Origin of the sequence: Paenibacillus mangrovi (assembly GCF_022898935.1) — a bacterium.
Classification (GTDB): Bacteria; Bacillota; Bacilli; order Paenibacillales; family Paenibacillaceae; genus Paenibacillus_AQ; species Paenibacillus_AQ mangrovi.
Map to the genome: position 1 here is coordinate 1 of NZ_JALIRP010000012.1, position 57671 is coordinate 57671.

At 47.1% G+C, this 57671-nt stretch carries 49 protein-coding genes, 1 rRNA gene and 1 riboswitch; of the genes, 8 read left to right on the forward strand and 42 right to left on the reverse strand.

The annotated features are described in order from the left end of the window. Positions 1–120: ribosomal RNA gene (locus MUG84_RS22490) — 16S ribosomal RNA — on the reverse strand; the annotation flags it as partial. Between the two features lie 455 nt (positions 121–575). Then, on the reverse strand, positions 576–1454 hold the full coding sequence (locus tag MUG84_RS22495) for a nucleotidyltransferase-like protein (protein WP_244729186.1): 879 nt from the start codon (positions 1452–1454) through the stop codon (positions 576–578). A 121-nt stretch (positions 1455–1575) separates the two neighbouring features. On the opposite strand from MUG84_RS22495, the gene MUG84_RS22500 reads away from it, so the two are divergent. Further along, positions 1576–1980, forward strand: coding sequence for a YgzB family protein (locus MUG84_RS22500; RefSeq protein ID WP_244729188.1), 405 nt, complete (start codon positions 1576–1578; stop codon positions 1978–1980). A gap of 82 nt (positions 1981–2062) precedes the next feature. On the opposite strand, the gene MUG84_RS22505 is transcribed toward MUG84_RS22500, so the two are convergent. The 13 genes from MUG84_RS22505 to uptA form a co-directional block, all read right to left on the reverse strand. Continuing rightward, the gene (locus tag MUG84_RS22505) at positions 2063–3811 is read right to left on the reverse strand and encodes a glycosyl hydrolase family 18 protein (RefSeq protein ID WP_425313266.1); all 1749 of its coding nucleotides are present in this window, start codon (positions 3809–3811) and stop codon (positions 2063–2065) included. A gap of 106 nt (positions 3812–3917) precedes the next feature. Next, positions 3918–4343, reverse strand: coding sequence for a Fur family transcriptional regulator (locus MUG84_RS22510; RefSeq protein WP_244729192.1), 426 nt, complete (start codon positions 4341–4343; stop codon positions 3918–3920). Positions 4344–4477: 134 nt separating this feature from the next. Further along, positions 4478–5746 (reverse strand): DUF4097 family beta strand repeat-containing protein, encoded by a 1269-nt coding sequence (locus MUG84_RS22515; protein WP_244729194.1) that lies wholly within the window; start codon positions 5744–5746, stop codon positions 4478–4480. Positions 5747–5808: 62 nt separating this feature from the next. Then, positions 5809–6423 (reverse strand): hypothetical protein, encoded by a 615-nt coding sequence (locus MUG84_RS22520; protein ID WP_244729196.1) that lies wholly within the window; start codon positions 6421–6423, stop codon positions 5809–5811. Between the two features lie 207 nt (positions 6424–6630). After that, positions 6631–7344, reverse strand: coding sequence for an MgtC/SapB family protein (locus tag MUG84_RS22525; protein ID WP_244729198.1), 714 nt, complete (start codon positions 7342–7344; stop codon positions 6631–6633). A gap of 55 nt (positions 7345–7399) precedes the next feature. Then, positions 7400–7870 (reverse strand): GNAT family N-acetyltransferase, encoded by a 471-nt coding sequence (locus MUG84_RS22530; RefSeq protein WP_244729201.1) that lies wholly within the window; start codon positions 7868–7870, stop codon positions 7400–7402. Positions 7871–7996: 126 nt separating this feature from the next. Continuing rightward, positions 7997–9436, reverse strand: coding sequence for an Asp-tRNA(Asn)/Glu-tRNA(Gln) amidotransferase subunit GatB (gatB, locus tag MUG84_RS22535; RefSeq protein WP_244729203.1), 1440 nt, complete (start codon positions 9434–9436; stop codon positions 7997–7999). 29 nt (positions 9437–9465) lie between these two features. Continuing rightward, positions 9466–10923, reverse strand: a complete 1458-nt coding sequence (gatA, locus tag MUG84_RS22540) for an Asp-tRNA(Asn)/Glu-tRNA(Gln) amidotransferase subunit GatA (protein WP_244729205.1) — start codon at positions 10921–10923, stop codon at positions 9466–9468. Between the two features lie 30 nt (positions 10924–10953). Beyond that, complete coding sequence (gene gatC, locus MUG84_RS22545; RefSeq protein ID WP_244729207.1) at positions 10954–11241, reverse strand: Asp-tRNA(Asn)/Glu-tRNA(Gln) amidotransferase subunit GatC; 288 nt, start codon at positions 11239–11241, stop codon at positions 10954–10956. Positions 11242–11474: 233 nt separating this feature from the next. After that, complete coding sequence (locus MUG84_RS22550; protein WP_244729210.1) at positions 11475–11855, reverse strand: ATPase; 381 nt, start codon at positions 11853–11855, stop codon at positions 11475–11477. Between the two features lie 293 nt (positions 11856–12148). Continuing rightward, a complete protein-coding gene (locus MUG84_RS22555) occupies positions 12149–12775 on the reverse strand; it encodes an MBL fold metallo-hydrolase (protein ID WP_244729212.1) in 627 nt (208 codons plus the stop codon). Between the two features lie 3 nt (positions 12776–12778). Next, complete coding sequence (locus tag MUG84_RS22560; RefSeq protein WP_244729214.1) at positions 12779–13345, reverse strand: thioredoxin family protein; 567 nt, start codon at positions 13343–13345, stop codon at positions 12779–12781. Beyond that, complete coding sequence (gene uptA, locus MUG84_RS22565) at positions 13346–13960, reverse strand: undecaprenyl phosphate transporter UptA (RefSeq protein WP_244729216.1); 615 nt, start codon at positions 13958–13960, stop codon at positions 13346–13348. A gap of 154 nt (positions 13961–14114) precedes the next feature. Here uptA and MUG84_RS22570 point away from each other — a divergent pair, with 154 nt between their 5' ends. Further along, entirely contained in the window at positions 14115–14426 is a 312-nt protein-coding gene (locus MUG84_RS22570) for a hypothetical protein (RefSeq protein WP_244729218.1), read from the forward strand. Between the two features lie 10 nt (positions 14427–14436). Here the strand turns inward: MUG84_RS22570 and MUG84_RS22575 are convergent, their stop codons facing one another. The 8 genes from MUG84_RS22575 to MUG84_RS22610 form a co-directional block, all read right to left on the reverse strand. Then, a complete protein-coding gene (locus MUG84_RS22575) occupies positions 14437–16566 on the reverse strand; it encodes an O-antigen ligase family protein (protein WP_244729220.1) in 2130 nt (709 codons plus the stop codon). 51 nt (positions 16567–16617) lie between these two features. Then, positions 16618–17796 (reverse strand): class I SAM-dependent methyltransferase, encoded by a 1179-nt coding sequence (locus tag MUG84_RS22580; protein ID WP_244729222.1) that lies wholly within the window; start codon positions 17794–17796, stop codon positions 16618–16620. A gap of 27 nt (positions 17797–17823) precedes the next feature. After that, complete coding sequence (locus MUG84_RS22585; protein ID WP_244729224.1) at positions 17824–18486, reverse strand: DUF6483 family protein; 663 nt, start codon at positions 18484–18486, stop codon at positions 17824–17826. 200 nt (positions 18487–18686) lie between these two features. Next, on the reverse strand, positions 18687–21044 hold the full coding sequence (locus MUG84_RS22590) for a galactose-binding domain-containing protein (RefSeq protein WP_244729225.1): 2358 nt from the start codon (positions 21042–21044) through the stop codon (positions 18687–18689). Between the two features lie 271 nt (positions 21045–21315). Further along, positions 21316–27081 (reverse strand): discoidin domain-containing protein, encoded by a 5766-nt coding sequence (locus MUG84_RS22595; protein ID WP_244729228.1) that lies wholly within the window; start codon positions 27079–27081, stop codon positions 21316–21318. 191 nt (positions 27082–27272) lie between these two features. Then, the gene (locus MUG84_RS22600; RefSeq protein ID WP_244729430.1) at positions 27273–28844 is read right to left on the reverse strand and encodes an ABC transporter substrate-binding protein; all 1572 of its coding nucleotides are present in this window, start codon (positions 28842–28844) and stop codon (positions 27273–27275) included. 65 nt (positions 28845–28909) lie between these two features. Further along, entirely contained in the window at positions 28910–29779 is an 870-nt protein-coding gene (locus MUG84_RS22605; RefSeq protein ID WP_244729230.1) for a carbohydrate ABC transporter permease, read from the reverse strand. A gap of 12 nt (positions 29780–29791) precedes the next feature. Then, positions 29792–30763 carry an ABC transporter permease gene (locus MUG84_RS22610; RefSeq protein WP_244729231.1) on the reverse strand — a complete coding sequence of 324 codons (972 nt, stop codon included), beginning with the start codon at positions 30761–30763 and terminating at the stop codon, positions 29792–29794. Positions 30764–31011: 248 nt separating this feature from the next. On the opposite strand from MUG84_RS22610, the gene MUG84_RS22615 reads away from it, so the two are divergent. Then, entirely contained in the window at positions 31012–33387 is a 2376-nt protein-coding gene (locus tag MUG84_RS22615) for an AraC family transcriptional regulator (RefSeq protein ID WP_244729233.1), read from the forward strand. Between the two features lie 103 nt (positions 33388–33490). Here MUG84_RS22615 and MUG84_RS22620 read toward each other — a convergent pair whose 3' ends face one another. Together MUG84_RS22620 and yyaC are read right to left on the reverse strand one after the other, a co-directional pair. Beyond that, the gene (locus MUG84_RS22620) at positions 33491–34279 is read right to left on the reverse strand and encodes an alpha/beta fold hydrolase (protein WP_244729432.1); all 789 of its coding nucleotides are present in this window, start codon (positions 34277–34279) and stop codon (positions 33491–33493) included. 105 nt (positions 34280–34384) lie between these two features. Continuing rightward, on the reverse strand, positions 34385–34966 hold the full coding sequence (yyaC, locus tag MUG84_RS22625; protein WP_244729235.1) for a spore protease YyaC: 582 nt from the start codon (positions 34964–34966) through the stop codon (positions 34385–34387). Positions 34967–35129: 163 nt separating this feature from the next. On the opposite strand from yyaC, the gene MUG84_RS22630 reads away from it, so the two are divergent. Then, entirely contained in the window at positions 35130–35354 is a 225-nt protein-coding gene (locus tag MUG84_RS22630) for a DUF1128 domain-containing protein (RefSeq protein WP_244729237.1), read from the forward strand. Positions 35355–35422: 68 nt separating this feature from the next. On the opposite strand, the gene MUG84_RS22635 is transcribed toward MUG84_RS22630, so the two are convergent. The 9 genes from MUG84_RS22635 to MUG84_RS22675 all read right to left on the reverse strand — a co-directional run bounded on the left by MUG84_RS22635 (position 35423) and on the right by MUG84_RS22675 (position 43113). Further along, positions 35423–36433 (reverse strand): asparaginase, encoded by a 1011-nt coding sequence (locus MUG84_RS22635; protein WP_244729240.1) that lies wholly within the window; start codon positions 36431–36433, stop codon positions 35423–35425. A gap of 257 nt (positions 36434–36690) precedes the next feature. Further along, positions 36691–37461, reverse strand: a complete 771-nt coding sequence (locus tag MUG84_RS22640) for a sigma-70 family RNA polymerase sigma factor (protein WP_244729242.1) — start codon at positions 37459–37461, stop codon at positions 36691–36693. Continuing rightward, entirely contained in the window at positions 37458–37910 is a 453-nt protein-coding gene (rsbW, locus tag MUG84_RS22645) for an anti-sigma B factor RsbW (RefSeq protein ID WP_244729244.1), read from the reverse strand. The genes MUG84_RS22640 and rsbW overlap by 4 nt, the downstream gene beginning before the upstream one ends. An 18-nt stretch (positions 37911–37928) precedes the next feature. After that, complete coding sequence (locus MUG84_RS22650) at positions 37929–38267, reverse strand: STAS domain-containing protein (RefSeq protein WP_244729247.1); 339 nt, start codon at positions 38265–38267, stop codon at positions 37929–37931. 86 nt (positions 38268–38353) lie between these two features. Further along, a complete protein-coding gene (locus MUG84_RS22655) occupies positions 38354–39508 on the reverse strand; it encodes a SpoIIE family protein phosphatase (RefSeq protein WP_244729249.1) in 1155 nt (384 codons plus the stop codon). A 104-nt stretch (positions 39509–39612) separates the two neighbouring features. Further along, positions 39613–40179: a hypothetical protein gene (locus MUG84_RS22660; protein WP_244729251.1), complete on the reverse strand. Its 567-nt coding sequence runs from the start codon at positions 40177–40179 to the stop codon at positions 39613–39615. Between the two features lie 90 nt (positions 40180–40269). Beyond that, on the reverse strand, positions 40270–40923 hold the full coding sequence (locus tag MUG84_RS22665) for an SGNH/GDSL hydrolase family protein (protein WP_244729253.1): 654 nt from the start codon (positions 40921–40923) through the stop codon (positions 40270–40272). A 160-nt stretch (positions 40924–41083) separates the two neighbouring features. Beyond that, the gene (locus MUG84_RS22670) at positions 41084–41944 is read right to left on the reverse strand and encodes a C40 family peptidase (RefSeq protein ID WP_280521464.1); all 861 of its coding nucleotides are present in this window, start codon (positions 41942–41944) and stop codon (positions 41084–41086) included. Between the two features lie 164 nt (positions 41945–42108). Then, the gene (locus MUG84_RS22675; protein WP_244729255.1) at positions 42109–43113 is read right to left on the reverse strand and encodes a LacI family DNA-binding transcriptional regulator; all 1005 of its coding nucleotides are present in this window, start codon (positions 43111–43113) and stop codon (positions 42109–42111) included. 245 nt (positions 43114–43358) lie between these two features. On the opposite strand from MUG84_RS22675, the gene MUG84_RS22680 reads away from it, so the two are divergent. After that, on the forward strand, positions 43359–45125 hold the full coding sequence (locus tag MUG84_RS22680; RefSeq protein ID WP_244729258.1) for a glycoside hydrolase family protein: 1767 nt from the start codon (positions 43359–43361) through the stop codon (positions 45123–45125). 247 nt (positions 45126–45372) lie between these two features. On the opposite strand, the gene MUG84_RS22685 is transcribed toward MUG84_RS22680, so the two are convergent. Continuing rightward, a complete protein-coding gene (locus MUG84_RS22685; RefSeq protein WP_342346139.1) occupies positions 45373–46287 on the reverse strand; it encodes a cation diffusion facilitator family transporter in 915 nt (304 codons plus the stop codon). A gap of 178 nt (positions 46288–46465) precedes the next feature. On the opposite strand from MUG84_RS22685, the gene MUG84_RS22690 reads away from it, so the two are divergent. After that, positions 46466–46654 (forward strand): hypothetical protein, encoded by a 189-nt coding sequence (locus MUG84_RS22690; RefSeq protein ID WP_244729262.1) that lies wholly within the window; start codon positions 46466–46468, stop codon positions 46652–46654. Positions 46655–46740: 86 nt separating this feature from the next. Here the strand turns inward: MUG84_RS22690 and MUG84_RS22695 are convergent, their stop codons facing one another. The 5 genes from MUG84_RS22695 to MUG84_RS22710 all read right to left on the reverse strand — a co-directional run bounded on the left by MUG84_RS22695 (position 46741) and on the right by MUG84_RS22710 (position 52094). Beyond that, positions 46741–48366: an ABC-F family ATP-binding cassette domain-containing protein gene (locus MUG84_RS22695; RefSeq protein WP_244729264.1), complete on the reverse strand. Its 1626-nt coding sequence runs from the start codon at positions 48364–48366 to the stop codon at positions 46741–46743. Positions 48367–48545: 179 nt separating this feature from the next. Beyond that, the gene (locus MUG84_RS22700) at positions 48546–49529 is read right to left on the reverse strand and encodes an MBL fold metallo-hydrolase (protein WP_244729266.1); all 984 of its coding nucleotides are present in this window, start codon (positions 49527–49529) and stop codon (positions 48546–48548) included. A 79-nt stretch (positions 49530–49608) separates the two neighbouring features. Next, positions 49609–49713 carry a cytochrome bd oxidase small subunit CydS gene (locus tag MUG84_RS27690; RefSeq protein ID WP_425313268.1) on the reverse strand — a complete coding sequence of 35 codons (105 nt, stop codon included), beginning with the start codon at positions 49711–49713 and terminating at the stop codon, positions 49609–49611. Between the two features lie 6 nt (positions 49714–49719). Beyond that, a complete protein-coding gene (locus MUG84_RS22705; protein ID WP_244729268.1) occupies positions 49720–50751 on the reverse strand; it encodes a cytochrome d ubiquinol oxidase subunit II in 1032 nt (343 codons plus the stop codon). After that, positions 50748–52094: a cytochrome ubiquinol oxidase subunit I gene (locus MUG84_RS22710; RefSeq protein ID WP_244729270.1), complete on the reverse strand. Its 1347-nt coding sequence runs from the start codon at positions 52092–52094 to the stop codon at positions 50748–50750. Before MUG84_RS22710 ends, MUG84_RS22705 begins: the two co-directional genes overlap by 4 nt. A 309-nt stretch (positions 52095–52403) precedes the next feature. On the opposite strand from MUG84_RS22710, the gene MUG84_RS22715 reads away from it, so the two are divergent. Beyond that, positions 52404–53540, forward strand: a complete 1137-nt coding sequence (locus MUG84_RS22715) for a virulence factor (protein ID WP_244729272.1) — start codon at positions 52404–52406, stop codon at positions 53538–53540. A 190-nt stretch (positions 53541–53730) separates the two neighbouring features. Beyond that, positions 53731–53930, forward strand: a riboswitch (Lysine riboswitch). A 137-nt stretch (positions 53931–54067) separates the two neighbouring features. Continuing rightward, entirely contained in the window at positions 54068–55531 is a 1464-nt protein-coding gene (locus MUG84_RS22720) for an amino acid permease (RefSeq protein WP_244729274.1), read from the forward strand. A gap of 61 nt (positions 55532–55592) precedes the next feature. Here the strand turns inward: MUG84_RS22720 and MUG84_RS22725 are convergent, their stop codons facing one another. After that, positions 55593–56735: a transglutaminase domain-containing protein gene (locus MUG84_RS22725; RefSeq protein WP_244729276.1), complete on the reverse strand. Its 1143-nt coding sequence runs from the start codon at positions 56733–56735 to the stop codon at positions 55593–55595. Between the two features lie 127 nt (positions 56736–56862). Then, on the reverse strand, positions 56863–57498 hold the full coding sequence (locus MUG84_RS22730; protein WP_244729278.1) for a bifunctional 4-hydroxy-2-oxoglutarate aldolase/2-dehydro-3-deoxy-phosphogluconate aldolase: 636 nt from the start codon (positions 57496–57498) through the stop codon (positions 56863–56865). Between the last annotated feature and the right edge of the window lie 173 nt (positions 57499–57671).

Sequence of the window (57671 nt, forward strand, 5' to 3'; positions counted from 1 at the left end):
TTACTCACCCGTCCGCCGCTAACCATCAGAGGAGCAAGCTCCTCATCAAGTCCGCTCGACTTGCATGTATTAGGCACGCCGCCAGCGTTCGTCCTGAGCCAGGATCAAACTCTCCAAGAAAGTTTGTGACTCATTTTGAATCTGACGAGATTTAAATCTCATTTGTGCTCCACAGTTCGGGGACCGAACTGCTTTGCGTTTTGACTTCATTGCTGAAGTCTGTATCTCACTCGTTGTTCAGTTTTCAAAGATCAAATTCTTTCGTTTTCGTTCACCGCCGTATCTCAGCGGCGACTTTTATAATATATCATATCGCCCATCATTTCGTCAAGAACTTTTTTTCGATCTTTTTTTTAATCTCGATTGTCGAGCTTGTCGAATCCTCAGGCTTATTAACTTCTGAGGTTTAATGGGGCGAGTTATAATTTAACACAGATAACATCATTGAGTCAACCTTTAATTCAGACTTTACAGAACCTCTTTACGTTTCCCTGAAATACTCCAACTATACATTAAAAGGGGAGGTCTCCTCCCCTTTTCGCATATCTGCATATAACACTTGGTAAACAATCGGGTTAGTCAGCCGAATACCGGATTCCCTGACTGCCGTATCCGGAAAATTCCGTCCATACAGCGAATTCTTTCACTAACGACCTGTTCACAAGCTTACGCATCACGAGCGGGAGTTCATTTCGGACCATCTTCAGATCCGGATGATGAATCAATTCCTCAATGCTCCATGGTTTGGACCTACCCCTTAATATTTGAAGCAGATGAACGGAGCATTCAGCCATCTTGGACATGACGGAGAATTCACAAGCAAGGAGCACCAGCTCTACACGCTGCTGAATGGTTTCCGTACTCTGTGTTAATTCCTCGTACAGCTTATGGATCGCCGTATTCAGCTCCTTCACTTGCTCCCAAACCGCCTTATCAGGCAGAACGCCCCTCTCAATAAGCTCAATCCGCGCCCAGTGCTTCAGCGAATCCAGAACACATTGATAAGCATCAATAACATATCCGGCCTGCATGTAACGCTTGGCTTCAACATATATGGACAGAAACCGCGAAAATTCGTACAGCATTTTACGGTCCCGAAGAGGCTGTTCAAATTCAATATATTCCTGCCTTAGCATAGCGAGCCTGCCCTCTTGATCATGGACAAGTTCACCTTCCATAAAGCAGCGTATCAAATCCCCCTTCTCGCCGGCAATCAACCACCGCTGAAGGGATTCAATCGTAACATGCAGCACCTGACATGGCAGATCACCAATAAGGGTATGCTCTACAGCCAGCTCCGCAGCCTGCTCTTCATGGACAATGAGAACGATGAAATCGAAGTCATGAAGCAAGGAGCCATCAAATTTATGCGCTTCCTGACGATAAATAATAGTACCTACGGCATCGACATCAACCGACTCTCCATAAAAAAAAGACAAATTGGACAAATCCATGTCTCCCTCCATGCATTCCTTGGCGAAAAGTGGCCAATTCAGTTATAATATACTTCTACATATCCATGTAAGTTCCTTCTTTTTATGAATACAACTAATTAATGACAGGAGCTAGTGATCCATGATCTTTAAAACAGCAAAAATCAATGCTTTCCGCACTTGGGGACTGCTGCTTACGATGATTGGCATGGGACTTATGGTTCTCGGTACTGCAGGAATTGTCTTCTGGGGACAGGCCGGGAAAGTCATGGCGGCCATCGGCCTCGTTATTGGACTCATCTCCATGATGGGTAGCCTCGGTGTTTATTTTTGGGCTGGAATGCTCTCTACGAGCGTAAAGTCAATAGAATGCCCGGAATGTCATAAACCGACGAAAATGCTCGGCAAAACAGATCGCTGCATGTTCTGTCGAACGATATTGACCACGGATATCGAGCAAGCGAACATTACAGATGACGAGCTCGAAGAACACCAAATGCTTCAGGAAGCACAAGGCGCTCCCCAGTCGGCACCCCACCATAACTAGAAAACACTAGAAAAGAGAACCGGCCCTCCTCTAAAGGAAGACCGGTTCTCTTTTTATATAATGGGTATAAGTGCTGTATCCGTTATGATGAAATATCTTTAAGCACGTTCCAAGCTTCTTCTGTGCCAAAGCTGCGTGTCCATGCAGCAACACCGCCCAAATTCAACTCTTTGGCCAGATTGACCCTCTCTTTAAGCGATGTCGCATCCTCAATCCAAATCTTTTTCAGAACGCCATCTTCCGTGTACTCGACATAGTTTTGCTTGACGTCCTCCAGATACTTCGGCTTCAGCTTCTTCTCTGCAATAATATCATTCACAGTCTTCATACCCACCGCTTTGGAAGACACTTTCGTTTTGCCATCTTTAACCTCTTCGGACCAAATCCGGGTATACAGCGGAACAGCCAAAACAAGCTTTTCGGGTGGAACGCCGTCCTCATCCAATATTTTGCGAACAGCAGCCTCCGTCCAAGGTAGCGATGCAACGGAGCCGGCCTCCGGACTAGATGCCCAGTGCTCGTCGTATGCCATTAAAATAATATAGTCTGCCGCTTCGCCGAGAGAGCGCCGATCCAGAAAGCGGGACCACATTTCGCTGTCTGACTTCGGAGTAACATCCACCGACACGATCAGGCCCATTGACCGGGCGAGAGGTTTCAATTCACGGACGAACTGCGATATGTTCTCCCCGTCTTTTGTTTTCACATTTTCAAAATCAATGTTGATGCCGTCTAGATGATACATCTTCGCAAAATGAAGCATCTGATTGATCGTATTCAATCTAGTTTCGTACGTGGCCATGGCGCTTGAAGTAATATCCGGATTGAAGCTGTTGTCCAGCAGCCCCCATACTTCCATTCCGCGGGCATGCGCCTTTGTCACGTAGGCGGTGTCTGCTTTGCTTCGTACATTGCCTTCTCCGTCAATAATGCTGAACCACGTCGGACTGACCACATTGACACCAGACAGCTGATCAATTACGGAAGGATCCGGCTTTTTCTGATATACGGCATCCCATGCCAGATTAACCTTTTTACCTTTCCAGTTTCGTTCTGTATGGGTAGGCTTCTCAGGTACAACATCGACCGTCTTCTTTTCTCCAAGCGTCACTTTGGATTTTGGTACATAACCGGCATAGCCGTTATCCATTTGTACAAAATACCACGATTCATCGGAATTCCAAATCCTCAGGGGCGTACCGCCCGGCATGTCCGCCAAAATAGGCTCATGCTTAGACGGCCCTTTACGCAAAGGGATTGTGGCATCCGCCGCTCCATTCACCTTGCCCATTTGTATGGTATCTCCCGCATTCATCAGCAGCACTGCACCTGTGTCCGGATCCTCATGAACAGTTATGCCGTACATTTCCTTGAGCGGCTGAACCGGCAAATAGAGCATGTTGTTCTTTTCTTCCGGCGCAAACCGAAGTTGTACCTGCTTGTTGTTCAGTTGTGCTTCCTTCTCCCCTGTTTGCAAATGCATGACCTGCGTAGGAGTGGTAAGGATCAGCGACTGCGTTTCTTTTTCATAGCGGATATTCGGATCTACTGTCTCCTGCAGTACAGGTAGCGGCAGCTTTAGCTGTTCTCCGGTACCCTCGGCAGACTCATCAAGCAGCTTTCCTTTTACAAATATAGGCTTGTCCAATCCATTCCAATCCGGCTTTACATGCAAAGGATTCGGAAGAAGCTGGGTTATTGTCAAATATGCACCGACTGCTATCAAACACAATCCCAATACGATGGCAAAACGCCCTTTCGCGGTGGAACTGTGCCTGCGTCTTCTACTTCTGGTCAAAGGCAAATCCTCCGTTATCGTAAATTGTGTCATTCCCCCATGCGGCTCATGCATTCTTGTATCCTAAAAGTAAAAAACGTGGGAATCCATGACAGGAATCCGCACGTTTTATCAAAACAGACCGCATGAAACGGATGTATTACTTATTTTTGCAACTACCGCATATCCCGTACAATTCCATACGCAGACCCTGAATCTGAAAACCTGTAATCTCCTCAGCAGTACGTTCCACATCCTCCAGGGATGGATAACTGAAATCCTCAATTCTGCCGCATTTCTGGCAAATGACGTGGAAGTGATCCGATACATTCGCATCAAATCGGCTTGAATTATCTCCATAAGTCAGCTCATGAACCATACCGGCTTCAATCAGCATCTTCAAATTGTTATATACGGTTGCTACACTCATGCTCGGAAATTTAGGCTCTAGCGCACGATAAATCTCATCCGCAGTCGGATGACTCATGGAATCCATAAGGTAAGTCAGTATCGCATGACGCTGGGGCGTAATCCGAACACCATTCGTTTTCAGTTGTTCCAATGCATGCTCGACTCGCGTTGCCATCTTACCCACCGCCTTATTAGTTAAACAAATCATTGAATCCAAATATAACTTTATTTTACGGTTATCGTTTCAACTTTGTCAACGAAAGGCCGCACCATAAAAGAATAAGGAGTTCCCGTTAGCGAAATACCGCTTCAATATTTATTCACATTTAAATTGCTATTGCCTTCGATATGAACTTTATATTCTCCTTGACCTACTGTACCCGAGATGTTCTTATTGTCCACCGTAAATTCAGGGAATTGGTTGCGAATATCACCGTAACTGATGGTACCGTCCATCTTATAGCTTCCCGCTACGGGAAGACCGACGTTAAGCTCTCCCACCGCGCTGTATATATCCCAGTCTCCCCCTACCAGGCTGGAACGTGCGGTTATGCCGCCATTAAGGGTTTCTGCCTTCAAGTTGGACTGGATATCATCGATATAAATATTCCCGTTTTTCGTACGGGCATCGATTTTGCCGAGCGCACGGATCACGGACAAATTCCCAACCTGCGCCTGGAGCGTGGCTGCATCGGATATATCAACAGCCTGCATGTTACCCTGGTTCGTACTTAAATCAATAGATCCTGTAACGTTATATGCAGTCACTTTTCCGTTTAGCGTACTCCCTTTAATATCACCGGACACATGATCCAGATTCAAATCACCACTAGCTGTCTCCATTGAAATCTGTTTAATGGCATCCACATGCTGCAGGCTGATACTACCGTTCATCGTACGAAGCGACAAGTCAAAGCGACGGTCCTCCGGAAGCGTAATCGTCAGATTCATCCGTGGCTGCCTTTTGCCGGATTGCCCGTAGGACTTGCCTTTCGTCTGAATGGTGATATTGCTGTCACCGCTGACCTCCAAGGTTGACTCTCTGGCAACGACCTCTGCTTCGGTAGGGGTACTCTGATCGACCCAAATCTCCGCCTGCACCCCGATATCCGTCACGGGCCCTCGCTGCACTAAAATATCTCCATTAATGTTTTCTACATTGATACTTTGTGTATCCATACTCACCGGAACCGCGATCATGTCCTTGCCAACGCTGCTTCCTTCCTGCTCACTGTAGTCGACACCTGCGGCGGTCAGATTCAAACTCACCTTATTCCATAGATGCAGATATTGCTTTTGTTCCGTCACAATAAATACGGATGCCGACAAAACGACAGCTAGCAGAATTCCCCGCAAATCTAGCTGAAACCGGCGCCCCGCCCCTTTCGACTTCCCAGGCAGCAGATACAGTACCACGTATTCCAAACCCCAGAGCACGGCTATCAGCGGCCACCACTTCAGAAGGAGCAGCAGATGTTCGGTACCATGCAGCGCATCGTCAAGCAGCAGCACACCTGTTGCAGTCAGCAGCAGGGCGGCTGTAAATCTTCCAACCCTCATTCTTCGTTTGCGATTCATGATATCCCCCCGTTCACCTTGCGAATACGATTCATCTCTCCCCTGTCGGATTTTTCCAAATTCTAACGCTGGCTCCACTGTAACCATATTTCCCTGGCCCCTACCCAGAGCCCTGCGGCAATCAGTAAGCCAGCAACAGTCACTTTACCGTATTGTTCCAAATAAAATTGCAGCCAGTGCGGCTTTTGGTAAAAGACAAACATCAGTGCACCGCCCAGGATCAGCATGATCCCGAAAAAGGAGCTTCGCTCTACCTTATAGGGATTCGTATATGCTGCCTGCTCTTCCACCTCTGCCTGCTCGGATGTCTTCGCCCGCCAATAAATGACATAATCCGCAGCCTGCAGCACATCATAAACATTGTAGAAATAGGTCACCGGTATAACTAACGCCAGCAAAATCAATAAGGGAACGTTAATCTGAATGCCGATGGAAGAGAAATATAATAGAGCCGAAACATCCAAAAGTAATGTGAAAATAAAGGCAATGCCTTTACGGTACAAACCAAGATAGATATGGCCGAGGCCTGGGCATATTGAAGCCAGAAAACCAGCCGTAAATTTACGTTTTCGGGAAAAAAGACGCCGAGTACGAACAACAGCATCTGTCTTGTTGCTCTTATTACGCCCCATCTGCGACGTATCCTCTGATCCAACCGTTCGTTTGACACTGTGCATTCTCCCAGCTCCTTTCCGCTTTTTTACAAGAAGAATCTCTACCAACGATATCAGAATGCCAGTTACCCGAAGTTTATATTTGCTGATATCAAAAAATGTCTTTTTTTAGATAGTACCTTATATGAGAGGGACAATAACAGGTAAATATCTGGATGCTTATCCTATCACAGAAAAAACCCCCATTAATCCGGGGGTTTGGAATGTTCACTAATCGATAGAGACCATAGATATTCCCGTAAGCTTACGAATTCGGGCAGCCAAGGCCAGCGGATCAAAGACCCTTTTACTTAGTACGTTTAATGATATTTCGAGCGTAGTCGACGGTGGCTGAAGCTCCCCATACGGCACACTGCTCCGTTCGTTGACAACTGCCTTTTTTACCGTAATTCCTTCTTCTTCAAGCAGCCCGGATATGGTCTCCAGCAGCTGAGGTGCCGAAATCGCATAGACCGTCACCAGATGAAGCTTACTGCCGCGGATATAACGCTGCTCCAGCTTGTTGAACACAACAAGCGTGAGAAGAATCAACAATGTGGCCGCGATAGAAGCAAAGTAAAAGCCTGCACCGACGGCGAGTCCCACTGCAGCGATCACCCATACGGATGCGGCTGTCGTCAACCCCGTAATCGATTTACCCGTAAACAAAATCGTTCCGGCACCCAAAAAACCGACACCCGTGATGACAGCCGAAGCCAGCCGTGCGGGGTCAATACGAATGTTCTGCTCGTGAACAAACTCGGAAAATCCGTAAATGGACAGCATAATGATCAAAGACGAGCCCATACATACCAGAATATGAGTCCGAAGCCCAGCTGCATGGTTGGAACGCTCCCGCTCCAGCCCTACAAGTCCACCAAGTAGAACGGCCAGTAGCAAACGCAGCAAAATATGCACATCATCTATATACCATGGATCCGCCAAAAGCATATCTCTCCCTATTATGCAATCCGCAGCCTTAAGGCAGGGTCATGCGTGATTAAGCGGATTTTTCCGCTCGTCTGTGGAACGTGGTAAGCTCAACACCTGGTGCGACCTCAAAAGTATCAAAAGGAACAAATCCATACTTAAGATAAAGATTGACTGCAGGTTCATTCTTGGCACCTGTAGACACAATAAACAGCGGAATGTCGGGATGATCCTCGAGCACATGACGGATAAGACTGCCCGCAATCCCCTTGCGGAAATGATCCGGATGAACCATCATCCGCATCAACGTCAGCGAACCTGGGGTTTCCGATTGGGTAGCGACTGCTCCGATCAATTCTCCATTTTCATTTAAGTATCCATAAAAGATTTCGTCACAGTTTTTCAGCGTTTCATGCGTATCAAGCAATGGCGGTATATCATAAAATCCGATTTTTTCGGCTTCCAGCCGGTAAGCGATATGCTGCAGCCACCAAATTTGATCGATCATGTCGTCGTCCTTCAGTGAAAGCTTGGTGATCATAGGTGGTCCCTCCCTTTTAGGCTATACACTGTCCATCAAAAAAAGACCAAAGAAGAAATTCGAATGACTCTATTCGCTATGCAAAAAAGGGCCTGTCCTGCGGACAAGCCCCAAGACCCGTTCTGCTTACTGCATGAGCACTTCTTCCAGCAATTTGTTGACAATCGCCGGATTGGCCTTACCTCTGCTCTCTTTCATAACCTGACCGACCAGGAAGCCGATCGCTTTCTGTTTGCCCGCTTTATAATCCTCTACGGATTGCGGATTAGCAGCTACGACTTGCTCGACAATAGCTTTGATCGCACCTTCGTCGCTGATCTGAACCAGACCTTTTTCCTCCACAATTTTTTGTGGCAGCTTGCCGCTTTCGAGCATTTCCTTGAAGACCGTTTTGGCAATTTTGGTACTGATCGTTCCTTTTTCGATGAGGCCGATCATTTCTCCCAAACCTTGTCCCGTCATCTTCACTTCGGAGAATTCCAAGTTGTTGCTGTTGAGATAGCCAAGCAGCTCTCCCATAATCCAGTTGGAAACGGATTTGGCATCCTTGGTATATTTCAGACTATCCTCGAACAAATCGGCAATCGGCTTGGAGGAAGTGATAACCTCCGCATCGTAGCTTGGCAGACCGTACTCCGAGGTATAACGCTCCTTGCGCGCATCCGGTAGCTCTGGAATAGTCTCTCTGATGCGGTTCTTCCATTCCTCATCGATGTATACCTTCACCAGATCCGGGTCCGGGAAGTAGCGGTAATCATGCGCTTCTTCCTTACCCCGCATGGTAAGAGTTTTACCCTGCGCTTCATCCCAGCGGCGGGTTTCCTGTACGACAACGCCGCCTTCATCTAAAATTTCAGCCTGGCGGAATTCCTCATATTCAAGACCCTTCTGCACGCCGCGGAAGGAGTTCATATTTTTCAGCTCGGCACGTGTACCAAATTCCTTTTGTCCATAAGGGCGGATACTGATGTTCGCATCACAGCGCATGGAGCCCTCTTCCATTTTCACATCGGATACTTCGCAGTATTGCATGATGGCGCGCATCTTCTCCAGATAAGCACGGGCTTCCTCCGGCGAAGAGATATCCGGCTCTGACACGATTTCCACAAGCGGCGTTCCGACACGGTTAAAGTCCACCAGCGATGCATAACCTCCGTCGATATGCGTCAGCTTGCCCGCGTCTTCCTCCAGATGGAGGCGGGTGATGCCGATCCGTTTGGTTTTGCCGTCCACTTCGATGTCAATCCAGCCGTTCTGCCCGATAGGCTGATCGTACTGGGAAATTTGATAGGCTTTCGGTGAATCCGGGTAAAAATAGTTTTTGCGGTCGAATTTACTCACATCCGCGATTTCGCAGTTGATGGCCATCGCCGCTTTGATGGCATATTCCACCGCTTGTTTGTTCAGAACCGGCAGAACGCCGGGATGTCCCAAACAAATCGGACAGGTGTGCGTATTAGGCGGAGCGCCGAACTCGGTTGAGCAGCCGCAAAAGATTTTGGAATGAGTGCGCAGCTCAACGTGGACTTCGAGTCCAATGACTGTTTCGTATTTTGAAGATGACATGTGAACATTCCCTCCTTTTCCAGCTGATTCTACAGGTTTGGCTTCTGCTTATGATATTCGGTGTTCTGCTCGAAAGCTCCCGCCACTCGCAGCACCGTTCTTTCGTCAAAGGCTTTGCCGATAATTTGCAGGCCAACAGGCAGACCATCCGCAAATCCGCAAGGCACACTGATGGCCGGAACGCCCGCAAGGCTCACCGGAATCGTCAAAATATCATTCAGATACATCGTAAGCGGATCATCCACTTGAGCTCCCAGCTTAAACGCAGTCGTTGGAGCCGTTGGTCCGATAATCACATCATATTTTTCAAAGACCTGATCAAAATCACGCTTGATCAAGGTACGCGCTTTCTGGGCTTTCAGGTAAAATGCGTCATAATAGCCGGAGCTCAGGGCATAGGTACCCAGCATAATCCGGCGTTTGACCTCAGGGCCGAAGCCTTGGCTGCGGGATTCATGGTACAAATCCAGCAGGTTGCCGGATTGTCCGGCACGCACGCCGTAACGCACACCGTCAAAACGGGCCAAGTTGGAGGATGCTTCGGAAGAAGCAAGGAGGTAGTAAGCGGCAACTGCATACTCGGTATGAGGCAGCGAAACCTCTTCAATGATCGCACCCATGCTTTCAAGCTCTTTGAGCGCAGCCTCTACCTTCTCCTTCACGGTAGCATCGACGCCTTCTCCCATATACTCTTTTGGCACGGCGACGCGCAGGCCTTTTACGTCTCCGGTCAGAGCGCTTAGGTAATCCGGGATTTCCACATTAGCAGAGGTCGAATCCATATTGTCATAGCCGGCGATCGACTGCAGAACATAGGCAGCGTCCTCAACGTTTTTCGTAACCGGTCCGATTTGATCCAGCGACGAAGCGAAGGCGACCAGGCCAAAACGGGACACTAGACCATAGGTTGGCTTCAAACCGACAACACCGCAGTAAGAAGCGGGCTGGCGGATAGAACCACCGGTATCCGAACCCAAGGCAAAATACGCTTCACCTGCAGCAACCGCAGCCGCAGAACCGCCGCTGGAGCCGCCGGGAACACGTTCCAGATCCCATGGATTATGCACCGGATGGAAGCTTGAGTTTTCATTGGAGCCGCCCATGGCAAACTCGTCCATGTTCAGCTTGCCGATCGTCACCGCATCCGCATCGCGGAGCTTACGTACAACGGTAGCATCATAGACAGGATTAAAGTTCGACAAAAATTGGCTGGCGCAGGTGGTACGGATACCTTCCGTTACAATATTGTCCTTGATCGCGGCCGGTAGACCGAACAAGAGACCACGCTGACCGCCCGAGGACAGCTTGTCGTCCAGACGCCGCGCAGTACTTTTCGCACCTTCTTCGTTCAGGGTCAGGTAAGCGCCGATACGTCCATCACGCTCGGAAATGGCACGGAATGTGTCTTCAACAAGCTCCAGTACGGACAGTTCCTTATCGTGCAGCTTGCTATGTATCTCTTTCAGATTTTGATTTAACAGGCTCAATTGCCGCTCCTCCTTTCATGTGGAAACCTTCTATTCAAGTACAGCCGGAACCTTAAATTGTCCGTCTTCTTCTTCAGGTGCATTCAGCATTACTTTTTCGATCGGCAGGCTTTCGCGCTCCACGTCCTCGCGCATCACATTGCTGACAGGCAGAACATGGGTGGTTGGTTCCACACCATCGGTGTCCAGTTCGTTTAATTTTTCGGCATATTGTAAAATAGCGTTCAGCTGCTCGGTGAACATTTGCTCTTCTTCCGCACTCAGGTTGAGACGGGCAAGCTTAGCCACATGCTGAACGTCTTGATTGGTGATGCTCATAACTTAAACTCCTCCTTATTCCTTCTTATGTTAAAGGATTAAAGCCTCAGGATAACGTTTTTAATTATATTGTAGAACCTGTGACAATTCAATCCACTGCTTCAAGCTTCCAGAAGCAAAATAACCCCACAAAGTGGGGACTTTGCTTCGAAGCTGATTCAGGTACTTTGTGGGGGCTCCGGAAATTATAAATTCTAATAGATCAAAAAAGAGCCGGCACTAGGCCGACTCTTCTAAATCCAGGCTCGCAAATTAACTTGCTTGATAAACTCCGCCTGTGAAAGCACCTCAGGTGCTGACTCCTCTTCTTCTTCCTGCTCGAGTTCGCCGTTCATAATCTGATGAAACAGCTTCTCGTTATATGTCGCAAGGGCGTAATCGATCAGCGCTTCCCGCGTGGTCATCTCCACTTCATGCTGTATGAGCAGTTCTTCAGGCTGAACATCACCCGCTGGCACGAAAAAGTTCCGGTTAATCTGAGGTACCCGGATCACATAGTCAAACGCATTGTCCGGGTTCCGGTCATAGGCAATCAGATAACCGTATTCCCCTATAGGAAGGTTCTGCTCAAAGGCGTCCGCGACGATTACTATCTTTTCCCCTAATTGCAGCATCGTCTACCTCCTAGATGTCTGTCATTGTCAGTATAGTCTACTAAAAAAAAGTAGGCCTGTCTACGGAAACAGATAGAAAACTAAGCAAAAAGACACAAATCCACGCACGAAGCATATACCTAGAATCTGATCGGCTCAAAAAAAAGAACGCAAACCGGGATGATTCCACAGCTTGCGTGCTTCGCGAATGTAAATGTTACATGAAATTAACATTATTGTACCAAGGCTATTATCGCTTGTCCAGCTTTTTTACTCGATTTCTGTCGAGAAATTGGTTCGCCCGGGAGATGGACTCAGGAAATATAGGGATTATGGACTTTTTCATAGCCGATCGTTGTCTTCGGGCCGTGCCCTGGATACACCTTGACCTCATCGTTAAAGGTAAAGAGTTTATTCTGGATAGAGTCGAAGAGATCCCGCTCGCGTCCTCCATACAGATCCGTCCTTCCAACTCCTAGCTTGAAGAGAACATCACCCGAAAAGAGATCATCACCGCACAGGAAGCTGACGCTTCCCGGCGAGTGGCCAGGCGTATGGTAAACCGTAAAGGTGTGCCCGATCAGCTCCAGCTTCTGACCTTCATCCAGACTGTACTCCGCAGGAGCTGTCGCAAGTGGCGGCGAAACCTGCGGCCAATTGAGCGATCCGTTCATCTTCGGATTTTCAAGCCACTCGGCCTCAAGATCATGCAGGTATACCGGGCAGTTCTTCAGCTTCCGGATTTCATCCACGCCTCCCATATGATCAAAATGGGCATGCGTCAGCAGGATCGCCTCAATCTCAAGCGGCTGTATCTTCTTCATTAAAGCGCCGGGATTCATCCCCGGATCGATAATTACTGCACGGCCGGGATCTTCTCCTGTCAGCAGGTAAGCGTTCGTCTGCAGGGGACCAAGACAGAAGGTTTGTATATTTAACATAGGTTAAAATCCCGAGATCAGTTCACGCAGTTCCTTGATGATAACTGCATGATGATCGGTTCCTTCTCCGTAAGCTGCGATGAGTTCCTTGCGGCATTCCGCCATTTTCTCCTGATAATCCGGAGCTTCACGGTCAGGGTTCTCCTGCTTGAACCGGACCATGATTTGCTGCACATGCTCAGGACGTGGGCCCCACTTGCCAAGCACATAACCGCCTGTATCCGTAAAAATCACCACGGGCACGCTGCGTCCGCCCATCGTCAAAAATTGATCCATGACATCGAAGTTTTCTTCAAGAATCAATACTTCGGTAGGAATCTCTGCAGTCTCCAGCGCGCGGAAAACCACAGGCACATTGCGCACCACATCTCCGCACCAATCCGCCGCCAGAATCAATACGCGCAGGTCGTCCCTAAATTTCAGGCTCTCAAAAAACTCGCGGTCACTGTCATTCTCCCATGCGAACTGCTCATAGCCGGACTTGAATTCGTCCTGGTTCTTCTGCATTTCGTCAATAAACTGCTGCGGGGAAATCCCCGTATCCAGCTTGTCTGCCAAATGGATCGCCAATTATTTCGTCCCCTTTCCAGATCTTGCTTTCACCATTTTAATAACAAAATATACAATTAACAGCGCAAGCGCAACGAGCAAAATCGGTGTAACGTAAGGAGCCGCCTTCTCGTTAATATGCTCCCACTGGTCCCCAAGCACATATCCGAGATAGAGAAACAAAGCGGACCATGGAATAACCGCAAGCGTGGTCAGTATCGTAAACCGCCATACGTTCATCTTGGAAATGCCAGCAGGAATGGAGATGGCATGGCGTACAAACGGTATAAACCGCGCTGTGAAAATCACACCCGTTCCGTATTTGTTAAACCACATTTCGGCATAATCGATATGCTTCTTATGAATAAGGATGTATTTCCCGTATTTCTCGAGCACAGGTCTGCCACCGTAGCGCCCAATCCAGTAGATGAACAGCTGCGCAAATACGCCGCCGATCGTAGCAAAGAGCATCGCTCCCCAAAAGTTGATATGCCCGGAGGATACGAGGAAACCTCCATATGCCAGTACAATTTCGCTGGGAATGACTTCAATCATAAGCCCCAGCATAATTCCGAAATAACCCAGACTTTGAACCCAATGTAACAATTGACTGATGATATCCGATATAAAATGCACTTTGGCCCCTCTTTCTATATGTACTTTTTCATTCCTAACCAAAATCTATTCTAGCACAGGAGCGGACATGACTTCTACATGCGCCCAATTGCTTCAGTCGGGTGTCTTCATCAAGATTATACGCATATTGTGTGGAATAAAGGAGGTAGGTCAAATGCCGCCGAATCACCAGAAGAAAGACGCTCCGCTGCCCTCGGCCCGCGGCATCCGCAGAGCCTGCAACAAGGAACTGTACCGAACGGTCAAGCGGTTAAAGGTGTATATCCCGGAAGATGCGATCCGTGAAGGAGAAACGCTCTACTACCGTAAGGTCGTTGGAAACTTGATCTGGATTCACGAGAACCGCAGCAACCGCAAGCTGCTGTGCGATTGGTGGGATGAGACCGTTCGAGCTGAACTGGCCGAATTATGGAAGGTAGATGAGGACCATCTTGGGAAAGCCTTCCGCGATGCTTTTGGCGGCTGAGGATTAAATTTTATTTCGAATCGCTGATGGAGTGTTCAAGCCGCGCCAGTTCGCTGCCCCACAGCTCCGCCTCTCGGGTCATACGGAAATCCCGATCATTCCGAATCAGCGCCATCCTGCGGTCTGCGGCACGGCGCGCGTAATCGTTATAGAGCACAAGCCCAACCCGGACGATCCGGCGGGCTTCTTTTACGTTGCCGGAAGCTAGTTTAAGTCTCGCCAGCCGAAACAGTCTCTCAAGGCTTTTGGTCTGCTCGGGCGCATTGTATTTATCCCGGTTGAAGCCCGCTTCCGTCCAGTAAGCCGCGGCGATGGCATCCCCTCGCTTGACTGCATTGTCCGCAAGAGCGAAGATCAGGCCGGGATGCCCGGGCGAATAGGACAAACTCCTCTTGAGAACATCCTCGGCTTCTTGCGCCGGCATTCTCCGTGCCAGATCCAGCGCCGTCCCTGCATCAGTCGGATTCCACTGCAGCGAAGAGCGCAAAAGCACAGCAGCCTTGGCCTGTGAAGGTTCAACAAGCGCCTGCTGATGGAGCCTGTAGCCTGCTTCTCCCCGGAAAGCAAGGAAGATGCCTGCTCCGTTTATGCCAATCCATAACAGCAGGATTGCTGCCATTCCGCGTGAAGGAAAGCGATATATGGCTGTACCAAGGCTATAACGCCGTTTCGAAGCAGCCGCTTCGCTTGCTCCCTCCCCACTATGGAATTCTTCCTCCGTTTCAGCAGCTCTATAGGATATTCCCCACGCCGCCAGTAGAAACATCAAAAGCCAAACGAGGCCAAAGCTCCAATCAAAGTCAACCGCGCTGTGCAGTACAAATACGATATATACCGGCAGAAGCTCGCGGCGGGAGCATAGCAGCAGCCATCCTACCGCTCCAAGCAGCAGAAGCAATACGGCTGTGCCAAGGATGCCCGTATTGAGCAGCATATCCAGATAGCCGCTGTGCACCTGGCTGCCCACATAGGGATTCGACTGCACGGCGCGGTACGAGAACCGCCACGTTTCCCCGCCCTGTCCAAGCCATGGCGCCTGCCTAATCAGCCGCCAGGCGTCGCGATATATGGCGCCTCGGGCGGAGACGCTGCCAAAGTTTCTGACGATGCGCTCCTGCGCCGTCAGAAATACTGCGGCCGCAGAAGCGGCCGCCAGGATGCCGCCTGCCGCCCAAGCCAGGCGGCGGCGCCCCGCCGCCCCGCTGCGCGCGAGGCGGCAAAGCCCAAGGCCGGCAAGCACGCTGCCGGCCCACACCCCGGCCAGCGTCAGCAGGCCGGGGACGGGCTGTACCGCCAGCATGGCTGCTGCCAGCTGGCGGTACAGCAAGGCCGCGCCGGCCAGAGGCGCGGCCGCAAGCAGCAGCGGCGCGAGGCTGCGCCGCTGCTGCAAGGCGAGGCCGGCGGCCAGGGCCACGCCGGCCGTGAGCCAGGCGCCGCGCGACTCGCTGAGGAGGAGCGCGGCGGCGTACGGCAGCAGCGGGAGCGAAGCCCGCAGCAGCCTGCCGCCATTTGCTCCGGGCTCCTGCCGGAGCAAAGGCGGCAGCGCAAACAGCCGCTCCAGCAGGAAAGCGGCCATCAGCATGCCGAACGTGTTCGGATATTCAAGAAGACCGGCAAGCCTTGATCCACTAGCGCTAATGCCTGCATTCGAGGTAAACACGATAGCGTTCGGCAGCGGAAGAATGTCATAAACCGCAAGCAGCGCCGATCCGCAGAGCAGTGCCCCTGTCGTGTGCCAAGCCGCCGCGAGGACCACTCTGCCCCCCTGCCTGCGCGCGATGGCGGCGGCAGAAACGGCAAAAAGACCGTAAAACCCCCACCGCAGCAGCTGGTTCACCGTTCCGTGGACGGACAGGGGACCCAGCAGCCAGTGGACGGCATATACGGTCATCAATATAAACGGGCTCATGAGCAGTACAATCTCAGGAACAGAAACGGCAGCTTCCCATGCGTCTTTTTCTTTTCCAGAAGCCGCTATACGCAGCATTAGGGCAGAAATACCCCCAAAGTAAAGAAGCAGACCGTATAGGATCCAGACCGGATACAGATCTGTCGTAAAATAAAAGCCGGATTTCAGACAAGATATAAGCAGCACCGCGATCAGCGCGGCCTCTCCTATTCCTTGAACAGAGCGTTTCACGCTTCTGCCTCCTATCGCCTTTTCATCCTACCCGAAATTGACATAAGCCTTTTATTTGGGATCCGCCGCAGCAGGCAGCAAATCCGCGCACGCTTTTTCCAAATACGGTTTTGCGTTAAGAAAATCACGGAATTCCGTGTATTCCCGCCAAAGTTGCTCTTTACTGCCGCTCTGGCCTTTGACCGCCCGGATCAATATGTTCTTCGGCGTATGCTCCAGATCGATAAATTCGAGCAGCTGTGTTTTATAGCCAAGAATATCAAGCAGCTTAGCCCGGATGCCGTCCGTTGCCAGCGCAGAAAAACGTTCCTTCAATATGCCATGTGAAAGCAGCGGCTCCATCACCTTGTTGTCAATCTGATTATACAGCTCATGCTGGCAGCACGGAACCGAAAGAATCACCGAAGCGTTCCAGCGTACAGCCTTCTCCAAAGCAGCGTCGGTCGCCGTATCACAGGCATGGAGTGTGACCACCATATCGACCTGTTCCAGCTCGTTATAGTCGGCAATATCTCCGACCAGAAACCGCAAGTTGCTGTAATGCAGCCTGTCCGCTAATTGGTTGCAGTGCTCGATCACGTCCGCTTTCAGATCCAGTCCCACCACATTCAGCGTTCTGCGCTCCTGTATGGTCAAGTAATGGTACAGCGCAAAGGTCAGGTACGATTTACCGCAGCCAAAATCGACAATCGTGATCGGACGTCCTTCTGGCAGCGAAGGCAGCACATCCTCCACCATCTCCAGAAAACGATTAATTTGTTTGAACTTATCATACTTCCTTGCCAAAACTTTGCCTTGTTCATTCATTATACCCAGTTCTACCAGGAACGAAATCGGCTGCCCTTCCTCAAGCACATACTTTTTTTTGCGGTTATGCGCCAAGTCGGCATTCGTTTTAGATGGAGATTTGGTGAGGATCGAAACTTTGTATTTTTTGCTGATCAAAATTTGATAGTCCGCATCAGGCGTACAGATCATTCCTTGACGGAAAGTCTGCTCGAACAGCTGCATAATCGCTTCCTCTGCTTCTTCTGCGGGGATGTTCTGGTGAACAACCTTGTTCGGATGCACATAAGCAAATTGGTAATGTATTTTTTTCTTCAGTTCCACCGGCTTGATCTGAACCTTGGTAAAGGTCGCGCCTTCCCGCTTGCGGAGCTGACTGAATGTCGCCGTAATTAATGTCGTTTCTTCTGTGATGTCATGGATGAGTTTGCGTAAAGATTCCAAGAGAGTACATCTCACTTTCTCATATTTTCAAAACGAAGCTTTCTCTACTTTCCGCTGCAGGTCTTCAACGCCTTCTTGTATCTCGGCCCGGGGAAGTCCGCCCGCCTCAAGCTCTTCGTCGCTTCGCATCAAAAGTCTTTGGTAGAAGGCAAGGCCCTCTTCTTCGGTAATTTCATGCTGGCTAAGCAGGCGGTAAAGCGCGTTCTCCGCTTCATCGTAACGCCCCTGCTCCTCTTCATAGCTTAACAGCAGCTTATCCGTTTTCGCCGGGAGTCTGTAGCCTTTAATCTGATCTTTCAGCTCGGCCACTTGTTCCGGCAGCTTCAGCATCGAATGCTCCGCACCGTGAAGGTCGGCATAGAGATACAGATGCAGTGATTTCATCAGGCGGTTCAGCCCCTCATCTTTTTGATCCATATCAAGATATACGCCGCCCTCTTCCTGGAGAAGCTTTGCGATGGTTTGCAGCTTGTCGGCTTCAATGCCGCCCCCCAGGCGAAACATCTCTATCATATCCTCTACAGACAGGGAATTCAAAAGCTTCGAGTTCAGGCGGAAATTTTTACTCAACAGATCGTCGATTTCCCATAGAGCCTCGGTATATTTCTTCTGCTGTTTAAGCCCAAGCACCGTGCCCGCCATTTCAACCATATCCTCAACCATCTGCATTAAATAGTCTTTCCTGAACATGATGCTCCTCAACCCTTCCCTAACATACTCGATATCACTTTCTATTAATTGTATGATATTCGGATTGTCAAAGCCAGCGAGTCCCCTTTAAATTCGAAATTAGTTCTTGATATTCAAAAAAAAGGAACTCCCTATGGATGTTCTGTGAAAACATACATGGAGTTCCCTGCTTATTTAACTGGCTTCTAGCTTATCCAACTCTACTCAGATTTCCCTGATTGATCATGAGGCACCGTTACGGTTGCAGTTGCAACCGCTGTGTTCCCTGCTTTATCAGTTACTGTGTAGGTTATGGTATAAATACGTCCTGAGCCTTGACCTAGTCTTTCGGCACGTAATTGGAATGAAGTATCCTCCGTACCTATACGAGCTTGAATATCCCCTTGCCAGCTATCTGGTTCGTTGCTTGTAATGGAGGTTAACACGACGGAGGCAACCCCTGATTCAGCGTCATTTGCATCCAGCGTGGCATTTACAGTTACCATTTTATGATTCGCCGGCCAAAGAGATGCTTGATCGAGCTGAACGCTTAGCGTTGGTGCCGTCTTGTCGATATTACTTATCTCATAGCTGGTTATATTGGACACATTGCCTGCAGCATCCGTTCCTCTGGCATAGACTTTGTTATTGTCGGAAAGAACAAGAGGACCTGTATACGGTGTCCATTCGCCGTCTTCTCCCACTTTATACTCTTTCACCACTGCATCATCCGGATAGTTGATCGTTACCACGACGTCTGTATTGGTCGGTACGGTAACATCTGCAACAAATGTCGCATCTGACGGAGGTGTCTGATCGATCTCCCCTTTGTCTGCGTACTCCAAATAATCCACTTCTACGTAGTTGTTACTTGCTGACGGATTACGATCACTTCGAACAACAATTTTGATTGAATGAACTCCATTAGGTAATCCTGTCTTCGTATAAATTAATGACTGTACGCTTCGTGTCTCCTGATATAAATCGATTGTGCTATCTAGCACATCGTCAATATATACGTCTGCTTTTCCATGATCACTGCCTTTCACACCAAACCATGCGACGCTTGTTCCGTTAAATGTATATTCTGCAGTACTGCCCGCAGTAGTTGTAAAATGATCCGTGTCATTGTAATACCCCGATGAGAAACCGCTGGTCGACCATTTTCCAGTATACGTAAGGTACGGATCATCCACTTTGGTTGGTGTGGAAGATGCCTTATAAATTTCAACCTCCACATAATGGTTGGAACCATTAGCGGTGCTTCCGTTCGACCACAATCGAACATATCTGGCATTTACGTTAGGGAACGTAATATCCTTCCCTGAGCTCGTTTCTATATATTCGGCATCCGTTCCGACACCCTGAACTGCGCTGTTGTCAGCATCATTATTAAATACAGTGGTCACTCCGCTCGAAAAGTCTGCTGTATTCGATAACTGTACAATAACATCATGATACCGCCGGGTATCGCCAAAATAATGCCACAGTTTTATCTTGTTAATGTTGTACGATTGTTCTAGATCAAACTTTATCCACTGTAAACCGTTATTAGGATAACTATCAGAAAATTTGTTGCTATCGCTTTTATCACCGTCAGTTATTAAAACCAAATTTTTAAAACTCGCTGATGTTGAAGGATTTAGCCCAAAAGCAGCATTGTTTGAATCTGGAGGTGTCGGGTCGATCCCATCCCTCACACTAGCCTTAATGGCTTTCATCTGATTGAACTGCCCCGGGCTTAGCGAGCCGTTTCTATAAATGGCAGCATCCATTGTAACGACGCCCTGGTTTTGATTAATAGATTTTATATTTTTTGAGATTGCCCAATCGGTATATTTAACTTCCGGTTTTGACCAGGTGCTCCCCAAATGAGAAAGAATATGCCACTGTAGCCCATCAAGCCATCTGCCGGATGGAACTATACTGAATGATCCTTGTTCGCCCGAAATGTAATCCTCGTAATCCCCTGCCTGAGGATTTTTCTGGAGTGAAACGCCTGGATTAAAGGAGATAATCGCATTGGGATTTCCATGCTTCGCAGCTTGGGAATATTTCTGGGCATATGTTGAATCAAAACCGTTCCAACTATAAAACCCATCAAACCACCATCCAGCGATTTTGGAGCCATACCGATCCGACCATGTCTGAATGACTTGAGCCCATTTATCACTGAACTCGCTGTTCACATTCCAGTCAAATCCGTTCTTTGTATACAACCCCATATTATTTGCTGCAAATGAATCCCCAGCCGGCGCATTTGAAGGCAGGTAAAGCATAAGCTTAATTCCTTTTGGGTTTAGCGCATTGTAGAGATCCAGCGGAAGGTCACGGACTGAAGTTTTTGCCCCTACGGAGTACCCCGCTAATGTTTCATATGTGGAGTTTGGAGAATTATAATAGCCGCTATTTTGACCCAAGGTTAGTATGACATATCCAGCGCCTGCCTCCTCCATTTGATCTGCAAAAGTATTGACATCAAATGAATCGACACTGCTGTTCCATTCCGCAATGTTAGAGCCTTTAATATCGTTATAACCTGCTAAATAATGAAAAAGGTATCCATACTTAGCATTCATAAACCAATCTGTATTAGAGTTGTGAGGGGTAGCGCTCGCAGTGCCAGATGAAATCATAGTCGAAAATAGTAATATCATTACGATCAGAATATTTCTTATGGTACTAAACATTAAAATCAAATCCTTTCGATTAGATTTTCAGCTAGGTGTAATAGCTTTCCTGTCTAGTGTTCAGAGTGAAAACTCAAAAAAGGGAACTCCCTATGGATGCTCTGTAAAAACACACATGGAAGTTCCCCGTTGCTTTAGATGGCTTCTAGCTTATGAGGGGCTACTCAGATTTCCCTGATTGATCATGAGGCACCGTTACGGTTGCAGTTGCAACCGCTGTGTTCCCTGCTTTATCAGTTACTGTGTAGGTTATGGTATAAATACGTCCTGAGCCTTGACCTAGTCTTTCGGCACGTAATTGGAATGAAGTATCCTCCGTACCTATACGAGCTTGAATATCCCCTTGCCCGCTATCTGGTTCGTTGCTTGTAATGGAGGTTAACACGACGGAGGCAACCCCTGATTCAGCGTCATTTGCATCCAGCGTGGCATTTACAGTTACCATTTTATGATTCGCCGGCCAAAGAGATGCTTGATCGAGCTGAACGCTTAGCGTTGGTGCCGTCTTGTCGATCCTAACGGTTGCAGTACGCTTCTCCTCTACATTACCTGCTTTGTCTACGCTCCAATAAACAAGCGTATGAATTCCTTCCGTCTTAAGTGTAATCGTATTGCCACTTTGCTCGGCGCCTCCATCTAAAGTGAAATAAGTAGTCGCTACACCAGAGTCGACATCAACGGCGTTCAAAGTGATGATTGTATCCTGATTGACCCATCCGGTTGGAGCGTTATCTGTCGTAATGGGCGGCGATGAATCTGTATTCGTCGGCGGTACATTATACACCTCGATTTCCGACAAACCAACATTCGCACCGCTTCCGCCGGATACCTGGAATTTGACCCATGTTACCGTCTTGCTCGGGAAGGTTACTGAATAACCGCTTCCATCATTCGGGATTCCTGACACCGACAAAGTGCTCCCGTCGCTGAAAGTAAGCGTCCCGCCGGGTGCCCAGTCCGATAAGTTAGGCCGATCATAGAAGGTGATCGTGTTGATCGTTTGAGGCGAAGCCCAATTCAACTGGATCCAAGGATTCATCTCTCCTTTAGACGCCCATTCACTGGTGCTGCCTATGATTCCATCCACTGCTTTAGACGGGGCAAAATTGGCATTGTATTGCGATGAAGCCGTGACTGAAGCTTTGCGTGCAATGTTATCCATAACGGGTTCATAGGTTAGGTTATAATTATTCTTGGTATCTGCAATGCTGATCACTGCAGTATTCGTATAGTTCGGAGCAACGCTGACCTTCTTTTCTCCTATTCCAGCCAAACCGTTTACAGGATAGCCCCAGGCATTGTTAATATTCAAACGAACGCTTTGATCCGGGTTGATGCTGGCACGAACAGATCCGGTACCATTGCCGAATACGGAAACGACTGCATCGGAATTATTAAAACCCATTTCCGCATAGTATAGATTCGTCTTTGACGCTCTAAAGTCGGTAGTTCCGCGCCCTCCTTGATCATTAACGCCATAGTGATAGAAATCTTTTTCGTCATCCTTCCACTCCATGGCAGGTTTAACTCCGTACTGCCGTTTCCATTCGTTTTCCTTCACAGCAGTTCCTGCAAGTCTACCCAGTTGATTATCTGGATAGAAGTTTAAATAACCATCGCGCTGCCAAGAGATTGTGTCTGTACTTGAAGCTAAATCATAGGCCAGGCCAACTTCATATGTGCCGATATTGGATGAGTTCTTCATTTGATATTTCGTTTCTATCCTGCCGCTTGAGTCAATATTCAAAGTGAATACACAACCCATATCACCATATTTACCGTCAATGATAATAACAGCAGAACCATCTTTTATTTCATAAGACAGGTTGCTCAAAGTCCAATCTCCTAAACTGTTCATACCCAGGTTTAGATGTGGACCGCCAACCAGCACCGGTTCTCCTTTATAAGATCCGCCGGTAATTTTGCCTGTTGTTTTGCTGAATGAAATCTCAAAGTTATCGCCTGTAACCATTATACGGTCCGCAGCGTCTTTAACTTCAGGAGCAACAACATTTCCTTTCGCGAAAGTGTACTTTGGTGTGCCGATCGTCACCCTATTGGTTACTACATTACGTCTGATACCGGCAGTTGTTTTGTAAAACTCAACGGTGATCTTGTCGCCTAACTGCCACCCCTGCGAAGGCGCTGGCACTTCGATATCGCCTGTCTGTTTAGGCGCCAAGCTGCTAGTGATCGTGCCATTCCCCTTTCCTTCGACAGTATAAAGAATTTCAAAATCATCATCGTTAAAGCTGACCGTATCATATCGATTCTCGTACTGCAGCTTTAAGGGTGCGGACTTTCCGGGATAAGAAACAGCATCGGCACCCTTATACTGTGGAGGCGCATAGACATTTTTAGTCGCCCAAATCTCAGGCTTATCTCTGCCCCAAGCATCGATCTGTCCCCAGTTGCTGTTACCCATCACTCTATTTTTTCCCTCATAAGTATTATCTGTATAATCCCAAATCGCTCCACCCAGGTTGATTGGATTGCTATAAATTTCTTCCCAGTTCTGCTTAATGACCTGATAGTAATTTTCTCTCAATCCGGGATCAAAACGAATTTGAGCTTCATTACCATGACTATAGTCATGAGCATACTCATCCCACACTGTAGGTCTGCCAGCTTTTCCTACACCATCGAATTTATAGTGGTTACTATGAATATCTATTGGAGCATTATCCGGTACCTGGCCGCCCCAAGAGAATTTCGTTGGAATAGACGGAATCACTTTTTTGATATACTCGCTTGTCAATCTATGATTTTCGCCCCACGATGTCTCATTGGCTATAGACCACATCACGATACTAGGATGACTGCGGTCCTTTTCTACCATTTCGCTTACGGCATGCAGCAGATAGTTACGGTATTTCACGTCGGAATTTGAGCCTGGTGTGAAATCAAAGGTTATGGAATTTTCCTGCTCTACATAGATCCCCAGTTGATCGCATAACTCCAACGTTTTATCAGAGAGAGGATAATGCGCTGCACGAATATAGTTAATATTATTCTGCTTTGCCTTTTCCAATAGCAGCTTTTCGGAGTCCATATCGTAGGCAATACCATCGCCGCCATAAACAGTATGATAGTTTACGCCATGAAGCTTTCTAGCTACACCGTTAATTTTAAATACGTTTCCGCCATTCACTTTCTCTATCGTGATCTTTCGGAAGCCGATCTTCTTCTTTACCGTTTCGATAACAGAACCGTCTACCTTCAGCTTGGCTGTTAACTCATAAAGGTTCGGATGCTCATCATCCCATTTGGCGGGTTTGCTAATGGGGATGTTCACATTGTAATCGGTAAAGGATTTTGCGATTTCGATTTTGCCGGGAGTAAGAGGAACGTCCTCACCGTTCATATCTTTTAATGACAATTCCACATCAGCGGTCTTGCCTGCTTCTAGGAACGCATTACTCATAACCGTAAGGGTCGCATTATTGTAGTCATCATCAAAATCCGTTTCCACGTGCAATCTGTTCAAATAGGACTTGGGAGTCGCATACATCACGATGTCGCTAAGGATGCCTCTCAAAGATCTCAGTTCGACAAAGCTGAAGCCATCGTTTCCTTCAGCAGTGACTGCTACCGTGATCCAGTTATTCTCCCCTGGTACGATATAATCCGTTATATCAGCATCCCATGCGTTAAATGCGCCGCGGTGCTCGCGAACGAATTTGCCGTTCACCCATACTCGAGCGAAGCTAAATGCCTTGTCTACACGCAGGAATACCTTTTTATTTGCAAAATCATTCGGAACAAAAACCTGCTGCTTGTAGGGCATCTCCATGTTATTCCCTGGATAGAAAGGAGCATCTCCATATCCGCCGGTCCAGTCGGGGTCTTCAGGCTTATACACCGCAAATCCCTCGGCATCCAGGTCGCCAGGTATTCTTGCTTTATCCCAGGAAGAAAGATCGGTGGAGTTTCTCCAGAATCCATTTTGCGGATGCATCGTAAAGTACCACATTCCGTCGAGTGAAATCTTTGAAGTTTCGACGCCATCTACTTCTATCGGAATAGGATTTACAACTACACGGTCGTAGTTATCGGTATTAGGCTCATCATACATGGGAATTACAGGAACCACTTCACTTGGCTTGGCAAATACCTGAATTTCACGTATCCCCAACTTTTTACCGCTTTTTGCACCCAGTATCTTGATTCTCATATATTTTCGGTGTGTTTCAAGTTTTGAAAATACATGATCCATGGAACTTATAGAGCCCAAATTGTTATTGGCATACGTGTACCAAGAAAATCCATCCGAAGAGGTTTCCACCACATATCTATAGTTAGCTGCATCTTCAACCCAATTCATCTTTAGCTTGTAAAAATCATAGTAGGTTCCTAAGTCGATCTGGATCCACTGACCAGCATTATTATTGGCCGGCTGCCATGAAGTCGTTGTATTCCCATCAATCGCTTTGGCTGCTTCATAACCAGTCAGAGAAGAAGATGCTGTAACCGTTTTGCCCGCAGCCACATTTTCTACATTTTCTTCAGTACCCAAATAATATACGTAATTTGCTACTTCAGAATCGCGAATTCCCTCTTTCATAGCATAAGCCCTAATCGTCATGTCCCCTGCTATTGAAATAGGCCCTTGATAAAGCTTTTTGGTTAACGAGCTGGTTGGGTCACTTCCATCATCTGTGTAATAAATAATGGAACCTTCAACCGATTCTAATATAATTAAGTCGTCTTTTGTAAGGGTAGAATTCGTAAGGAAATTACTTTGAACGCGCGGCAACTTGTGTACGTCATAAATCTCTAGTTCGAGTATAGCCGACCAAGCATCTGCCTCAAGCATTTCAAATTTCACATACACTGCTTCCACAGGAGCAAAAGAAACTTGGATATCCTTTTTTAGCTCCTCTGTTGTAACCGTGTGTTCAACCACGTTTTTCCACGTTTGACCATCATCAGAAGCTAAAATACGGAACTTCTTCACACGCTGATCTTGTTTGAAGTAATCATTATACCAACCCTTAAGAACTATCGTGTCGAATGTCTTTCTTGCTTTAAGCTGCAGAGTAAGATCGAATGGTTGCCCCTTATCTGCCTGCGCATAACTGTTTAATCGTCCATCTACAGCATGAGTAGCAGGATGACCACTATATTCAGGTTCGCTTATGCTAGCTCTACTGCCTAATGCAAGGTTAGGATACAGGGACAAATCTATGCCTTCATTTGAATTCGTTTTTTTGGAATAAACCTCAAGCTCTCCTGCTACCGCCCAATTACTCGCTTGCGGCATGAACAGTTTAATATACCGGGCATGCTGTGTAGACGTGGGCATAAAGTACATATCATTATACGTACTCCCCCCCTCATCCACTAGCTCACCTAACTGAGACCAGGTAGATTTGTCATTCGATATTTGGATCGTATATTGGGTCACATTATTATTGTTTCCAAAGCCTAAATTCAGCTTGCGGAAAACAACTAAATTAATATCGCTTGTCGCTCCTAGATCGACAGTAAGCTCCCAATCTTTAGCGCCGATGACACTTGAACCATCTACTTGCGCAAACTCTTTCAAATTGCCATCGGTTAATTTGTCGGACGTGTGCGGGCCACCCGATCCATTATAGCAAAGGAGATTGCTCTCTACCCCTTTACCTTTTGCCACATTTGTTAGTGCTTCTATTGCCGGAAAATCTGCTGGTAATTTTGTGGTAATAGTGGTGTCAACTTTATCTGAACTGTAGACAGCGTCGGTCACACTGTTATTTGGGGCATCTGCTCCTGTGGATGCTTCTTCAGGTTCTTGAACAGCAGCGTCTTGATTCGTTTCTTCCATTTGCAACTGGTCGTCAATACGATCGGCATAGGCATTTGAAGTTGTAGTCGTTTGAAAAAACATTGTGAAAATCATTGAAACAGAACAGATAATGGCCAGGCACCTTTTTTTCCACATATGTTATTCCTCCAGTTCTTAAAATTTGATTTCCAGAGCTGAACTATGTTGGAGAGAAAGAAGAGCTACAACCTTACGATAACCCCTCTCTTAAAAGTGCTTTCGTGTATTGACGAGATGAAGCTGAGAAGCAAAAAAGAACTTTCATATCCTCATAATAGGATATGAAAGTCCCCTGATAAAATAACTAACTACTTGTTCTCCGCTTTCCAAGCGTCCAATTGTTTTTGCTTCTCAGCAATAATCTTGTCGGCTCCTGCAGTTTTCAATTTCTCTAAGAATTGAGGCAAGTACTTTTCAGGGTCTACAGAACCACTGGAGATGGCATAGTATAGCTCATCGATGGCAGCATCAACGTTTGCCTTCTCGGTCTTCACTGGCGTAAAGTCAAATACGAATCCGAGCGCATTGGAAGGGGTCGCATTTTTATTCAGATCAACCCACATATTCAAAAACTTGTTGTCGACTTCTCCACCTTTTGGGTCTCCTTCAGATAAATACGAAAGCGTCATGTTGCCGAATTCCCAAGGAGCAAAGATTTGATAGCCGCCGTCTGCGTTCGTTTCAATCCGATTCTCGGCTACTTTCTTGTAATGCTTGCCCTCAACGCCCCAGACAAGCGTGTTGTAAATTTCCTTGTCCGTGTTCAGCAGATTGAGGAACATCATTGCTCTTTCCTTGTTCGGAGAATTGGCAGATATGGCCGTAATGGTCGCTGCAGCCTTATCGGTCGTCAGCAGCGGCTTCACAAATTGCATATCGTAAGACTGCACATCTTTGTTGAAGTTAGACATTCTTCCCGGCGATTCCATACCGGCTTTTTCAAAGTCTTCGGTGCCCAGATCGATCTGGCCTAACACCAGAGCGTTTTTACCTGCCTTACGGTCTGCTGATGTTTCTTTTAAGGTTGCAGCGTCTTTCCTTAAATAGCCTTTGGTGTACCAGTCTCTCATCATCGTTACATATTCTTTGAATTCCGGAGTCTCATACTGATTGATTACCTTGCTGCCGTCTTTTAAGTACAGATCCCCCGGAGTCTTAGGGTCGCCTAAAGATTCCAGACCGAACATAGGCGGAGCTGTAAAGAATGGATCAACCCCCTGACTATATTCCCAAGGAATGAGATTCGGCTCGTTTTTCTTTACCGTTTCAAGGAACGGCGTCAAATCCGACAGCTTCGTAACGGATTTCCAGTCAAGTTTGTACTTATCTGCTACCGTTTTTTGGATTTCATAGCCATATCCGGCGGTTGATTGCTGAAAGACAGGAACGCCGTAAATTTGCCCTTTTACAGTAACGGCTTTCCAGAACTTATCGGGTATCCCTTTCTTCGTGTCAGGAGCGTATTTGTCAATTAATTCATCCAGCGGCGCGTACGCCCCATTGGCTACGTTTTGGAAATAGTTATTAAAATTCGATGCCGTCCAGACCAGATCGTAGGGTTCACCCGCACCCATGACGACCTTCATTTTCTCCTCATATGCTCCCCAGTCAATCAGCTTGAGATGAATCGTGGCATTGATTTTCGGCTGAACAAGCTTGTTCAAGGCATCCTCTACAGACTGCAAATCCTTCTGCGGCGAGTTCGGGAAGTAGTACGTCAGCTCTACTGGCTTCAAAGCTTCTTCCTTTGTCTGTTCAGTCGCAGCTCCTTCCGGCTTCTTCGAATCGGTCGCAGTCGGTTCCTCTTTACTGCTGGTCCCGCAACCTGAAAGCACGATCGAAAGCGCGGCTGTAATACCTAATAGTTTTTTCATTTTCATCACTCACTCATGACCTCCAATTTTTTTATATTAGCTAAACGGGTGGATACCCGGTAAAGCAGCCTTTAAGATTTTACCGCGCCGAGTGTAAGCCCTTTTACGAAATACTTCTGCAGAAAAGGGTATGTAATCACGATCGGCCCAACTGCCAAGACGCATGTCGCCATCCTGGCCGTCTCATCCGGTTGCATCGCGGCAGCCCTCGCTGTCAAGGCATTCCCCTGGAGAAAAGCTATATTGTTCATGATGGACTGAAGGAGAAACTGCAGCGTGTACAATTTGCTGTTCTCAATGAAAAGGGCGGCTGTAAACCAATCGTTCCAGTAAAATACCGCTACGAATAGCCCGATTGTAGCCAGTACAGGTGTCGACAAGGGAACGACCAGCTTTAAAAACGTATTGAATTCGCCTGAACCATCGATTCTTGCAGATTCTATAATGGATTCCGGAATCGTTCTGAAAAAATTCCTCATGATCAATACGTTCACCGATGAAACCAGATAAGGCAATATGAGAACGAATATCGTATCTTTAAGGTGAAGGTATTTTGAGAGCAAAATATACCATGGTACCAATCCCCCGCTGAACAGCAGGCAAAATACCACCAGAAAAGAGACCACATTTCTGTACTTGACTTCATTTCTTGAGAGGCTGTAGGCAAACATCGAAGAGATCACGAGATGAAGCAGTGTACCTGCGATTGTAACAATAATGGTAACTCCATATGCTGTTAGTATGGGGGAATTCCCCGACAGGATATATGTGTAAGCATCAAAACTGAATTTCTGTGGAATGAGATGATACCCGTTCTGGAATATAGACTGTTCATCGGTTAACGAAACGGAAAGAACAAGGAGTAAAGGGATTATGCATATTGCGGAATACACCATAAAGCTGAAATTAATTGCAATTTTCGATAAAGAAAGCTGTTTCATTTCGCCATCCTCCTAGAACAAAGCACTGTCACGATCATAAAGTCGAATAAAATAATTGGATACAAGAACGAGAACGAATCCTACGCAAGATTGGTAGAAGCCAACCGCTGTCGACATTCCGAAATCGCTCATTTGCTTAAGGGCTCGATATACGTAAGTATCGATGACATTGGTTGCGCTGAATAACACGCCCGATTCCCTAGGCAAATTATAAAACATGCCCCAATCTCCAAAAGCAGCGTAGAAAATTTTCCCGGCCTGCAGCAGCACTAAGGTTATCGTAATGGGAGCAAGCATGGGAATCGTGATTCGGAACGCTTGCTGAAATCTGCTGGCGCCGTCCATTTTGGCCGCCTCATAATAATCTGTCGAGATCCCGGAAATACCCGCTGCAAAGATGACAGCAAAATACCCCACGTTTTTCCAAACATAAGCCGCCGGCAGAATAAATCTCCAGTAAATGGGTTCCGAGTACCATTGTATAGGATCTATTCCAAACCACCCTTGAAGGAGATGGTTCAAAATTCCTTTATCCACGCTTAGAAAAGAATAAAGCAAATATTCGGCTACGATCCACGACAGCAGGTAAGGAAGAAGCAAAATGCTTTTGTATGCACCTGCAAGAAAGCGGTTACTAATTCCATCGATCAGGATCGCAGTAATCATAGCAAGTCCAATACCGAGAATAATAAATATGATGTTATAAAAGATCGTGTTGAAGGTAATTTGAAAAAGAGCATCTGATTTGAAAAGAAACTCAAAATTTTTAAAGCCAATCCATGGGCTTCCCAGGATCCCCTTAAACGGGTTGTATTCCTGGAACGCAATGACGACCCCAAACATCGGTAAGTAATAAATAATAATAATGAAGAGCAGCCCGGGAAGCATCATGGCATAAAACGTCTTGTTCCTAATGATTTCACTAAAAAAAGGTAATCGTCGACGAACACTTGTTGATTTGGTCTTAGAGCTCGTGGTTATCATCCATTGATGTCCTCCTTGAATTCGTTTGTACTGCCAATCATAATTTCGTGCCTCAAGAAAGGAAACAATAAGATTTAGAAATAACTCCGATTTTTAGATCATCTACTTCCAAAATAACACTAAATCTCTAAAAAATGATTCTTCACCGCATTTCAAACCATTTTTTCCGTTTCTTTTTAATCCTTAATCCGATAAAATAAACTTAACATTAACATCATCTTCCATTCTATAAAGAGGGGGATTTTCGGTTGAACTTGGTTTCTTTTAAGGCACGTACCAGCATGTTTAAAAAACTGCTCATCTCCTTCGTCGCCATTATAACGGCCTTGATCTTTGTCCTTTCTTCCATGCTGTACTATAACTACACTTCTTCATCCATTGAAATGCTGAAAGAAATGAAGACCGATATTTTGTCCAAAACCAGCTACAGCGCCGTATATATGGATACCCTCTCCAAGAAATTCTGCCAATCGCTGTCGCTAAATAACTCCATCATCGCATTCGCAAACAGCAATAATGAGGATATTCTGAACATCAGCAAGGCCATTCAAACATTAAGTGCTCTAGCCATACCCAACACCTACATACAGTCCGCCTATGTCTATAATCGAAAAATTGACACGATCATCGCTACTCCATCGAACACGTTTTACAGCAGCTCCGACTTTTATGACAGGGAGATTATTCAGATGCTGAATCTTCCTCAAAATAGCAAGACTCCGATCCTTTATCCGATTCCTAGAAGAATCGCTAATCCAGAAGGCTCCAATACGGAATACGTGAATGTATACACCTATATCTTGTTCGATACGAGTGACAATCGGCAAAACTTCAACAGTGCCATTGTTTTGAACGTAGATGCCGATTGGCTTAGAATGACGATTTCATCCATTGACAACAAGATGAGCGGTGATGGCAACGAGCTTTTGGTAGTCGATAAAAGCGGTGTGATCGTAAGCCACTCTTCGCCTGACATGTTCATGCAGCAAATCGCTGATCAAGGCTATTTCCAAAAAGCCATCTCTACTAAGGCTTCCTCCGGCACTTTTTTCGATCATCTCGATCATAAAAAAGTCGTCGTTTCCTATGTTTCATCTGAGAATTTGGGATGGATTTTTCTCAGCATAACGCCGTATGAAACCGTCTTCTCGAGCGTCCAAAGAAATGGAACGATTACCATTGGATTTTGTTTGATGATCCTGCTCCTGGGATTATTTTTCGCTTTCCTTGCTTCCGTAAAGCTGTATCGTCCAATCGGCGCCCTTACGAAAGGCATAAAGCAAAAACTAAACCAGGAAAGCAAGCCGGAAAATCATATGGATGAGGTCAGTTTTCTTGCGAGCGCTTTCAATGGAATGTTCGATAAAACAGTCATTTTGGAGCAAATGAAAAGGGATAGCACGCCCCTCTTAAAAAACAGCTTTTTAAAACAAGTATTGAGTGGTCAGGTCCTGCTTCCGAGTAATTCTATCGCAGTTGCAAATAAAGAACTCAATATACATTTGGATTTTACAAACCATCTGTTTATGTATCTGTTAAAAATCGACTTCTACAAAGAGTTTACCGATAAGCACAATGAGAAGGACAGATCCTTATATAAATATGCGATTGCCAATATAACCAAAGAAATTACCTCAGAACATTTTCGAAACGAAGTTGTTGATACCGCCTCCGACCACTTTGTTGTCCTGGCTGACTTGAGTGGGAAGCCATCCAATCCAGAGGTTTTATACAGCACGTTTTATACCATCGCTCACAAAATTCAACATCAGGTCAAACAGTATTTGAATATTTCGTTATCCGGTACGCTGGGCTACGTTATTGAATCTTCCTTGGAAATAAAAAATATTTATGAAGACACACTTAATCTCTCGATGTATAGAATCAAATACGGACACTTTAGCATCCTTACACCGGAAATTTTGCAGAATATTGATAGCAGCAGCTTTTACTTTCCGAGTGCCAAAGAAAAACAACTCATTGATCTTCTTAAACTCGGAAAGGGCGAATCCGCGAAAGAAGCATACAAGGAGATTATCACAGCGATTGAGCGTTCTTCTTATGACAATATCATTACATCGACCATCTATCTGTTTTTTACGATTTACAACGCTCTGAACCATATCGTTGACGGTAAGCGATCCAAATTGAATTCCATCTCCATTGATTTTCTCAGTAAAGTAAACAGCCTGGAAACGCTTGAGGAAATCGAACAGACCATTTTCAGCCTGATTGATGAGATTATTGTTCTAAAAAGCGATGTGAAGAGCCGAAAAAGGAATGAGATCGTGGAATCGGTTATTGAACTCATCAGTGAAAACTACTCGGATAAAAACCTTTCCCTGAATAGCTGTGCAGAGGTTCTTTCCCTATCATCCGTATATCTTGGTAAACTGTTCAAGAATTCAACGGGTAAATCCGTAGCGGAATACATTACGGCGGTCCGAATGGAGAAGATCAAGCAGTATTTGGAGCAGAGCAGCATGCCGATCAATGAAATTCTGGAGAAGTGCGGCATGGAAAAGTCGAATTACTTTTATACCAGCTTCAAAAAATATTTTGGCATCTCGCTAACCGAATATAGACTTAATGCCGTCAAGATCAAAGATGAGTATGTCCCTTGAGAATGACGACGACAAAAAAGCCGGAAACCTCTCGCTGCGAGAGACTCCGGCTTTTGTTCATCACATGAAGCTGTAATAGGGTGAATCATCTTCCTTCAGCATATTAACGATCTCGCTTTAAAAAGCTCTGGATGACCCCAGCCAGCTCTTCCGGCGCTTCCATCATGCTCATATGGCCTGCGCCCTGAATCGTTGCTTTCGTAATGTTCGGATGGCCTGTGGTAAATACCTTTGCTTCAGGGGCAATCTGATCTTTTTCCCCCGCAACCAGCAGAACCGGCAGCGCCGAAGCGGAAATGACATCCCGTCGGTCCGGACGCTCACGCATAGCCATAGCCGCACCCGCAGCGCCTTGTGGAGGCGTCTTATAACCTATCTCTATCGCTTTTTCGATCAGCTCGTGATGAGACTTCGCAGTTTCTGGTGCAAACAATCCCGGAACTAGTCCGTCGATAAATGCGGTAATTCCGTCGGATTGGATGGTGCTTACCGCCTTCAACCGTTTTAACTTGCCCACCTCGTCATCCGCGTATCCCGTCGAGTGAATAAGGCCGAAGCCGTTTAACCGGGATGCGTAGCGCTCGGCAAAAGAAAGCGTAATGTAACCGCCCATGGAATGGCCAAGCATCGTAACCTTCGGCAGATCAAGCTCGTCTAGAAGCTTCAGGCAATCGTCCGCCATTTGCTCGATCGAATAAGCTCCCAGCGGGGCATCCGATAAGCCGTGTCCGCGCAGATCAGGTACAATACAGCGGCAGCTGCTGGATAAGAGCGGTACAAGTTGTTCCCAATACCCGGAGCTTCCGCAAAAACCATGAAGAAGGACGACAGGCTCCCCTTCTCCCTGATCGGCATAATAAAGCGTATATCCGTCATAAACCATTTTATTCATTTTCATCATGATGATCCCCTTCTTTCCTGAAGATTCTGCAAAACGCTGTTTTTCGTTCCAAATCGCATATTTGCACCCTATATTCCAGATTATACTCCCATATGATCAAGTTAATGGCCAACTATTGAAGCGGTCTCCGTGAGCTTTGGATGTAAGCCCGAATGCACTTGCAGCGGCTGATGCAATCTGTCCGGCCATCGTCATGACATGATAAAGCGAAGTCATCTGCAGCGTGGCATAAGGCTTGGGCCCTTTCACATTAACAACAGCAGCGACACTGTAGTGCCCGACAGCTGGAAGCGCATGTCCCACCGACTGTGCAGGGAAAAGCGGCTCGTCTGAAACCAGATAGCTTCCGACAGACAGCGGCTGACCCAAACAGGCATCGATGGCAATCACAATATGGTTATCGGGAATTTCCGTAATGCGGGCTTCCAGGCTGGAGGCGTCGCATGGAGAAGCCATGGTCCCGATGACATGGGGAAAGCCGTAGGTGCAGAGCTCGCTTCCCGTCAGCGGCCCGAGCGCATCACCAGTGGAACGGTCCGTGCCGATGCACAAAAAGGTAATTTGATCTTGGTTATGTCGGCTGCGGATATCCATAAAAAAATCATGGAGTCCTTCGGCATCCATTTTTTTGCGGCTTCCGCCCATCCCGCGAATGAGATGAGGATCTTGAATCGACATGGCTAACGGCCCTCCCATGCTGCTCTTCCGGCAGCGGTTTTCTTTTGATTTTACTGCAAAACCTCCGGCAAGAAAAATCATTTTCCTGTACCGGACGAAAAGACATGCTACAATGGTTACAGCTTGCCTTAAGAAAAGAATATGGAAAGGATGAATCGCCTCCATGGATTTATCTCAAAAAACCGCTGAAAATATTGAATACATGATTGAACAGATCAAAACCAAACTGAGAATGGCCAGCGGTGCCGCTATGAATTCCTCCGCCTTCTCGGTGGATCAATACGAGGACATCCGCGATGTTTATGAGCTTGTAATGAACAAATCGAACCTCAGCATTTCCGAAGTGGAAGCCCTGGTTTCGGAGCTCGGCCGTTTGCGCAGCAAATAACACAAAAATCCCTTCTGATCACCAGAAGGGATTTTTACTTATATGAACAAAACCCATTTCGTAATGTTTCAGGGCTGCACGGTTTGCAGTTGGAACACGGTGTCGGCGTGGCCGACTTTTTTACCGGCATCATTTAATATGTCATGCGAAAAGGATTCTTTGAGTTGCTGGATGAGTGTTTGGTTGCTGTAGCCGATTTGTTCCAAAATGGACTCTACAATCCAGCCCCATTCTTCCTCCGATCCGTCCAATACCTTAAAAGCGATGCCGAGGCGTTCCTGTTTGAGACCAAAGCAATATACTCCTTTGAATCCGCCCTTAGCAACAATATTGGTGTCCTGCAAAATAAGAGAATCAATGCGGCCGCTACCTCCGACCATCTCAGGGTAACGGTTCATCGCCCGAGTGATGATCTGTACGGCTTCTCTGACCGCTTCATCGTTAATAAGATCCGGACAGGCCAGCTTCACATATGCTGCAGCCATCGCTGACAGCGGCAAAGCAAAGACAGGAAAACCGCAGCCATCGGTACCCAGATCGATCTGCTCTGCTTTTATGCCACACATCAATGATACCGTCTCAATGATTTCCTTTTGTACCGGGTGCCCCGGCTCCGCATATCCTTCCAGAGGATAACCTTTCATTTTACAGTAAGCCAGCACACCTAAATGTTTACCGGAACAATTATGGTATAAACGCCGCTTGCTGCCGTCATGACGCAAAACATCCTCCTTGCTCTCCTCATTCAGAGGATAACTCGGTGCACATACCAGCTCTGCTTCCGACAGCCCCGTTTTTTTCATAATGCTCTCAAGCACTTCCACATGTTCCTGCTCTGCCATATGCGAAGCTGTCATAATCGCAATCTCTTTTTCGCTGAGTCCGTAATGGGATACAATGCCTCCACGGATCGCACAAATCGCCTGGAGAGGCTTCGCAGCCGAGCGGGTAAACGTGACAAAATGGGGATCACCTGCAGATCCCGTGACTTCTCCCTGATCGTTGACGATGCTTATATGTCCATGATGCGCGCACTCCATAATGCCCGCACGATATTCCTTGACTAGTACTGATTCCATTAACCCATCTCTCCTTTGAGCCTTACCTGCGCTTATCCATCATACAACTTATTTTGAAGAGTATAAAGGCCGCTGAATCGAAGAATAAGTGAATTCCTTTGGAGGGAGATGTACATACTTCCATTTTGTAAAGTCCATATACCCGCGACAATTTCTGTCCATCATAAAAGGACACGCAGCATATTTCTCGAATGAGAAAATGGCGTGTCCTTACGAACTTTCGGTCATGAGCACGAAACAATCAAATAGCTTGTCCGTCATATGGATGAGTTAGACATAATGTGTTTCAGCTTTTCGGTAGCTCTCTTCTGAATCCTCGATACACTCATCTGCGAAACGCCCAGCTTCTCAGCAATGGAGCGCTGCGATTCACCATCCTGAAAAGCAAGCAGAAGCACTTTTTGCTCCTGCTCTTTCAATTGGCCCAGCGCCTGTTGTAAATCCATTCTTTTCTCCAGAGAGTCATAATCATTGACCTCGGAGCAGATCAGTTCACCAAGCGTAGCTCCTGTCTCTTCCTGGGAGAGAGGAGAATCCAGAGAAACGTAGTGGTAGCATTCGCGTCCTGAAAGCACTTCTACCGTTTCTTCGACGGACAGATCAAGAAATTCGGCAATCTCGTTCACATTTGGAGAACGTTCCAGCTTGACTGTCAATTCATCGATGGCTTGCTGAACGAGCGCTCCTTTCTCCTTAATCCGCCGCGGAACCTGGATGTACCAGGATTTATCACGGAGAAAATTTTTCATATGGCCGATCATGCTTTTCATCGCGTAGGGCTCAAACGGAATTCCCAAGCTGATGTCATATTGCTGTAACAGACGAATTAGCGCCATTTGGCCGACTTGATACAAATCCTCGTACAAATCCGGGCGGTTGCGGGCAAGTTTAGTAGCAGCCATTTTCACCAAAGGCTCATATTTTTCGATTAGAACGGTAGCGATTTCGTTGTCCTTGGTCTGCTGGTATTCCCAGATCAGTCTGACATCCTCGCTCATGGACTCAGGGGGAGTCACGTTATCGTTCATACCTTTGCCTCAGTTCTCATGAGGCGCTTTGTCATCACGACTTTGGTTCCACGCCCCGTTTCATTTTCAATGCTAACCTCATCCATGAGCGCTTCCATCAGGTAGAATCCAAGTCCGCCTATTCCCACATCATGCAGCTCCTTATCATGAAGTGTCATCCGGCTGGTGCTTGAAGCCACACGTTCAAAGCCTTCCCCTTCGTCCCGAACCGTAATAGACAATAAATCACGGTGTACTTCGAAAACAACTTCAACCATTCCGTCCTGCTCGTTATAAGCATATAACACCGAGTTGTTGCATGCTTCTGATACGGCTACCTTCATATCCTCAATATCTTCATAGGAAAAACCCATTTTCGAGGCAATTCCATACAAATTCAGTCTGACAATATCCACATAATCAGCTAGGGCTGGTAGAGTAATAACGACTCTTTGAACTTCGGCATTCATTCTTTCTTCTTTCCTTTCCTATTGGGAATTCTCATTAGGGGCGAAAAACTTGGCAATACCCGTCATGTCGAACAGCTTCTGAATTTGAGTAGGAACCTCTTCCACAACAAAGCGGGCTTTCACCCCGTGTCTGGCTTTCAAAATAGATAACAGGATCCCGATCCCGGTGCTATCGATATATTTCAAATCCTTCATGTTGATTATCAAGTCAAGTTCAGAATTCCCTACGAGTGGTTCCATGACTAGCCTAAAATCGGGAGCAACCGATAAATCCAGTTCTCCACTTAAAAAAACGGTACAAGACCCTTCATTTCGCTGCGTCGTTGCATTGAATTTTTCATGTTTATTTGTATTCATAGACTATCTCTCCCGATAAATAAACTTTAGTTCATTTTATATCATTGTTTTCTTTTATTAAATAACCCTAAAACCATATGGTTGAATCATAATACCAACGAAATCCACACCAGGCATTTGTCGTCTTCGCGTTTCTGCTTGCCATGATCCTCAAAAAAAGCTTTGAACATTTTATCTTCATCCCAATGGGAATCTTTTAACTGACTGATCAGAAAATCGACTCGAACCTCATAATCTTCCTGAACCATTTCAAGCAGACCATCCGTATACAGTGCAATATGCCCCTCCCCTTCGTAATAAAGCGTTTGGGGTTCAATGTCCATTTTGTCAAATAGACCTACCGGACAGCAGGCCTTATCAAGCATTAAAACTTTTCCGTTATTTTGAAAAAATAGAGCCGGTGGATGTCCCGCGTTCACGTAGTCAATACGCTTCACCACGGTATCTACGACCAAATAGATGGCCGTAAAATAATACTGAACAAGCTGGTTCTCGATGTACAGTTGATTAAATCTGCGATTCAATTCCTGAATGACTTTCTCAGGGTCCACATAGGTTGTGACAGTATCTTTCAACACCGAGGCTAAAAACATCGTAAGTAGAGCGGATGAGATTCCGTGTCCCATCATATCCAGCAAAATGACACCGTATCTTCCGCCCCCAAGCGGATACCAGGCATATAAATCCCCAGCAAGCTCAGCGGAGGGCTGATAGATGGCATGCACTTCAAATTTCCCATCCTCAATAGCCGGGCTGAGTACGGCATTCTGAACAAGCGCAGCCAGCTTAAGCTCGTCCTGAATCCGCTGATCACGCTCTTTATGCCAGTCATTTTCCTGCTTCAGCCTCAGTGCCAGACGGATTCTGACCATCATCTCCGCTTTATTGATCGGCTTCATAACATAATCCACCGCGCCGGCATCCAGCGCCTCAGCCAGCTTCTTGGAATCACCAACCGATGTAACCATAATAATAGGAATGTTCCTAAGGTGCTCATAACGCTGGATCAAACGGCAAGCTTCGATCCCGTCCATTTCTGGCATCATCATATCAAGCAGAATCAAATCAATGTTGACATGCTTTCTCGGCTTCGTCTCGCTTGCATAACCTTCGATACCAAGCACCTCAAACATTCCTCTTGCAGAAGAGGCCGTATCTATATCGCGGTAATTTTCCTTTTTCAGAATTTCCCGCATAATAATGACATTGGTTGGATTATCATCAACGATTAATATTTTCATAACACTCTCCTATCAATTCTAAGTTTTATGAAATCTCTTTCTATAATAACAAAAAAACCAAGCACCTTAAGCGCTTGGTTTATTGTTCTGACTCAGGTCCTACTTCAGAAGATGGACGGTAGGGATTGCCAATCCATCTTGAAGGCGACCTTGACTCCGTCCTGCAAAAATTCAATATGATCTACCGTCAACACGTCAGGCAAATGCTCCTTCAGCGAAACGGTAATGGTTCCAAGACTAATCCACTTTGCAGGTATATGGATGGATTTGATCCCTGTAGACTCATGATGCAGCTCCAGCGTACTGCCGTTTGCTTCCACATTAAATTTCAGCTCCGCACCAAATGGAATCAAGTCTCTCCATCTGCCGTTGATATCCGCTGTAACCTCCTGGCCGTTAAAATGGAACTCCGAACCGGTGACAGTAATCTGCTGCGGAATATCTCCGATATGCTTCTGAAGTTCCTTTTTCGCAAGCTCGTTTAATTCGCTGCCGCTCAGTGTAATTTCCGGTTTGCCGGACTTCACCATCTGCAGCACCTTGGCCTTCACATCGATCTCGTTGTAATTCATATCCAGATTTTTATCAGGAGAAACATACCAGATCGCGATCCCGCATCCTATGACGACAAGCAACATCAATGTGATCACAATCCGAAACAGTTTTTTCATATTTAGCCACCTCTCTACCTCAGGTGAGCCCTTCACCTTATATTCTCCTATTATACTGAATTCGGCTGCGAATAACGAATGGCACGAAAATTAAACCAGGCCATGTTCTAAGACAACATCTAGCCAGCGTCTTGCTATGACATTATGACCGGCGACAGACGGATGCACACCATCATACAACCAGTATGTAGGCTCCGCTCTTTGCGCTGCTGTATCAAACGCATCCTGAAGCGGTACAAAAATCGCGCTGAACTCTTCCGCTAGCTTGCGAACAATCCCCTGGTATGTCTTCATCAACTTCTGCCATTCTTCCCATTTCTCCTCCGTTGCGGAGCCTTTAAGCACGAACGGCTCGCACAGAATCAAACGGGTATCCGGCAGGACTTCCTTGGTCTCCTCCAGCAATTGTCTGTAGACTCTTTCAAAACGGTCCGTTACACCGCTCGGTTCGCCAGACATCGTTCTCCAGGCATCATTGACGCCAATCAGAATGCTGATTACATCCGGATTCAAGCTGAATGCATCCTCATTCCAACGGGCATAGAGATCAGATACCCGGTTTCCGCTGATTCCACGGTTAATAAACAGAGGGCTCTTCTCCGCATGGTCGCTTGCCAGTCTGGAAGAAATGGGATACACATAACTTTGTCCGATATAATGTTGTTGATGAAGTCCTCTGTCCCGGTAGCCATCCGTAACTGAATCCCCTTGAAACAAAATTACCGCATGATCTTTTGAAATCATCTGAATCACTCAACTTTCAAGTTAGTATTATGGGAAAATTTACTTCTCATTATACTTGATTTTACGACGAATTTTGATAGGTCCTTAAAATTTTGGACGAATAGCGGATCGGGTACAAAAAAAAGGGATCGGAGCTCATCTCCAATCCCTTTTTTGCTGGCTATTTAATTACGCTTCCGCCATATAGAAAGCGATTCTTCCAAGAATTGCTGAAATCAGTAACCGTAACGCCGCCCGATTTCTCGGAGTAGGTATGAAGCAATTTTCCGTCCCCAAGGTATACGGCTACATGGGTAATCCGCTCTTTATCCGGGTTCACCCCTTTATATGCCGAAGCGTCGGAGCCTTTATAGCTCATAAAGAACACAAGGTCCCCGCGCTTAAGTTTGTTGATATCATAAACCGCACCACTGTGTTCCTTGACCCAAGTTCCTTGCGAGCGGGAATCCATAGGTAGGGTGATATTGGCCCCTTCTTTATATATCTGGCGGGTGAAATCCGAGCAATCAAACGTCTTGGTCGTATTCCGGTCCGAACCATATTCGTATGGCGTGCCCAAATATTTCATGCCTGTCTGAATCACCTTTTCAATGGTCTCATTGACATTGGAGCTGGCTGGCGGTGTTACCGAGGATCCGTTATTGGAACCTGAACCGTTATCCGGTTTGGTGGCCGAACCCGAACCGCTTCCCGATCCGGATGTCACGGATATGTATTGATCCGAGGTACTGGTGTAGCCCACTTTGCCTGTTGACGTTTTTACTTTATAGAAATAAGGTGTACTTTTTTCAAGGATCGTGACTTTATCTCCAGTTTTCAAATATCCTATAACCTGACTCGACATAGACGGCTTGTCCCTTAAATTGACACTGGCCTGGATCACACCGGTTTGGGAAGTTACACTCTTTTGTGTAATCGCTGAAGCAGCTTCAGCTTTGGAACCTGCAGGAAGTATAATAGCAGTGGAAACCGCAGCGGATACGAGCAGGCATCCAAGCAAGCTTTTCTTGATGTTAATCATGTAGTTCCTCCTTGTGATGACTGATAGTGAGTGTTTCTGTCCCCATTATAGTCAGAAGGCAGGATAAGCCACATGCTCCTATTCTCACAAAAAACGACTCCAAATTTTAGCACCACATAGGACTAAGGTCTTGAATCCCCCTGTTATTAGGATACCAAGGAACATTATGGGGAAAAAATCGTTTCTCTTTCTATCAATTCAACATTAAGTATTGTTTTTTCAAATGGCATCTCCAGATTTTCCATTCGACGATAGAGCTGTACAACCGATCGAATCGCAAAATTCTCTTTGTTTATTGCAATCGTCGTAAGCTTCGGCATAGAAAGCGTGGCAAAAATGGAATCATCAAACCCACAGACAGAACAATCTTCTGGTACTCTAATCCCAAGTTTATTTAAGTTTCGAGTTATCAAAAAACCAAAGTGGTCATTTGCGCAAAACCATGCATCCGGTAATGAGGGTAATGATTTGAGATAGGAATACAACAGAGACTCCTGCTCATTTATATGATGGTTTACCCACTGATCCTCAATCGAAAGTCCCTCCTCCTGCATTGCATCAAGGAAGCCTTCAAACCTTTCACGATAACTAGGAGACTTTGATATTTCTCCGATAAACCCAACTGATCTAGCTCCTTTTCTTATTAAATGTATAGTAGCTAAATAAGCTCCCTTTCTGTTATCTGTTAACACAAAGTCTACATTCAGATTAGGGTCATGATGATCGACCAATACGACCGGAATCCCTGATTGAATAATAGCTTGTATGAACTCCTTGCGAAGATGAGATAATACCAGCAATCCATCTACCTTTTTTTCTGTTAGAAAGGAAGGCAATTTCAATTTTTCCTCACTTTCCTTTTCCACCGCATGGAGCAATAAATGTCCTTCCCTACTTTTGATTTCCTTTTCAATATGTAAATTAATAACACCAAAAAAGGTGTTCTCAGCAAATATTTCCTCTCTTGCAATTAATCCTATCATGTGAGCAGACTTCATAGAGGTTTTAGTTTTAAGCTTTTCAATAGGATAGCCAATTTCAAGCGCTGCTTCTAACACCTTCTCCCGCAATTCTTTACTTACACCAGCCCGTCCCGTTAACGCCAGCGACACAGAGTTTTTCGAGATTCCAAGCTGATCAGCAATCCGTTGCATCGTGGGTTTTCTCATCGTAACCCTCCCATTCAGTAGTGCTTTTTTATATGGTACTTATTTTGTCAAGTGATTGTCAAGTTGGAGTCTTTCTTACACAACCCTATATAATACATAGGGATTCATATAAAAAATTCGATTGGTACTTTTGAATCATTTAATTGACAAATCAATAAAGTAAATTGAAAAATCACATGACAGTTGATAAAATAATCCATATCGTAACCGCTTACAAACAATTACTATTTACGAGGGGGATTAGTTTGAAAGTATTTCAAAAGATTCTTATTGTACTACTTGCTTTTAGTTTGTCTGTTCCTACAGGAGCTAAAGCCTCCCCAACAGAAGAGGTCAAGATCAATCTTGATCACCTTGATTTTTTGAACGAAGAAGTCACTATTGACGGAAAGGATATGCTAATTACCCATATTTATTCGGAATACCCTGAATATAATTGGGTGGATGCTTCAGGAGAAGGCATTGCCTGCGTTGATGATGTAGCCCGGGCAGCCATTGTTTATTTAAATCATTATGAACAAACAGGCAATAAGGAATCCTTGGACAAGGCAAAAAAAGCATTAAACTTTGTGATGTATATGCAAGCTGAAGACGGTGAATTCTATAACTTTATCAATCATGATTTTTCAATTAATACCGATGGCTCAACTAGCAAAAAGTCTTTTGACTGGTGGGCTGCTCGAGGCATGTGGGCTCTCGGACATGGATATAGAGTTTTCTCGAAAGTAGACCAGACCTATGCCAAAGAATTGGAGAAAAGCTTTTTATTAGCAAATGATGCCCTACAGCGAAAAGTGAACAAGAGTTATGGTCAATACCATGAGGTCCATGGCTACAAAATACCTTCCTGGATCAGTGGCTTTGATGCGATGTCTAATAGTCTACTAGGTTTAGCGGAATTTTACCAAGCAAAGCCCCTTCCAGTAATCAAGGATTCTATGCTTAAAGTCGGACGCGGACTCGAAGAATATCAATTCGGTACATACGATCAGTATCCTTTTGGCGCTCATTTAGATTGGGAAGGCTCTCCTACTCTCTGGCATGCCTGGGGCAGCGGACAAGCTTTCGCTCTTGCCAAAGCCGGTGCCGTATTGAAGAAAAAAGAATGGATCGATTCAGCAAAAAAAGAAGCGGACGAATGGTTCAGCCACCTCCTTGTGACAGGAATGATTAAAGAAATGGCACCAACCGCTTCTAACGATGAACAAATTGCTTATGGAGTAAGTATGCTTACACAGGCGTATGCAGAATTGTATAAAGCGACTCATCAGAAAAAATATGCTCAGTACGCAGGTATCACTGCCTCCTGGTTTACGGGAAACAATGATGCAAAATTTGTGATGTATGATTCCAACACCGGTAGAGGCTACGATGGTCTTAACGGCCAGACTGGAAAAGTGAACATGAACTCCGGTGCAGAATCGACAATTGAATCCTTACTTGCTATTCAGGCCATTCAATTGATTCCACAAGCGAAGAGTCTGCTTCAAGTAAAAACAACAGACAGGCATACGACGTCAGTTTATGAAGCTGAAAATTTCACTACTCTAGAAGGAAATCCTGAAATCATAACTCCTGCCAGCGCATGGACAGGTGACGCTCTATACAGCGGAAAAGTAGTAAAATTATCCAAAAATGACAGTATCCAATTAGAGGTTGAAACGAAGAAACCAGGTGAATACCTAGTTAACGCAGCTCTAGAGCGAAAAAATTCCGATGAGGCAATAAATTTGGAAGTTCGAGTGGATGGTCGTCTGATCAGTTCAACCCTAGTATCCGACTCTCCAGATACTGATTATTTATCACTTGTAAAATTAAGTGATCCAATCCAACTTACTACTGGAAAACACAAGGTTACACTTACACTAAAATCCAACAGCAGTGAAGCGTTATTGGTAGATAATGTAGTGCTTCAACCTGTGGAGGAATACGCTACTTTCGTCAAGGAAAATGATGAAACCTTCAAACTAGAGCGAAATTTAGTTAAAGGGAAAAATAAATTAAAGTTTTAACAAAAAAGGATTAATTCAACATACTGTATTCTACTACATCAATCGTTATCGAAATCACCAATGTGGCATATTTACCTAGTTCCAAAAAAAACCTTGTCCTTATTCGGACAAGGTTTTTTTTCATTAAACATTTACGCTTTAATTCACAATGAATACACACCACCTGGTACTGCCGTGGGCTCTCTTCAACGGGTATGGCGGGAATACCTTTCCTTTTCTCGATGCATGCCCTGTGCTGCCCCTCCCCCTATTTCTTCACCACATGATCATGTCTCCCCGGCTCCAAAATATCCAGATCCTTGGGCTCCACGTGGACATGAACGTTCATAATGTTATGAATATCTGTAAGACGTTCTTCAATTTCGTCGCTGATCTGGTGCCCTTCGATAATACTTAAGTGAGGATCAACCTCAATGACCACATCGACCAGGACATGATTGCCGTGAACCCTTGCTTTGACATCCTTGATGCCTTCCACGCCTGGAGTGCGGCTGATGGCACTGCGCAAGTCCTTAAGGTCCGCCTGATCGAACCCGTCCGTCAGACGATAGGTTGAATCTCTGAAGATATCCCATGCTGTTTTGCATATCAGAAGGCCGACTACGAAGGCTGCAGCCACATCAAGCCATGGAAGTCCAAACTGTGCGCCGACAATGCCGACCGCCGCTCCGATACTGACCAGGGCGTCTGAAAAGTTGTCTTTGGCCGCAGCCATGAGCGCCTGGTTGTTGATCTGTTTCGCTAGTCTTTTATTATACCGGTACACACTGTACATGCAGATGGCACATACCACGGCTACCCCGGCAGCCCAAAGATTCGGTTCAACCTCTTTACCTGCAAACAAGGACCGGACCGCATCTACCAAGACCTGAATACCGACCATCGCCATAATGAATGAAGCGATCAATGCTGCAACCGTCTCCGCACGGAAATGACCGTACGCATGGTCGGAATCTGGCGGTTTCTGAGATATCCGCAGTCCGATCAGAACTGCCAGCGACGCCACAATATCTGTCACGTTATTAAAGCCGTCAGCAAGCAGTGCACTCGACGCGAACACATAACCGCTGATCAGCTTAAAAACAGAGAGGATTAGATAGGCCGTAATGCTGACCCAGGCTCCCCGCTCCCCTTTTCGTATGTCATCATAAATATCCACAATCGCAAAGCCACCTTTTCCCAGGGTTCCAAAAAGCACTTACCTATCCTAACAAATGCCACCCGTGTGGGTCTAGAGAAACATAGTTGCCACAGGCAAAGAGGTTTTATCCCATACATCTCTTGTGAGGAGCCGCAAAAACAGATAGAATAATTACACAACCTAAAGGGAGGGTCCGCCCATGTCCGAAAATAAAGAAGAATCAAAAAAGGTCAATCTCGCTGATGCCATCCGGGCCAAGCTTGAGCAGAAGAAGCAGCAGAACAATTCCTCTAAACCCGGCGCGTTTCAGGGGAATTCCCCACAAGCGATGAAAAGCCAGAACAACAAAAAGCCGAATAATCAGCGCCGCCGTACCGGAGGTTCATAATAGAACCCTGCTTCCAAAGCCAACAAAAAAGCTGCTTCCCCTCACCCGGGAAAGCAGCTTTTTCAATGGTTACGTTAACGATCGGCTTATAGGCCGTCCGGATACATTTTCTCGCGCAGCGCCTTGACCTCGTCACTCTCAAGATACTCGTCATAGGTCATGGATTTATCGATCATGCCTGTCGGCGTAATCTCGATAATCCGGTTGGCGATCGTTTGAATGAACTGATGGTCATGCGATGTAAACAGAATCGTTCCATCGAAATCGATAAGTCCGTTATTCAGTGCCGTGATCGATTCCAGATCCAAGTGGTTGGTTGGCTCGTCAAGCAGCAGCACGTTGGCGCCGTTCAGCATCATTTTGGCGAGCATGCAGCGCACTTTCTCTCCCCCGGAGAGAACGCTGGCTTTCTTCAGGGCTTCTTCCCCGGAGAAGAGCATCCGGCCCAGGAATCCACGCAGGAACGTTTCGTCCTGATCCTTGGAATACTGGCGCAGCCACTCGACCAGGTTCAGATCCACCCCGTCAAAATATTCGGAGTTGTCTTTCGGGAAATACGCTTGAGTCGTGGTTACGCCCCAAGAAAATTCACCGTTTTCCGCTTCCGTGCGTCCCATCAATACTTCAAACAGAGTTGATTTCGGCAGGCCGTTAGGACCAACCAGAGCAATCTTATCGCCCTTGTTGACGATGAAGCTCAATTCATCCAGAACCTTCTCGCCTTCAAGCGACTTGGTGAGACGGTCAACGGTCAGCAGCTGCTTGCCCGCTTCACGCTCCGGTTTGAAGTGCAGGAACGGATATTTCCGGTTCGAAGGACGAAGATCGTCCAGTGTAATTTTATCGAGCTGTTTCTTACGGGATGTTGCCTGTTTCGATTTGGAAGCGTTCGCCGAGAAGCGCTGGATAAATGCCTGCAGCTCCTTGATTTTCTCTTCCTTCTTCTTGTTGGCATCACGCTGAAGTTCAAGAGCCAGCTTACTAGATTCGTACCAGAAGTCGTAGTTGCCGACATACATTTGAATTTTGCCAAAATCGATATCCGCGATATGCGTACATACCTTGTTCAGGAAGTGACGATCGTGGGATACGACGATAACGGTGCCTTCATAATCCATCAAGAAGTTCTCGAGCCACTGAATCGATTCAAGGTCCAAGTGGTTGGTAGGTTCGTCAAGCAGCAGGTTGTTCGGACGGCCGAACAAAGCCTGAGCCAGGAGTACGCGGACCTTCTCATTGCCGCTCAGCTCTACCATCTTCTTGTCATGCAGCTCGCGCGAAATACCGAGACCGATCAAGAGTGCAGCCGCATCGGGTTCTGCGTCCCAGCCGTTGAGCTCAGCGAATTCACCTTCAAGCTCGCCTGCGCGAAGACCGTCTTCCTCGGAGAAATCCGCTTTGGCATACAAAGCATCCTTCTCTTTCATGATGTCATATAGACGGCTGTGTCCCATAATAACGGTTTCGAGAACCGGATATTCGTCATATTCAAAATGGTTCTGCTTCAGGACGGCCATCCGTTCGCCCGGTGTCATATGAACTTCGCCAGTGTTGGCTTCAATTTCTCCGGACAGAATTTTGAGGAAGGTCGATTTACCGGCGCCGTTGGCACCGATCAGACCGTAGCAGTTGCCCGCTGTAAACTTTATATTAACATCTTCAAAAAGTGCGCGCTTTCCATAACGGAGCGTCACGCCGCTTGTACTGATCATTAAGCATTACCATCCCTTTCTCATTAGGCTTCAGCACATTATAGCACAAAAAAAACGTCTTATCGACGTTCTTGCGATATAAGGAAGCACACTAAAACACCGGAGATGATGCCTCCGTGGAAGTTCCACACGATCTGTCATCACTCCGGTGTAACTTTCCTCCATATTACTAGCCAGGTCTATCGCCGCTCCGGATGAATTCGCAGCGTCTCCCCGTGCTTCAGCACCTTCAGACGTTCTTCTTCGATGCCAAGCCTTTTCCGCTCCGCCTCCATCCGGTCCAGCGCCTCACGCGCCGTATCATCCGCCAGCCGAAACGTTCCGTAATGCATCGGGATCATCGTTTCTGCCTGGACATCCTGAAAGGCCTGCAGCGCTTCTTCCGGATTCACATGCTGCGAGGCCATAAACCATTCCGGTTCATATGCCCCGATCGGCATCATCGCCACATGGATGCGGTACCGGCTACCGATGTCCTTAAAACCGGTAAAATAACCGCTGTCGCCAGCAAAATACAGGTTTGGCGGCAGCAGCTGCGCCTCCTCCGCTTCCCCTTCTGCATCAACCTGTACCGGATTCGCCGGTTCAAGAACATACCCTCCCCAGTGCGAAGTGTTGGTGTCAAACGGCGTCCGCCGCGTCCAGTGCTGGGTAGGCACAAAAGATATTTTCACATTGCCAATAACCGTATGATCCCACCACTTGAGCTCGAGGCAGTTATGAAATCCCTTGCGGAGCATCTTCTTTTTCAGTCCCACGGGCACGATCAGCGCCGCTTCTGCGCGGTACAATCTGCGGATCGAAGCCAGATGTAGATGGTCATAATGGGAATGCGAGATGAGAATGACATCCACCGGAGGCACGTCACTGATGGCGATCCCCGGCTCTCTGAGCCGCCGGTCGAACCCCATCCGATTGGCCCAGACCGGGTCCGTCAGGATGTTGAGCCCTTCATATTGTATAAAAAACGTTGAATGTCCGATCCATGTGATGGACGTATCCAGCCGGTTCGCATGCAGATAATCGAGCTCAGGAGGCATGTTTGGCACTTGATAGGACAAATCCTTTTTCTTCTGCCTGCGTTCCTTCCGCCACTGTCTGAACTGCTTCACTGTATGGTCCGTATTGACATTGTCCATATTGTCGTAGCGAATTTTGGGCAAGAGCTCCCCCTCCTTCTGGTCATACAATCCGTTAGCCTCATTTTACCCTGAATGAGACCCGGTGTACCAGCTACAACACTTACTCATCCTTCGGATCTTTATATTTGACGATATAAATGGCCAGAAACAGGATCGACGCAAACACAATCCCCATCGGCGAAAAAAATATATTGAATTCTTCCAAGGTTCCTCACCCTTTCTTGGCAGAGCTGCCCCGGACGTACTTGGCATCGAATAGAAAGAGGCGCATGATTAATACCAGAGACGGGACAAGCACAATCAGCCCCAGTATAAAAGCCGTAATGAGCGCAATTGCCATCGCATCATTCGTGAAGCTTTCGTAAATGTTGATCTGCTTGTACAGCACGTAAGGCAAATGGGAGCTTCCATAACCGAACCAGGCAAACGCAAACTGCAGCATGACGAGCAAAAAGGACCAGCCCAGATACTTTTTCCTCCATACCAAATACACAGCAATCAGGAAGCAGAGGAACGATGCCACGAACATCCAGGCCAGATCCAGCATCCGCTGAAAATGCTCCGGGTTTTGCCGGTTGATCTCAAAAAATGCCAGCAGCGAGGCAGCGATCGTCGGACCGCTCCAAATGAGAGCATATCCGCGCAAAATTTCAAACGCACCTTCATCCCGGCTCTTCTTCGCATAAAAGCTCAAAAACATCGCGGAGATATACAGAACACTGACAAGCGCCAGCAGAATAACGGACCATGTATAAGGATTAGTGAAAAAATCGTACCAGCTAATGACCACCTTGCCTTCGAGGACCATAATGATCCCTCCCTCCGAAATCGCAAGTACGGTCGACAGCGCAGCCGGAATCAGAATGCCTGTGGCCCCGTATAAAGCCATGTACACTTTATTGTTCTCCTTGCTGCTGCCGTAAGTGTTAAAAGCATAATACACTCCGCGTATAGCCAGCAGTATAATCACCAGACTGCCAGGAACAAGCAATGCCGTACCATAATAAAAAGCCGCATCCGGAAAAAATCCGATCAGCCCAACATAAAAGAACACGAGAAAAACGTTTGTGACCTCCCATACCGGCGAAAGGTAACGCTGAATGATGTCATGTACCTTGTTTCCATGCCCGAGCGCCACACTGTAGAAGCTGAAGAAGCCTGCGCCGAAGTCAATCGAAGCCACGATAATATATCCAAATAAAAAGATCCACAGCGCGGTGATCCCCACGAGTTCATAGCTCACTTCGGCTCAGCCCCTTCCATTCCCAGCGCTCTCATTTCTTCAACAGCATCATTGCTCTGGAAAAGCTTGCTCAGCACCTTAACACAGGAGAAGCACAATGCCAGGTACAAAATGATGAACAGCACCAGCATCCAGCCCACATAATTCGAAGTTGTCGCGGCTTCGGCCACCTTCATAACCCCGCGCATCATCCACGGCTGGCGACCGACCTCTGCAAACATCCAGCCCACCTCAATCGCCGTCAAAGCTAGCGGACCCAGCGCCACGATTCCGATCAGCAGCCATCTCGGATAAGGCTTCTTGCCAGGCAGCCGCTTGCGGAACATATAAAGCAGCGGTATCACAACGAGGATTCCACCAAGCGTTACCATGAGGTCAAAGTAATAATGGATCGACAGCGGTGGCCGCTCATCCACCGGAAAATCATTCAGCCCGATGACCTCCGTGTTCGGTGCATTGCCGGCCAGAATGCTGAGTGCATAAGGGATTTTTAGACCGTACCGCACCTCGTTGTTCTCATCCAGCACACCGCCGTACACCAGAGTCGCATAAGGCTGGGTTTCAAAATGCCACTCTCCCGCAGCCAGCTTCTCTGGCTGGTATTTGGCCAGATATTTACCTGAAGAGTCCCCAAGAATCGCGGTATCCACCGCAAACACGAAGGTCGATATAACCGTCAGCTTTAAGGCTTTTTTGAAATAAATATGCTTTTGTCCGCGCAGAATGCTGATGGCCGCAATGCCGGCAAGAACACCCGCGCACAGCGTGTAAGAAGCTACCAGCACATGAGATACCTTGGTCGGTGCGGCTGTGTTCAGCATCGCGGCTATGGGATCAATATTCGTCAGAACACCATTCGACAGCGTAAATCCCCGGGGCGCGTTCATAAAAGAATTGACCATGGTGATAAACATCGCGGATGCCGATGACCCGAGCGCGACCGGAATCAGCAGCAGCAGATGCGTTATTTTGTTTTTGAACCGGTCCCAAGTATATAAATAAATGCCCAGAAATATGGCCTCAACGAAAAAAGCGAATGTCTCCATGAACAGTGGCAGTGCAATGGCCTGTCCCGCTACCCGCATAAAAGTCGGCCAAAGGAGACTTAGCTGAAGTCCGATGGAGGTGCCTGTCACGACGCCCACGGCCACGGTAATCACAAAACCCCGGGCCCAGCGCCGGGCCATGAGCATATAATGCGGATCATTGGTGCGGATGCCCCTCCATTCCGCCAGTGCGATCATAACCGGAATGCCGACCCCCAGCGAAGCAAAAACAATATGTACGAACAGTGTAAGACCGGTCAATAACCGGCTCAGCATAACGGGATCGAGTGAAGTCATTCGTTTATCAGCTCCTTCAGTAGATTGCGGCGTACCCCTAACCGAAATAATCCATATATCGCATAAAACCTTTGATAGAGCCGTAAAGACATACTGCAGCAACGATGATACAAACAATCACCAGAAGGTTCTCCTGCTTTTTGAACATTATAGAAACCTCCTGGTCATGGACAAAGATGAACGCTCCTTGCACGCTCGTAATCAGTTTGGCTTAAAAATCCTTTTCATATCCAAAGAGTTTTTGGTTTAGACCTAAAGTAAGGTACACTATAATGAGGTAATACCTTAATGATAAGGAGGTTTCTTTTCATGAAAATTAAATTCATAGAACCAACGCCGAGTCCGAACTCCATGAAGCTTCATCTCGATGAAAGCCTGGAGCCAGGTATCCGTAAAACATATACACTCGACAATGAGCGGTCCGCTCCCTCTTGGATTCGGGAAATGCTTCATATCGAAGGGGTGAAAAGCGTATTCCATACGCTGGATTTCGTGGCTCTAGAACGTAAGGGTAATGCTGACTGGTCGGTGATTCTGGGCGAGGTGCAGGAGCGATTCGGTCAGGAGGGCATGCAAAACGCCCTGACTGAGGATGAAGCTGGTGCGGCCGAGCATTTCGGTGAAGCCGAGGTGCTGGTCCAGTTCTTCCGCGGCATTCCGATGCAGATCCGCGTGAAGTCCGGATCGCAGGAGGAACGGATGGCGCTTTCCCAGCGCTTCACGGAAGCCGTTATGGAAGTTGCCGCGGCGACGATGATCAAGGAACGCAAGCTGAAGGATTATGGCGTCCGTTACGGAGAGCTTCAAGAGATCGCCAAAGAGGTTGAGCAGGAGCTGGAGGCGGCTTTTCCGGAGGAACGCCTGAAGCAGGTCATCTCCCAGGCGATTGCCCATGGGGCAAGCAGCGAGGAATTCGAGGAGGAGCGCCGGGAGCTAAGTCTCGAAGAACTCAAGGAGGCCATGAACAGTGTGGACTGGCGCGTACGTTATGCTGCGCTGGACCGTATGACGCCTGTAGAAGAGCATCTTCCAATCCTCAGCAAGGCGCTTCATGATGAGAAGATGCAAACGCGCCGGCTCGCCGTTGTCTATCTTGGGGATCTGCGCACGCCTGAAGCGATGGAACTGCTGTACGAGGCACTGAAGGACAGCTCGCCTACCGTACGCCGCACAGCCGGAGATACCCTATCGGATATCGGCGATCCAGCTGCTACGCCTTCGATGCAGGCTTTGCTTAAGGACAGCAGCAAAATTGTCCGCTGGCGCGCCGCCCGGTTCCTCTACGAGGTCGGAACGGAAGACGCAAGAGATGCGCTCGAGGAAGCCGTCAATGATCCAGAGTTTGAGGTCAGCCTTCAGGCACGGATGGCGCTTGAGCGTATTGAATCCGGCGAACAGGCAGCGGGCACCGTTTGGCAGCAGATGGCCAAGCGCAACCAATCCTGATCCCGGCATCCGGTTCTGGAGAATGGCTCCTAAATATATCCATTGTCATTAGTCCGGTATTGTTTTACTATAAGACAGACCGCATCTAGCGGTAGTTTTTGTTGCGATATCAGGATGCATTTCTTGAAGTTTATACTTTCTGATATCTAAAAAAAACGAATAAATATTCAAAGATAACCTCATCCTGCAAAGGTGAGGTAGAGGTTGCGAAAGCGATAAGTAGCTGCAGGGAGGCGTAAGAGCCGCCTATGACTTGCAGTAAAAGGCGCTTTCGCCGAAGTGTACGGATCAGCCTTAAGATCCGCATGCTGGGGCTGTTCCCGAAAGGGACAGAACTGTCGCGGCCCATGGCATCTGATGCCCTGCCAGCCGTGATGAGCTATCTTTCATGGATGCACGGATGCGGAAACCAGAGGTTTTATATATTAGGCCCGCAGGTAACTCCATACCTGCGGGCCTTTTTACTGGCAGTCCCCTTCCATGATATGCAATTATTTGAAATCATTCAGAAGGGAAGTTTATAAGTTATGAGCAATAAAACACCAGCAAATACGCTGCGGAAGAGTCTGAAAGCCCGCCATATGACGATGATTGCCCTCGGCGGCTCCATCGGTACCGGGCTTTTTCTTGCCAGCGGAAGCGCGATAGCCACATCGGGTCCAGGCGGAGCCATTCTGGCTTATGCCACGATCGGACTCATGGTATATTTTCTGATGACCAGTCTTGGAGAAATGGCAACGTATATGCCTGATTCCGGCTCCTTCAGCACCTACGGCAGCCGGTTTGTCAGTCCAGCCTTCGGCTTTGCGGTCGGATGGAACTTCTGGTACAACTGGGCAATCACGATTGCTGCCGAGCTCTCCGCCGCCACCGTCATTATCAAATATTGGCTACCGGATTCACCTTCTTTCCTGTGGAGCTTTTTGTTTCTGGCATTGATGTTTGGCCTTAACGTTCTCTCCGCCAAAGGCTACGGGGAATCTGAATACTGGTTTTCCATCATTAAAATCATCACCGTCATCGTTTTCCTAGTCGTGGGTGTCCTGATGATCTTCGGGATCCTCGGCGGCGAACCGGTCGGATTCAGCAATTTCAATCTCGGCGGCAGTTCGTTCCATGGCGGATTCTTCGCCTTTATCGGTGTATTCATGGCCGCAGGCTTCTCCTTTCAGGGTACCGAGCTGATCGGTGTCGCTGCAGGCGAAAGCGAAAACCCGCGGAAAAACGTGCCGCGCGCCATCCGGCAGGTGTTCTGGCGGATTTTGATTTTCTATATTTTCTCGATTATCGTCATCGGATTTCTGATCCCTTATACCAGTCCGAACCTGCTCAAATCGGATTTGAACAATATCGGCGTCAGTCCGTTTACGCTCGTATTCCAAAAGGCCGGACTGGCCTTCGCAGCTTCCGTCATGAATGCCGTCATCTTGAGCTCGGTTCTGTCTGCAGGCAACTCCGGCATGTATTCCTCCACCCGCGTGCTCTATGCTATGGCTAAGGATGGGATGGCTCCGAAGATTTTCGGCAAGCTGAACAGCCGCGGCGTTCCGGTCAACGCTTTGCTCTTGACGACGATGGTCGGCATGCTGGCTTTCCTCTCCTCCTTTTTCGGAGACGGAATCGTATATAACTGGCTGCTGAATGCTTCCGGGATGTGCGGCTTTATCAACTGGCTTGGTATCGCGATTTGTCATTACCGGTTCCGCCGCGCTTTTATCGCCCAGGGACATTCGCTTGATGAACTGCCTTACCGTGCCAAATGGTTCCCGTTTGGCCCGATCTTAGCCTTTATTTTGTGCATGATCGCTATATTTGGGCAAAATACCGCAGCATTCACTGGCTCAAGCATCGACTGGTACGGCATGCTCGTATCCTACATCAGTGTTCCGCTCTTTATTGTGATCTGGCTCGGATACAAGTGGACCAAAGGAAGCAAGCTGATTCCGCTCGAGCAATGTGACTTGACCACCTCTGAACGTCATAACCGCTGACATATATAGAAAGGTCCCTTCCGGCTGCTTGATGCAGTCCGGAAGGGACCTTTCTATATTTCTATTTCCAAGTGACGTATACCCGCAGATCATCCGTCTCATCCAGCTCGTTCTCCACATATGAAATGGAACTGACGCCAAGCCGGTACAAGTCCTGCAGATCATCCATCAAATTCTCATGGCCGGCGGAATAACGAAGCAGCAAGGAATGGCCTCCCTGCTTGATGACCGCTCGTACCTTGGTTCTGAGCTGGGAGCTTGAATTGACGATTTCGCCCGGCTCATACAGCTGATATTCAAGTTCCCGCTCCAGTTTTTTATAGTAGCTCTGATGGCTGTCGTTTTGTTTAATTAATTTCTTCAATGTGTCCCGATAGAGCGTGTTCGCCGCCGGATAGCTTTTCGTCCAGCTGTGGTCCTTCCTGATCTGCGCATCGGTGCGCAGATAATAACCAATGCCGATTTCACCCGCCTTGTCCGGAGCCGGGTCGTCCCAAGTCGTGTCGAGATGATACCACTTGTTATCTAGGAGCACCAGATTCCATGCGTGAAGCTGGCTGATTCCGGTATCGCGCGGAGCGGCCGTTCCTTCCACAATCCGGCTTGTGATACCAGCTTCCTTCAGCATTTTATAGGTCAAAAGGGAGTAGCCTTGACACACGGTACTGCCAGAACTCAGGCCGTCGTAAGCCGTATATTTCTGCAGCGTCTCGTCATATTTCAAATGGAGCACGACCCAGTCATGAATCGCTTTAATCTTCTCATGGTCGTTCATCCCCGGCTTGATGATGCTCCCCAGAATACTCTCCACACGCCGGGAGACGTACGCCGTCTGTGCCACCGTTTCCCTGTAGCCCAATTGGACGCTCACATTCGCCGATTTCGTATTTCCGCTGTACGAGTAGCCATAGCTCTCAATGGTGTAATTCATGTATGGGTCACTTTCAAGCGCCTGCTCCAACGCGTTCTTCAGCTGCCCCTTCAGCTGATTGGTCTTGCCTTGATATACAAACTGGACCTGGCTTAAACGCTGGTTCATGGCACTTAGAAGCGTTCTCTGAAGTTCCTGGTCGGAATGGACCACATTTGCGCTGGATGTCGTAGAAGCATACACCAATTCCCAATCAATACCAGGGGGTAACACCGCTGCGAGGAGCGAACCGGTTAATACAACTTTGGCAACCGATCTGCGCTTCCATCTCATACAGCACCCTCCCTTCTTTACTTATAGGCATTGTTTGCTTGTGATTCATGCAGCCGCATTTTTAGCCCTTCGAATTGACTCTATTCCTGCCACTCCGCATATATGACTTTGTACGTAAATTCACTCCTTAAAAATTCGATTTTACTGCAGCCTGTACAAAACGGCCTGCACATTCGGCGATTCCTTCAATATTTCCCGCAGCCAGGGCGTCCTTCGGCAAAAGCGAGCTGCCAATACCGACAGCGCTCGCACCCGCTTCAAAATATTCCGCAATATTCGAAAGCGTCACCCCTCCGGTCGCAATAAGTGGAATATGGTTCAGCGGTCCACGGATTTCCCGCAAGTATCCCAGCCCCAGACTGGCCATTGGGAAAAGCTTTACGACCTCGGCTCCGGCATAAAATGCGGCCGCAATCTCAGTCGGTGTCATGGCACCCGGCCAAATATCAATCCCCTGCTCGAGCGCATAATGAATGACCTTCAAATCCACATTAGGAGAAATCAAAAACTGGGCGCCAGCGGATACCGCCTCTTGAGCCATTTTCATATTGAGCACCGTACCGGCTCCTACATAGGCCTGTCCATCGTAAGCCGAACGCCAATCTTGGATAATATCCAGCGCACCTGCTGTATTCATCGTCACTTCCATCAGCCTAACGCCGCCCGCTGCGAGTCCGGCTCCGGCAGCCCGGGCCTCTTCACGCGTAATTCCTCTCAGGATCGCTACCAGCCGGGAATTTAGCAGTTCATGTGTCAGTTTCATATAACCCCTCCTGAATCTCATCTCTCTATTAGAATAATTCGCATATACGCATCCTTTTCCCTTCCATCGTTTACGAAATATCCTTAAGGTTTTGGACGTAAAATCGCAACATTTTTTCAGCTTTTTGTACGGAATTTTCTGTTATATTTCGGTATAATGGGTATATTGCTTGT

Bases quoted from the DNA above. Each gene is read 5' to 3' on its own strand.
- MUG84_RS22495 (WP_244729186.1), bottom strand. From the start codon at position 1,454: ATGGATTTGTCCAATTTGTCTTTTTTTTATGGAGAGTCGGTTGATGTC.
- MUG84_RS22500 (WP_244729188.1), top strand. From the start codon at position 1,576: ATGATCTTTAAAACAGCAAAAATCAATGCTTTCCGCACTTGGGGACTG.
- MUG84_RS22505 (WP_425313266.1), bottom strand. From the start codon at position 3,811: ATGACACAATTTACGATAACGGAGGATTTGCCTTTGACCAGAAGTAGA.
- MUG84_RS22510 (WP_244729192.1), bottom strand. From the start codon at position 4,343: ATGGCAACGCGAGTCGAGCATGCATTGGAACAACTGAAAACGAATGGT.
- MUG84_RS22515 (WP_244729194.1), bottom strand. From the start codon at position 5,746: ATGAATCGCAAACGAAGAATGAGGGTTGGAAGATTTACAGCCGCCCTG.
- MUG84_RS22520 (WP_244729196.1), bottom strand. From the start codon at position 6,423: ATGCACAGTGTCAAACGAACGGTTGGATCAGAGGATACGTCGCAGATG.
- MUG84_RS22530 (WP_244729201.1), bottom strand. From the start codon at position 7,870: ATGATCACCAAGCTTTCACTGAAGGACGACGACATGATCGATCAAATT.
- gatB (WP_244729203.1), bottom strand. From the start codon at position 9,436: ATGTCATCTTCAAAATACGAAACAGTCATTGGACTCGAAGTCCACGTT.
- gatC (WP_244729207.1), bottom strand. From the start codon at position 11,241: ATGAGCATCACCAATCAAGACGTTCAGCATGTGGCTAAGCTTGCCCGT.
- MUG84_RS22550 (WP_244729210.1), bottom strand. From the start codon at position 11,855: ATGCTGCAATTAGGGGAAAAGATAGTAATCGTCGCGGACGCCTTTGAG.
- MUG84_RS22555 (WP_244729212.1), bottom strand. From the start codon at position 12,775: ATGTTAAATATACAAACCTTCTGTCTTGGTCCCCTGCAGACGAACGCT.
- MUG84_RS22570 (WP_244729218.1), top strand. From the start codon at position 14,115: ATGCCGCCGAATCACCAGAAGAAAGACGCTCCGCTGCCCTCGGCCCGC.
- MUG84_RS22585 (WP_244729224.1), bottom strand. From the start codon at position 18,486: ATGTTCAGGAAAGACTATTTAATGCAGATGGTTGAGGATATGGTTGAA.
- MUG84_RS22590 (WP_244729225.1), bottom strand. From the start codon at position 21,044: ATGAATGCTAAGTATGGATACCTTTTTCATTATTTAGCAGGTTATAAC.
- MUG84_RS22595 (WP_244729228.1), bottom strand. From the start codon at position 27,081: ATGTGGAAAAAAAGGTGCCTGGCCATTATCTGTTCTGTTTCAATGATT.
- MUG84_RS22600 (WP_244729430.1), bottom strand. From the start codon at position 28,844: ATGAAAATGAAAAAACTATTAGGTATTACAGCCGCGCTTTCGATCGTG.
- MUG84_RS22605 (WP_244729230.1), bottom strand. From the start codon at position 29,779: ATGAAACAGCTTTCTTTATCGAAAATTGCAATTAATTTCAGCTTTATG.
- MUG84_RS22610 (WP_244729231.1), bottom strand. From the start codon at position 30,763: ATGATAACCACGAGCTCTAAGACCAAATCAACAAGTGTTCGTCGACGA.
- MUG84_RS22620 (WP_244729432.1), bottom strand. From the start codon at position 34,279: ATGAATAAAATGGTTTATGACGGATATACGCTTTATTATGCCGATCAG.
- yyaC (WP_244729235.1), bottom strand. From the start codon at position 34,966: ATGTCGATTCAAGATCCTCATCTCATTCGCGGGATGGGCGGAAGCCGC.
- MUG84_RS22630 (WP_244729237.1), top strand. From the start codon at position 35,130: ATGGATTTATCTCAAAAAACCGCTGAAAATATTGAATACATGATTGAA.
- MUG84_RS22635 (WP_244729240.1), bottom strand. From the start codon at position 36,433: ATGGAATCAGTACTAGTCAAGGAATATCGTGCGGGCATTATGGAGTGC.
- MUG84_RS22640 (WP_244729242.1), bottom strand. From the start codon at position 37,461: ATGAACGATAACGTGACTCCCCCTGAGTCCATGAGCGAGGATGTCAGA.
- rsbW (WP_244729244.1), bottom strand. From the start codon at position 37,910: ATGAATGCCGAAGTTCAAAGAGTCGTTATTACTCTACCAGCCCTAGCT.
- MUG84_RS22650 (WP_244729247.1), bottom strand. From the start codon at position 38,267: ATGAATACAAATAAACATGAAAAATTCAATGCAACGACGCAGCGAAAT.
- MUG84_RS22655 (WP_244729249.1), bottom strand. From the start codon at position 39,508: ATGAAAATATTAATCGTTGATGATAATCCAACCAATGTCATTATTATG.
- MUG84_RS22660 (WP_244729251.1), bottom strand. From the start codon at position 40,179: ATGAAAAAACTGTTTCGGATTGTGATCACATTGATGTTGCTTGTCGTC.
- MUG84_RS22665 (WP_244729253.1), bottom strand. From the start codon at position 40,923: ATGATTTCAAAAGATCATGCGGTAATTTTGTTTCAAGGGGATTCAGTT.
- MUG84_RS22670 (WP_280521464.1), bottom strand. From the start codon at position 41,944: ATGATTAACATCAAGAAAAGCTTGCTTGGATGCCTGCTCGTATCCGCT.
- MUG84_RS22675 (WP_244729255.1), bottom strand. From the start codon at position 43,113: ATGAGAAAACCCACGATGCAACGGATTGCTGATCAGCTTGGAATCTCG.
- MUG84_RS22690 (WP_244729262.1), top strand. From the start codon at position 46,466: ATGTCCGAAAATAAAGAAGAATCAAAAAAGGTCAATCTCGCTGATGCC.
- MUG84_RS22695 (WP_244729264.1), bottom strand. From the start codon at position 48,366: ATGATCAGTACAAGCGGCGTGACGCTCCGTTATGGAAAGCGCGCACTT.
- MUG84_RS22710 (WP_244729270.1), bottom strand. From the start codon at position 52,094: ATGACTTCACTCGATCCCGTTATGCTGAGCCGGTTATTGACCGGTCTT.
- MUG84_RS22715 (WP_244729272.1), top strand. From the start codon at position 52,404: ATGAAAATTAAATTCATAGAACCAACGCCGAGTCCGAACTCCATGAAG.
- MUG84_RS22720 (WP_244729274.1), top strand. From the start codon at position 54,068: ATGAGCAATAAAACACCAGCAAATACGCTGCGGAAGAGTCTGAAAGCC.
- MUG84_RS22725 (WP_244729276.1), bottom strand. From the start codon at position 56,735: ATGAGATGGAAGCGCAGATCGGTTGCCAAAGTTGTATTAACCGGTTCG.
- MUG84_RS22730 (WP_244729278.1), bottom strand. From the start codon at position 57,498: ATGAAACTGACACATGAACTGCTAAATTCCCGGCTGGTAGCGATCCTG.